Source organism: Anaerohalosphaeraceae bacterium (assembly GCA_037479115.1).
Classification (GTDB): Bacteria; Planctomycetota; Phycisphaerae; order Sedimentisphaerales; family Anaerohalosphaeraceae; genus JAHDQI01.
The window spans coordinates 115,344-173,014 of the sequence record JBBFLK010000002.1 but is presented as its reverse complement, the minus strand read 5'-3'; the positions used below and the strand labels follow the sequence as shown (position 1 = coordinate 173,014).

Genomic DNA, 57,671 nt, shown 5'->3' with positions numbered 1-57,671 from the left:
TCAGCCGGCGTCTGGAATCCGCCCGTCAGCTGGCCGCTGCCCTCCGGTTCGGACAGCCGGCGGAGTTGTCTTCGTTAGGGGAATTGCTCAGGCAGGCGGATTTGGCTGTCTGTACGACGGCTTCGCCGACCCCGCTGATTACGGTCGCTGACTATTCCTATCTGCTTGCCCAGCGGAGCCGGCCGATTGTCATTCTCGATTTGGCGATGCCCCGGGATGTGGACCCGGCGCTGGGAGGGATTGCGCAGGTTCGTTTGTTCAATCTGGATGATTTAAACCGACAAACCGAAGCGAGCCGTTCGATTCAGGTCGAACAGATTCAGCAGGCCGAGCGGATTGTCGCCGAACATGCACAGCGGTTTGCAGCCTGGCTGGATTCGCTTCAGACAGCCGATCTTGTCAGCGAATTATCCTCCCGCTACAGGCAGCTGGCTCAAAAGGAAGCCCGTCGCTATCAGCGGTATTTCAGCAAATCAGAACACGCACAGCTTCAGCGGTTTGCCGAATCGCTGGCCCGCAAGATTCTGCACGGCCCGATTTCGTATCTCAAGCAGTGCGGCAGCCAAGAGCCCTCCGGGGATTTTCTGGGCGTGCTGGATGTGGTGCGGAAGATGCTGCTGGAAGACCCACCGAAAAAGAGACAAAAGGAATGAGCCTGCTCCGTGCAGCCACACGCGGTTCGAAACTGGCCCAGATTCAGACCCAGCGGGTGATTGACGCCCTGCAAAAGGTCTGTCCGGGATTGTCTGTGGAGATGCAAATCCTCCGAACCCAGGGCGACCAGCAGGCGGATGCTCCGCTGTGGAAACTGGAAGGCAGCGGTTTTTTTACGGCCCGGCTCCAGCAGGCGCTGCTGGAGGGGACGGCGGATTTTGCCGTTCACAGTTTCAAGGATTTGCCGACGCAGACGCCGGATGGTCTGTGTATTGCGGCGGTGCTGGAGCGGGATTTTCCGGAGGATGTTTTGCTGGTTCGCCGCTCCATCCGGAGGATTGAAGATTTGCCGCCGGCAGCCTGCGTGGGAACCTCGAGTCTCCGCCGACAGGCCCAGATTCTTCGACGGCGGCCCGATATTCGGGTTGAGCCGCTTCGGGGCAATGTCGAAACACGTCTGCGAAAACTCGAAGAAGGCCGCTACGATGCCGTCATTCTGGCTCGTGCCGGACTGGAGCGGCTGGGGATAACCGGCTGGAACGGGCTGATATTGGACCCGCTGGAATTTCTGCCTGCACCGGCCCAGGGGGTGATTGCGGTAGAGATTCTTCGAACGAACGAGCATTTGTTCGAATTGTTCCAAAGAATTCATCATTTTCCTACAGCGGCAGCGGCCCAGGCGGAACGCCGGATTCTGGCTCGGCTTCATCCCGGATGCCATGCGCCGGTCGGGGCCTATGCGGCCATAGAAAAGGAACAGATTACGCTGACGGCGTTTGCATCGGGCCCGCAGGGACATCCTTTCCTGAAAGAGCGGATTTGCGGGCCGGTTCTGAATGCGGTAGAATGGGCGGATTGTCTGGCCGAGCGTCTGATTGAGCAGGGGGCTCTGGAGATTTTGAAAACGAATGCATAAAACCAAAATCTATTTTGTTGGGGCGGGTCCGGGAGACCCGGCACTGATTACCCTGCGCGGGGCGCAGCTTCTCCGTCAGGCCGACTGTGTGATTTACGATGGTCTGGTCAATGAGGCCCTTCTGGAGGACTGCCGGCCGAACTGTGAATGCCTTTGTGTTCGCAAGCGAACAGGAGAAAAACCTTTTACGCAGGAGCAAATCAATCAGCTGCTGCTGGAGAAGGCCGCTCAATATCTGACCGTCGTACGGCTCAAAGGAGGAGACCCCGGTTTTTTCGGAAGGACGGCGGAGGAAGTCCAGACTTGTCTTCATGCGGGGGTTGATTTTGAGATAGTTCCCGGCGTGACGGCGGCTTCTGCGGCGGCGGCTTATTCCGGAATGTTTCTGACCGACCGGCAGTTCAGCTCGCAGGTTCTTTTTGTGACCGGTCAGGAAGCCCCCGACAAAAATGAATCTTCGATTGACTGGGATTTCCTGGCCGGATTTCGCGGCACAATCGCCTTTTATATGGCGATGAGCCATCTGGAGCAGATTGCTACGGCCCTTCTGGCAAACGGCAAACCGGCGGATACTCCGGCGGCGGTGATTCAGAACGCCAGTCTGCCGCAACAGCGTCTAGTTCATGCTTCTTTGGAGAAGATTGCCGCCGTCTGCCGGCAGGAGGGGATAGAGGCACCGGCCATCGTATTGATTGGACCGACAGCCGTCTATCGGGAGGAAACGGACTGGTTTCGCCGTCGTCCGCTGGCGGGCAGGACTGTCCTGATTGCCCGGGATGAGGAGGGAAATCGTTCGTTGAGCCGTCGCCTGAATGAATTGGGAGCCGACGTGCTGGGGTTGCCCGTGCTTGCTGTGCAAAACTTTGCCGCAACCGGTGCGGCGGATGCCGTCCTGAATCGGCTGGAGGAGTTTGACTGGGTTGTTTTTACCAGCCGGCGCGGTGTGGAGTTTTCTTTGGAAAGATTGCGTCAGTTGGGGAAAGATGCGCGGGCTTTTGGTCGGACCCGGATTGCCTGTATTGGTCCGGAAACAGCACGGGCCTTGGGCGAATACGGTTTGCGGGCCGATTTTGTTCCGACGACGTTTACCGGTCAGGCGCTGGCGGAGGAATTGTCTGCAAAAGAGCCGCCGGCCGGAAAGAAATTTCTGCTGCTGCGTTCCGCCATTGCTCCGGATGACCTTCCGAAGTCTCTGCTGCGGCAGGGAGCCATTGTGGAGGAGGTTTCAAGTTATACAGTAGAACCGGCGGAGCTGTCCGCTCGGCAGATTGAACCAATTCTGGAACGGTTGAGCCGCCGGAAGATTGACTGGATTCTGTTTGCGAGCAGTTCGGCCGTATCCGCTTTTTTAAAGGTTGTGTCGAAAGAAACTGTGCTCCAAAGCGGGGCGAAAATTGCCTCGATCGGTCCGAGCACGACCCGTCGTCTGCTGGAGGAAAATCTTCCGGCAGCCCTTGAAGCTCCTGTGCATACCCTGGAGGGGCTGACAGAGGCCCTGATTCAATATCATGATTAATATCAGTAAATTGTATTGCGGCAAGTCCGGCCGGTCGGATGAGCTGCGTTATCCGCCGCATCGGAATCACAAGCCGATTGTGGTGTTCAACTGTACCTGGCGGTGCAATCTGGCGTGCCGTCACTGCTACAGCCATGTTCGGGGCTTTGGAGGGGAACCGGAACTGACTACAGAACAGGCCCGATGCTTAATTGACCAGATAGCCGACTTCGGCTGTCCGGTGCTGCTGTTCAGCGGCGGAGAGCCGCTGCTTCGTGAGGACCTATTTGAGCTGCTCGAATATGCCGGCGGCAAAGGACTTCGCACCGTTTTATCCACGAACGGCACGCTGATTCAGGAATCGACGGCCGAGCATTTGGCGGCTTTGGGAGTCAGTTATGTCGGGATTTCGCTGGATGGGCCGGCGGCGTTTCACGATGATTTTCGGCAGGTCAAGGGTGCTTTTGCGGCGGCTGTAGAAGGGATTTACGCCTGCCGTCGGACGGGAATTCCTGCGGGCATTCGGTTCACAATGACGGCGGACAATATCAGGCAGATTCCCTTGCTGTTTCAGATTGCGGCGGACCTGGATGTGCGGCGCATCTGCTTTTATCATTTGATTCGGACCGGCCGTGCCGAAGACCTGGCGGAAGCCGTGCCTTCCGCGGCTTTGGTGAGGGAGGCGATGGATTCGATTCTTTCCTGTACGGAGCAAAGGACCTCTGCCGGACAGGCGGATGAAGTGCTCACGGTCGGCAACCATGCGGACGGGCCGTATCTGCTGATGCGGCTGCGGAAGCTCTCTTCGGAGCGGGCGGCCGATGCGGAGGCGCTGCTGAAGCGGGCGGCCGGCAACCGCATCGGACAGAACATTGCCGCGGTGGACTGGGCCGGACGGGTGTATCCTGACCAGTTTTGGCGGAGTTATTCCCTCGGAAATGTCCTCGAAAGGTCCTTTGCTCAAATCTGGGACAACCCGGCCGAACCGGTTCTGATGGTTTTGCGGAACAAAAAGGAGTATCGGGACCCTCGGTGCCGGCGCTGCCGGTGGTTTGATTTGTGCGGCGGAAACTTTCGTTCATTGGACGGAAGCGCCAATATCGAGTTGTGGCGGAATGAGCCGCCGTGCTATTTGACGGAAGAAGAGATTGCACTGGAGCAGGAGTAAGACTATGGGATTTCCTGATGTGCGAATGCGGCGTCTGCGGGCCAGTCCGGCTGTGCGTCGTCTGACTGCCGGAACCCGGCTGAGTGTGAGTGATTTGGTGTATCCGCTTTTTGTCTGCCCGGGCGAAAATGTCAAAAAGCCCATTCCTTCGATGGACGGCTGCTTTCACTTTTCCCCGGATACCCTTGTGCGGGAAGCACAGGAAATCGGCGAGTTGGGTATTCCGGCTGTCCTTTTGTTCGGCCTGCCTTTGCGAAAAGATGCGCACGGGTCGGAGGCATGGGCGGAGGACTCGGCGGTCTGCCGGGCCGTTCGTGCCGTAAAAAAGGCCGTGCCGGATTTGCTCGTTATTACGGATGTTTGTCTGTGTGCCTATACGGAACATGGACACTGCGGTATCATCCGCGATGGAAAAATTGACAACGACCAGACCCTTCAGTGCCTGGCTCGGACAGCCCTGGCTCACGCCCGTGCCGGAGCGGATGTGGTGGCACCGTCGGATATGATGGACGGACGGATTGGGATGATTCGTCAGACCCTTGATGAGGCCGGATTTACGGAGACGGCTGTTTTGAGTTATGCCGCCAAGTATGCATCGGCCTTTTACGGACCGTTTCGGGAGGCCGCCGACAGTGCCCCGGCCTTCGGCAATCGCAAAACATATCAGATGGACCCGGCGGCTTCCGTTCGGCAGGCGATGCGGGAGATAGCCCTCGATATAGAAGAAGGGGCGGATATGGTGATGGTCAAACCGGCGCTGGCGTATCTGGATGTGATTGCGGCCGCTCGGCAGCGGTTTGATGTGCCGCTGGCGGCTTATAACGTCTCCGGGGAGTATATGATGGTCAACCAGGCCGCCAGGGCAGGACTGATGGACCGGCGGGAAGCCATGCTCGAAACCCTGTTGGCTATTAAACGGGCCGGTGCGGATTTTATAATAACATATTTTGCCAAAGAAGCTGCGGCAGTGCTGAATGGATAAACTGTTAAGAAAACCCCGGATTGCGGCCTTTGAGATTACGCGGCGCTGTCCGCTGCACTGCCGGCACTGCCGCGCGGCTGCCGACGGACATCAGGAGGATGCTTTGACTACAGAGCAATGCATCTCCATCCTGCGGTCGCTGGCTGCCTTCGGGCACTGCATTGCCATCTTAACCGGAGGGGAGCCGATGGCCCGGGCGGATTTCTTTGAGATTCTTCAGGCAGGCCGGCAGATGGGCTTGCGGATGGCGGCGGCGACCTGCGGCTGGTATCTGGATGAGGCGGCCGCTGAACGGCTCAAAAAAGCGGAGCTGCTGTCGATTTCTTTTTCGCTGGATGGCGCCGATGCGCAGACGCATGATGCCTTTCGGGACAGCCCGGGGGCTTTCCAGACGACAATGAGGGCCGTTCAGGCCGCCCGCAGAGCGGGGCTGGATTTTCAGATTAACACGACGATTACCAAGCGGAATCTGGAGCAGATTGACCGGATTGCCCGGCTTGCGGAGGAATCAGGGGCCTTCTGCTGGAATCCGTTTATCCTCGTGCCGGTTGGGCGGGGCGAGTCCATTCGAGACCTGCTTCTGGAGCCGCGTGAGTATGAATCTCTTTTAGAATATCTGGGCCGGATGAAAGGCCGGCTGTCGATTGAACTTCGGCTCACCTGCGGGCCGCAGTTTGCCCGTGTGTGCCGACAGCAGAACCTGCCGAAGGCCGACAGAGTGCCCGGATGCCTGGCGGGCGAAGATTTTGTCTTTATCAACTGGCGAGGGGATGTGCAGCCCTGCGGGTTTCTGGAGGTGTCGGCAGGCAGTCTGCTTCAAAGAGATTTTGCGTCGATTTGGGGCGAGTCGGAATTGTTCAGCCGTCTGCGGAATCTGCACGGCTACAAGGGGGCCTGCGGGGGCTGTGCGTATTTGACGGTGTGCCGCGGCTGTCGTGCACGGGCCCTGGCGGTGTACGGCGATTATCTTCAGCAGGACCCGGTCTGTCGGCTGGCTCAAAATATCGAGGAACGAAAGCCATGAACAGCGACTCGCTGACCGCTTTTCAAAGAGACCTGCTGGCCGTTCTCGAAGGGGGAATTGAGGTCGTCCCGGAACCTTATCAGTTGATTGCAGAGCGATTAGGCTGTTCCGTGCAGCAGGTGCTGAAGGAAATCGGCCGGCTCAAAGGGCAGGGGTTCATCCGCCGGCTTCGCGGACAAATCGATTCCCGTTTGCTGGGCAGAACGGCCTGCCTTGTGACGGCTTCCGTGCCGTCTGACCGGATGGAGCAGGTTAACACGCTCGTTCGAGAGCTGCCGGGGGTGTCCCATCAATACCTGCGGGACCATGTGTTTAATCTCTGGTTTACACTGCAGGCAGAGTCTGATGAACGGATTCAGCAGATTCTGGATGACTTGTCCAGCCGCTGCGGTCTTGTTTTTTATGCGCTGCCGGCCATCCGGACATTCAAACTTCAGGTGCGTTTTCTGGCGGACCCGCCGGCCCGAGAAAGAGCGGATAGCGGTTTAAAACCGTCAGAACCGGTGACACTGAACGAGCAGCAAAAGCGGGTTCTGATGTTTCTGCAGAGCGAATTTCCGGTTGTTCCGCACCCGTTCGCTCAGTGCCCCGGGACGGCGGAAATGGATTGTCTGGACGCGGTTCGCGAATTGATGCACAAGGGGGTTTTAAAAAGAATCGCTGCCGTATTAAATCATTACCGGCTCGGTTTTAGTGTTAATGCGATGGTTTGCTGGCGGGTCCCGGAAGACCGAGTCGAAGCCGCCGGTGCCGCACTGGCTTTGTTCCGTCAAGTGAGCCACTGTTATCAGCGGCGGACCTTTCCAGACTGGCCGTATAATCTGTTTGCGATGGTGCACAGCCGCAGTGAGGAGGAGCTGAACGGCTGGGTGGAGCAGGCACAAAGGGCGGCAGGGCTGGACGATTTCGTGCTCTTGAGAACCCTTCGTGAAATAAAAAAAGAACCCGTCCGGCTTGATTTTGCCTGACGGGTTCCTTTTTTTTCAAGGAGGGGATTACCAGTTGTCGGTTCGGAAGGAAGAAGCAGGCAGTCCTTCTTTGTTGAACAGATTCGGCTGGGCGGAATTGGTAAATCCATAGCGAACAGCAACGGGCTTGGGCACATCCGGGCTGGAAACCACCACAGTATCCCCTTCAATGACTGCCGCAGCCGGAACAAATTTTCGGTCTTCACCGGCGATGGCAAAGTGTGTCAGCGGCCCGCCCTTGGCCATGAGTCCTGAGCCGACATGGTCGAAGAAGAGCCGGATTTTATTGCCCTCAATCTTCATTTCCCGATAAAGCGGCCCGGAATAGACCAGATTTTCCCGGCCGTACGTTTTGGCCAGTGCCCACAAAGCCAGCCGTTTGGCGACATCCAGTTTGTTGGTGGGGTGGATGTCTTTCGGATTGCCGATGTCCATCGTCACGGCCATTCCGCTGTTGCTCAGAAGAGATAGAATGTGGAACTGGGCTTCCCGCAAGAGAGCACTGGCTGTATCATCCGGATTGCCGTAATCGTAGGGGGCGATTTGTACATAATAGAAGGGGAAATCGCCCCGGCCCCATTTCTTTCGCCAGTCCTGCACCATAGCCGGCAGAAGCCGCTTGTACTGTTCCCCTCGACCGCAGTTGGATTCACCCTGATACCACAAGGCCCCCCGAACTCCATAAGGAATCAGCGGAGCAATCATCGCATTATACAGGACCGTCGGCAGGTTCTGGTCCAGCGGCCGCAGGTCCATATAGCCGGGCAAATCGTTGTAGGAGATGCTCAGTTTGTATTTCCACTCTCCAGCCAGCGAAACAGCCTTGTCCGGCTCATCCTTCGGGTAAATCCGTACCTGCTCGGGCCGCCCGTACAGGCCGCCGCCGCCCATATGGTCCCAGATGCGGATGGCCAGCAGATTTTGACCTGCTCGCGCTGTGCCCGGCTGGATGACATAACGGCGATGGATGTTGTAAAAATCGGTCTGGCCGATTTTTACGCCGTTCAGCCAGGTTATATCAACATCGTCAATCGGTCCCAGTTCCAGCACCAGTTCCTTTTGAACCCAGTCGGCCGGCAGCGTGAAGGTGTATCGATTCCAGACGATTCCGTCCAGTTTATCCAGACCGTCCTGGTTCCACAGGCCCGGCACAGGCATCGTTTTCCAGCTGCTGTCGTCGTACGATTCTGAATACCATTGTCCGGGCAAACCGGGTTCTTTTTGGATGATTTGTTCGTTCCATTCCTGCTGGAGCTGGCGAATCTGAGCACCGGTCAGGACAGGACGCTTGATTTGGTCCAGTTCTTTGACCTGCGGCTCAAACTCCGGAAAAGCCCCAATGGCATCCCGGCTTGTCCAGGCTTCGGCGGGAGTTCCGCCCCAGTAGGTTCCAATCATTCCGACAGGTACTTTGAGCTCATCACAGAGAATGCGGGAAAACAAATATCCGATGGCGGAAAAGGAAGAAACGGTTTCGGGCGAACAGACTTTCCATTGGCCGCTGCAGTCCGGCTGGGGAGTCGGAGCCGTGGCTTTGTCAACCTGAAAGAGCCGGATTTGGGGATATTTGGCTGCCGCTTGAATCTCCGGAGCGGCATTTTCTATTCTTGAGGTCGGCCATTCCATATTGGATTGCCCTGAACAGAACCACACTTCCCCAATCAGAATATTCTGAAGAGTGATTTTATTTTTGCCCTGAATGGTCAAGGTATAAGGGCCGCCGGCATCCGGCGTTTTGAGCATAATTTTCCAGGTCCCGTCCGGACCGGCCTTTACCGTCTGGCTGACCTGAACATCCGGCTGCCAGGTGTGGGTGATGGTAATTGATTCATCCGGGTCTGCCCAGCCCCAGACGGCGACTTCAGTGTTGCGCTGAAGAACCATGTTGTCAGATAAAATTGCCGGCAGACGTACGTCGGCTGAAGAGAAACTTGCCAAAAAAGCTGCAATCAAAATCCATTCGAAGCTCTTGCGTATTTTCATAAGGGTCTCCTTTGTTAAAACAGGGAAAATTATGTTTGGCGGAAATTTATTCTACTTTGTTCCAAAACGTGCATCAAGAAAATATTTCAAGGACGATTCTGTGAATCCTTCTTGAAGAATCAGGCCGTCTGCTGTAAAGTGTTGCCTGTTTTATTTGAGGGAAAGGGAACCGTTTATGAAATGGCGTCAGACAGCGGTTTATTTGATTCTTGGTCTGTCGGCTGTGCTTTTCACTTCGGGCGTTATTCGTAAAATCAGCCTGCTGCGTCAGAGGGCGTCCATTTCCAAAACGATTGCCGTCATTCCCAAAGGAACGGCCTCGATGTGGTGGGAGGTTGTACGGCAGGGGGCCGCCAAAGCCGCTCAGGAACGCGGCTATATCATTTCCTGGACAGGTCCGGAGCAGGAAAGTGACCGGGAAAAACAAATCCAGGCGGTTGAAGACGCCATTGTGAAAAATGTTGTCGGGATTGTCCTGGGGCCCAACGATGCCAAAGCCCTGGCTCGTCCCGTGCAGAAAGTCAAAGCCGCCGGCATTCCCTGTGTGATTATTGATTCAGCGGTGGAGGCCGACCCGGCGGATTATGTGTCGTTTGTGGCTACCGATAATTATCTGGGCGGTGCCAAGGCCGCCCGTCGCCTGGCGCAGGCCTGCGGCGGCAGAGGCAAAGTCATTTTGACAAAGTTTATTCAAAACTCCGCCTCCACCGACGCCCGTGCTCAGGGGTTTCGGGAGACCCTGGCCCGCGAATTTCCGCAAATGCAGATTGCCGCCGAGCAGTATACACTCGGCACGGTGGAAGATTCCCGCCAGAAGACGGTGGATATGCTGATGCGCAATGCAGATGTTGTGGGGCTTTTTGCCGTCAATCAGCCGACAACGGTGGGGGCCTATAAGGCCCTGCAGAACCAGAATCTGCTCGGCAAGGTGAAAATGGTCGGCTTTGATTCGGACCCGGTGGTGCTGGAAGGGATTGAAAAAGGAGGGGTCGAGGCCCTCGTGGTGCAGAACCCCTTTGCGATTGGATATGAAGGGGTTCGGATTCTGATTGAGGCCGTGGAGGGCAAAACCGTTCCGAAAGAGGTCCCGATTGACAGTATGATTGTCGAGCGGGAGAATCTTGAGGAGATGAAGCAGAAATTTCCGGCGGCCTTGGGATTGTAAGGAGGCGGCGTTTGGCGGGCGAACTGCAAATGCGGAATATCGTCAAGACCTTCGGCCCGGTCAAGGCCCTGCAGGGAGTGACCTTTACCGCTCGGCCGGGCACGGTTCACGCCCTATGCGGGGAAAACGGCGCCGGCAAGTCCACGCTGATGAAGATTCTGGCCGGCGTGTTTGAGCCCGATGCAGGGGAGATTTATCTGGATGGACAAAAGCGAACCTTCCGCGGACCGCGGGATGCCTTAGAGGCCGGAATCTCGATGCTCTATCAGGAACTGGACCTGGCGGAAGACCTCACGGTGACGGAAAATCTTTTTTTAGGGCGTGAAATTCGAGGCCGCATCCCATTCATTCTGAATCGAAAGGCGATGATAGACCAAACGGTTCAGCAATGCCGGCTCTATGGATTTGACCTGAATCCGCTGGCTCCCGTTCGGACCCTGACGACCGGACAGTGCCAGATTGTTGAACTGCTCAAGGCGCTGATGCGGAATGCACGAATTTTTGTGATGGATGAGCCGACTTCCTCGCTGACGGAGGCCGAAGCACAGCGGCTGTTTGAGATTATCCGCCGCCTTCGCGGGCTGGGGATGACGATTATCTATATTTCTCATCGGATGGAGGAGGTGGCTCGGCTGGCGGATGAGATTACCGTTCTGCGGGATGGGGCCGTTGCGGCTTCGGCTCCGGCATCTGAAATGGATATCCCTACAGTGGTCCGTCATATGGTCGGTCGAGAGCTGAAAGACTACTATCCGGCCCGCCGCTCGAATCCGGGGGCGGTGCTGTTTGAAGCGGAAAATCTGAAGACGGCGGAGGGGATTGAGGGAGTTTCTTTTGCGGTGCGAGCCGGCGAGATTGTCGGAATGGCCGGGCTGGTCGGGGCCGGACGCACCGAGACGGCCCGCGCCGTGTTCGGGGTTCAGCCGTTGTTGGAGGGAACTTTCCGCCTGCAAGGCAAGCCGCTTCGGATTTCATCTCCCGCCGAGGCCATTCGGCAGGGCATTGCCTATCTGACGGAAGACCGCAAACGCTCGGGCCTGTGCACCATTCTGCCGGCCGGCTGGAATATGACGCTGCCGAACTATCCCCGCATCGGAATGCGGTATCTCCTGCGTCTGCGAAAGGAGCAGGCGGTTTGTGCGGAGTATGGACGAAAAGTATCCGTCCGGTGGTCGTCGCCCAACGTGCGGGCGGCGGACCTGTCCGGCGGCAACCAGCAGAAACTGCTCATTGCCCGCTGGCTGATGGCCCAATCGCAGTTTTTGATTTTTGATGAACCCACACGCGGAATCGATGTGGGGGCCAAACGAGAAGTGTATCAAATGCTGGCGGACCTGGCCGAGCAGGGGAAGGCCGTCCTGATGATTTCATCTGAGCTGCCGGAACTGTTCGGTCTTTGCGACCGCATTTTGGTGATGCGCCGCGGACGTCTTGTCGCCGATTTGGAAACCCGAAAAACCACCCCGGAAGAAGTGATGCATTATGCCGCCGTGGAGGAGCCCAGACGATGAATCGGTTTGCCAAACAGCTGCTGCCGTTTTGTTCGCTGATTTTTATTATTTCGCTTTGGAGTTTTCTGGAGCCGGATAACTTTCTGTCTTTCCGGAACTTCAGCAATGTTCTTCGCCGCTCCTCCATCAACGGGATTATGGCGGCGGGGATGACCTTTGTGATTATTGCGGCCGGAATCGACCTGTCCGTCGGCTCGATGCTGGCTTTGTGCGGGATGATCGGCTCGGCGGCGATGCTGTTTCTCAGCGGGGCTTCCTGGTCGCAGATTGCAGGGGGCAATTATGTCCCTCTGACGGCTTCGGCAATGTTCTGGGGCACGGTTATCGGGGTGCTGTTCGGCGCTTTGTGCGGCTGGATAAATGGGACGCTGATTACCCGGCTGAAACTGGCGCCTTTTATCGTCACGCTCGGCACGATGAGCATTTTCCGGGGGATTACCTATTTAATGAATGACGGAAAGCCCTTTGCTGTATCGGACTATACCTTTCTGGACATCGGCACAATCGGGCCGTTTCCTGCATCGGTTGTGATTTTGGTGCTGGTGCTTGCGGCGGCGGCCTTTCTTCTCAATTATACCCCCTTTGGGCGATACGTTTACGCGGTGGGTTCCAATCCGGAGACGGCGTTTCATGTCGGCATCAACGTGCCTCGCATCCTGACGGTCATTTACACACTGACAGGCGCCTGTACCGGTCTGGCCGCGATGATTACCACCAGTCGGGCCAGCTCCGCCCAGCCCACGGCGGGCATTTCTCTGGAACTGGATGTGATTGCCGCCGTGATTATCGGCGGCTGCTCTCCGAGCGGCGGACGGGGCACCTTGACCGGTACCATTATTGGAACTCTGCTGATCAGCTTTCTGCGGAACGGACTGACGCTGCTGGATATTTCCACCAATGTTCAGCTGGTTGTGATTGGAGCGATTATCGTTCTGGCTGTGACCGCCGACCAGCTGGCAACCAAACGCCAGTCCTGACAGGTGCGCCTGCAGATTCAAAGCGGCAGTCCGTTTTGGGCAGCCTCGAAAGGCAGATTGATTTATTTGACAGCTCTGTTTTTTTTGAACCGAACGTTTTTTGCTTGCGTTTTTGGGCGGCGGGGGTAGAGTTGGGGGGCAAAAACAGGAGGAAAGGGCGATGAAGGAAGAACGGCCGACAACCCATTCCGAGGGCATCGAAAACTGGCTTCGGCTTCGTTATACCGAAGGGGTCGGGCCGATTCTGTTTGGGCGGCTTCTGAAGCATTTCGGCACGTTTGACCGCATCTTCGGCGCTTCGGTTCATTCGCTCTGTCAGGTTGAAGGCATCGGTCCGCACACGGCCGAGCGAATCGCCCGCACGCGGCACCTCTTCGATGCCCCAAAAGAAATGCAGACCGCCGAGGCACATGGGGTCCGGATTCTTCATTGGGACGACCCGGTTTATCCGCCTGCACTGAAGGCCATCGATGACCCGCCGCCGGTGCTCTATGTCAAGGGGACACTCCAGCGGAGCGACAGTCTGGCCGTGGCGATTGTCGGCAGTCGTCACTGTACCCATTACGGGGTTGAGCAGGCCGAGCGATTTGCTCATCTGCTGGCCTCCGCGGGGCTGACGATTGTCAGCGGATTGGCCCGCGGCATCGACAGCGCAGCGCACCGCGGTGCTTTGAGTGCCTTGGGCCGCACGATTGCCGTGCAGGGGTGCGGACTGGCACACTGCTTTCCCCCTGAGAACAAGAAGCTGTTTGACAAAATTGCTGAAAACGGGGCGGTGCTCAGCGAACTGCCGATGACCTACGAGCCGCTTTCCGAAAACTTTCCCGGACGCAACCGTATCATCGCGGGCTTATCGATGGGAGTAATTGTAGTGGAGGCCGCCCCCCGCAGCGGGGCCCTGATTACCGCCAAAGCCGCTCTTGAATACAATCGGGAGGTGATGGCCGTGCCCGGACGTATCGACAGCCCCACCAGCAAAGGCCCGCACGAACTGATTAAGCAGGGGGCCCGGCTTGTGGACAGCATAGAAGAAGTTATGGATACGTTGGGGATTGTGGGGCAGGGACTGAAGGAGCACGTGCAGCAAAAGGCTGAACAGGCTGCCCAAAAGGTGCAGACAACCCTTTTTGACATTTCTCAACTCAACCTGTCCGATTCTGAGCAGGCCGTTTTTGCCGTTCTTGACAAAACCCCTGTCCATATTGAGGAAATCATTGCTTCTGTTGAAGTGCCTGCCGGGCAGGTCCACGCCGCCCTTATCAGTCTTCAGCTCAAGGGTATCGTCAAGCAGCTGCCCGGCAGTGTGTTTGTCAAAAGAGGGAGTTGATTGCTGCTTTTCTCCTCAAAAATCTTAAAAAAACCACAGAAAGCTTCTGTTTCGGTGCCATATCTGTAAGAAGACATAATGAAAAGAACAAGGAGACAAGAGATGAAACGAAATTGCAAGTGCTCTGAAGATAAGAAGTTATCTTGCCTGTTCATTTGTCTGCTTTCCGCCGCTGGTTTCTGCGGGATTCCCTTTCATTCACCCGACCCTACCCAGCGTCTTTTAAATGATGTTGTGGATATCAGCAGCGATTTTCGCAGTTTTACAAACACGTACTATTGTGCCGACCGCCTGACTGATTTCGACTCTGAAACCGGGAAAGGTACGCTTAAGTATCTGCGGTACGAGTACTTTACGCGTTTTGCTTTTAACAATATGTTAGGGGCCCTCAAGCCGGTGCCCGCCAATGAGTTTCCAACGATTGAGTATGCCGAATCGCCGGAACTGCCGTTTGCGCTGGAGTTTATCAGCCCCCGTACCATCCGGATTCGCGCCTCTTCCCGCTTTCAGGTTCAGCCGGAGCAGCCCTCTTTGATGCTGGTCAACGGCACCGTCCGGCAGGACCGCACCGGCTGGACGTATGAAAAAATCGCGGGCGGCCATCGCTACAAAAGCGCTTACGGCGCCGTGGTGATTACAGAGAATCCCTGGCGGATTACGATTGAAGATGCGCAGGGCAGGGTTCTTACACAGACTTATCATATGGAGGATACGAACGAGACCTATACGCCGCTGCTGCCGTTTTGCTTTGTCCGGCGGGCCTCGGATTATTCCACGAGTTTTGCGGCCGTGTTTCGGCTTTCCCCCAGCGAGGGCATTTTCGGATGCGGCGAATCCTATACGGAGTTTAATAAACGCGGACAGAAAGTTGTTCTTTATACGGATGACGGCAACGGCGTGCAGAATGAAACGATGTACAAGCCGATTCCGTTTTATCTGAGCAGCCGCGGATATGGGGTGTTTCTGCACACATCCTCTCCGATTACCTGTGATTTCGGCAAATACTACAGCGGCGCCAATACGATGATGATTGGAGATGACCAGCTGGATTTGTTTTTCTTTTTGGGCCGGCCCAAAGAGATTCTGAACGAGTACACCAATCTGACCGGCAAGGCGGCGATGCCGCCCCTGTGGTCGTTCGGCTTCTGGATGAGCCGCATTACGTATTTTTCCGAAAAAGACGGGCGGACTGTGGCGGCCAAACTGCGGGAACATCAAATCCCCTCGGATGTGATTCATTTTGATACCGGCTGGTTCGAGACGGACTGGCGGTGTGATTATCAGTTTTCCAGGTCGCGGTTTGAAGACCCGGTCAAGATGATTGCGGATTTGAAGAAAATGGGGTTTCGGGTTTGCCTGTGGCAGCTGCCGTACTTTGTGCCGAAAAACACCCTGTTCCCGGAGATTATCGAAAAAGGGCTTTTTGTTCGCGACCGCAAGGGCAATCTGCCGTATGAAGACGCTGTGCTGGATTTTTCCAATCCCGAAACGGTGCGGTGGTATCAGGACAAGATTGCCGGCCTGCTTCGTCAGGGCGTCAGCGTGATGAAGGTTGATTTCGGCGAGGCGGCGCCGCTGGAAGGGATTTATGCGTCGGGTCGGACGGGTTTTTATGAACACAATCTCTATCCGCTTCGCTACAACAAGGCGGTGGCGGAGATTACCAAAGAAATTACCGGTGATACGATTATCTGGGCCCGCAGCGCCTGGGCGGGCAGCCAGCGGTATCCGCTTCATTGGGGAGGCGACCCGGCCAATACGGATACGGCGATGACTGCCACGCTGCGCGGCGGCCTGTCGCTGGGACTGTGCGGGTTTTCCTTCTGGTCCCACGATATGGGCGGATTTGTCAAGGCCTGTCCGGAGGAGCTGTATCGGCGATGGGCGGCCTTTGGGATGTTTTCCTCCCACAGCCGAAGCCATGGAGTCCCGCCGACGGAGCCGTGGGAATACGGCCAAGAGTTTACGAAGGTGTTTCGTCAGGCCGCCGAGATGCGGTACCGCCTGATGCCGTATATCTATGCCCAGGCCAAAGACTGCACGCAGCGGGGGCTTCCGATGCTGCGGGCGCTGTTTGTAGAGTATCCGGATGACCCCGGCTCCTGGCGGATTGATGATGAGTATCTGTTCGGCTCGGATATGCTGGCAGCGCCGCTGCTGGAGGCCGGGGGTGAACGGAATGTGTATCTGCCGCCGGGGGTGTGGATAGACTATCAAACAGGTCGGGTTTATTCCGGCGGATGGCATCGCATCCAGGCCGGTCCTGTGCCGATTGTTCTTCTGGTACGCGAGGGAGCAGCGATTCCGCATATCGAATTGGCCCAATCAACGGCCTTTCTGGACTGGTCCAACTTGGAACTGGTGGTTTTTGCGAAGGAGAAAACGGAAGCTCAAGGGCTGGTCTGTCTGCCGGATGACCAGAATCTTCAGCGGCTTTTGCTGGCTTCAAAACAGGGGAAGTTTGAGTTAGTCTCTGACCCGCTGGTCGGCAAGGTCCAGTGGACCATTCGGCAGGCAAAGATTGAGGAAAAAGAAAACAATCCGGGAGCCGGACAATGAGACCTCTTATCAGAACAGGCGGATTTGCTGTTTGGGTATGTTCGGTGCTGTGTTTAGGGGCTCAGGAAATTCTTCCGTCCGAACCGTATGACTGGAAGCCGGTACAGATTGTCGGCGGCGGTTTTGTGACGGGTTTTGTTTTTCATCCGACTGTGCCGGGACTCTCTTATGCACGGACGGATATGGGCGGTGCGTACCGCTGGAGTCCGCAGAACAAGAAATGGCAGCCGCTCTTGGATTGGGTGTCGCTGGATGATGTCAACCTGATGGGAGTGGATGGGCTTGCCTTAGACCCTGCGGACCCGAATCGGCTTTATCTGGCCTGCGGGACCTATACGTCGCCGACCAATCCGAATGGTGCCGTTTTGCGCTCAAAAGACAGGGGGCAGACGTTTGAACGAACGGATTTGCCCTTCAAACTGGGGGCCAATGAAGACGGGCGGGGCAGCGGCGAGCGGCTCGCTGTGGACCCTTATAACGGTCGCATTTTGTTTTTGGGAAGCCGGTATGACGGGCTGTGGAAAAGTGAAGATTACGGCGGTACGTGGAGAAAGGTCGAGTCGTTTCCGGCGCTTTCGGAAGAATCCACTCCGGGGACCGGAGAAAGGCGGCCAGGCGCACGTCCGCAGAATCCCGGAATTATTTTTGTCCTGTTTGACCCCGCCGGCGGTTCTGTCGGGAAAGGGTGTTCTGTGATTTATGTCGGTGCGTCGAGAATGGGACAAGAAAACCTGTTTCGTACGGCTGACGGCGGGCAAACCTGGCGGGCGATTGACGGACAGCCGACACAATACCGTCCGACACACGCGGCTTTGGCCTCCGATGGAACGCTTTATATTACCTATGGTTCTTCGCCGGGACCCAGCCGGATGAGCGATGGGGCGGTGTGGAAGTGGAACACGAAGACCGGCGAATGGACCGAGATTACGCCGGATAAACCGACCGAGCAGAGGCGCTTCGGATATGCAGCTGTGACCGTAGACGCCTCCAATCCGCAAAGGGTGCTGGTGAGTTCGTACTGCCGGTTTGAAAGCGGAGAAGAAATCTTCCGCAGCACGGACGGCGGGAAAACCTGGACAATGCTGCTGCGAAATTCAACGTTTGATTATTCGAATGCCCCTTATGTGCAAAGCAGCGTGATTCACTGGATGTTTGATGTGGAAATTGACCCGACAAATCCCAATCATGCTCTGTTTACAACCGGCTACGGCGGCTATGAAACCTTCAATCTGACGGATGCGGATGCCGGCAGGCCCGTTCACTGGTCTGTCATGAGCCGGGGGATTGAACAGACGGTCACGCTGGATTTGCTCAGTCCTCCTGTCGGGGCGCCGCTGATTACGGCCATCGGCGATTATGCCGGGTTTGTTCACTGGGATTTGGACAGACCGGCGCCGGAAGGCAATTTTGCTCATCCGCGATTCGGCAACTGTACCGGACTTGCCTGTGCTCTGCGGCGGCCGGAGATGATTGTCAGGGTCGGCAGCGGAGCCGGCGAACAAAACAGCAGTATCGGGTTTTCTCTCGATGGGGGGCGAACCTGGCAGCCCGCAGAAAAACCGGAACCGGACAGCCGAGGGGGCTCGATTGCCGTTGCCGCAGATGGTTCCGTCTGGATTTGGACGCCGGAACGCAGGGCCGCTTTTCGGAGTGTTGATTTGGGAAAAACCTGGGCGAAGTGTGAAGGATTGCCTGCCGGCCGGCGGGTGATTGCAGATGGAAGCAGTCCTCAAATCTTTTATGCGATGGATTTGTTCGAGGGCAGGCTGTTTGTCAGTACGAATGGAGGGACGTCGTTTACCGAAAAACCGCTGAATCTGCCGGGCGGACTTCCGAGGCGAGGCGGCTGGCGAGGTGATTGGCGGGGCGGTCAGGACCGATTGTATGCGGTACCCGAACGGGAGGGGGATTTATGGCTGGCCGCCTATGACGGACTTTTTCATTCGACGGACAGGGGCGAAACCTTTCAAAAGATAGAAGGGGTTGAACGAATCTGTGCCTTCGGTTTCGGAAAGGCGATGGGCGAGCGGGAGTATCCGGTTCTCTATCTGGTTGGGATTGTAAAGGGGCACTACGGGATATTCCGCTCGGTTGACACGGCCCGATCCTGGGTGAGAATCAATGACGACATGCATCAGTGGGGGTTGATTCTGCAAATCACCGGCGACCCTAAACAATTTGGCCGAGTCTATGTAGGCACACATGGGCGAGGGGTTCTTTACGGGGACCCGAAGAACTGACCTGCCGGCATTGCCTTCATTTTTGCCAGGGAAGTTTTTGGTTGCCTTCCGGGACGGTTTCTGCTATAAATTCCCTCTTCTATTGGAGATAGGGATTATGGCAGCCAAAATTGACCCAGTGCAGGTTCGTCGGGTGGCCCAGCTGGCTCGGCTGGAATTGAGCGAAGAAGAGATCGCCCAATTCAGCGTGCAGCTGTCGGCCATCGTCGAATACATCGAAAAACTCAATGAACTGGATACGGAGCATGTGGAACCGCTGGCACACTGCCTGCCCATCTGCAATGTGTTCCGTGAAGACACGGTGCAGCCGTCGCTGAGCAATGAGCAGGCCCTGGCCAATGCCCCGGATGCCGGCGATGGATATTTCAAAGTCCCCAAAATCCTTGAAGACAATTCCGGTGCATAAGCGGAATGAGGAGAAAAACAGATGCAATTTAGACTCTTTTTTGTTTTGACGGCATTGGCCGTTGGTTTGCTGACAGCAGCGGAGGAACAGGCGATGAACTCACAGAAAAAGCAGGAACGTCAAAAAGCCCGGCATCTGGAACGGAAGGTAACCCTTACGCTGGATTATCTGCTGTATCTGCCGCCGGACTATGAACAGAAGGATTCCTGGCCGCTGCTGGTTTTTCTCCACGGAGCCGGCGAGCGGGGGAGCGATTTGAACCGCGTCAAGGCCCATGGGCCCGCCAAACTCGTTGAACAGGGCAGGGACTTTCCGTTTGTGATTGTCAGCCCCCAGTGTCCGGAAGGGCAGTGGTGGCCGGTTTTAGGGCGGGAAGTTTTGGCTCTGATTGATGAGATGCTGGAGCGTTATAAAATCGACCCGGACCGGGTGTATCTGACCGGGTTGAGCATGGGCGGCTACGGTACCTGGGCGATTGCCTCCGCCTGGCCGGAACGGTTTGCGGCGATTGCACCTATCTGCGGCGGAGGGCGGCCTTTTACGGCGGCCAACCTCAAGAAAGTGCCTGTCTGGGCTTTTCACGGAGCCAAAGACCCTGTCGTGCCGCTCAGCGAATCCCAGCAGATGGTTGACGCAGTCAATCGGGCCGGCGGGAAGGCAAAATTGACCATTTATCCGGATGCCGAACATGATTCCTGGACCCAAACGTACGACAATCCGGAATTGTATCAGTGGCTTTTATCGCATCGAAGGGAACGGGATTAAGGATGGAGTGGACTGTACGTTCCATACGGGACCGGATTGCTTCCGGGAAACTGCAAAGCCGGGAGGCGGTGGAGCGGTTCTTTGCACGGATTGAGAAAATTGAACCGCAGGTCGGGGCCTTTCTGACGCTATTGAAGGAGACAGCCCTTGAACAGGCCCGAAAGGTGGATGAGAAGGCGGCTTCCGGACAGCCGCTGGGGCCTTTGGCGGGGGTTCCTGTAGCCGTCAAAGACAATCTTTGCACCACGTTCGGCCCGACCACCTGCGCTTCCAAAATGCTCGAGCATTTTACCAGCCCGTACAATGGTCACGTGATTGAAAAACTGCTGGCGGCGGATGCGGTGATTGTCGGCAAGACCAACATGGACGAGTTTGCGATGGGCTCGAGCACGGAGAATTCCGGGCTGAAAAAGACCTGCAATCCGTGGGATGTGTCGCGTGTGCCGGGAGGCAGCAGCGGCGGTTCGGCGGCGGCGGTGGCGGCTCGGATGTGTGCGGCGGCTCTCGGGTCAGATACCGGCGGCTCAATCCGGCAGCCGGCGGGCTTCTGCGGCGTGGTCGGACTGAAGCCGACATACGGCCGAGTTTCCCGCTACGGCCTGGTGGCCTACGGTTCCAGTCTGGACCAAATCGGCCCGATTACACAGACGGTAGAGGATGCGGCCGTGCTGATGAATGTGATTGCCGGACACGACCCGCGCGACAGCACCTGTGTTTCGGAACAGACCGCGCCGGTCCCGGATTATACAGCCGGGCTGGAAACGCCGTTGGAGGGACTTCGAATTGCGGTTGTCGAGTCTTTTCTGGAGGGCATTCAGACGGAGGTGCAGCAGGCGATTGAAGAGGCCCTGCGGCTTTATCAGAAACTGGGGGCCCGGCTGGTGCCGATTCAGATGCCCCATTTTGAGTATGCCATCAGCGCCTATTATGTGATTGCGACGGCGGAGGCCTCCAGCAATCTGGCCCGCTATGACGGCGTGCATTACGGCTATCGAAGCCCGCGGGCCGGCGATTACATCGAGGTCTATTCCAAATCCCGCGACGAGGCCCTCGGGCCGGAGGTCAAGCGGAGGATTATGCTGGGCACCTTTGCCCTCTCCAGCGGCTACTATGATGCGTATTATCTGAAGGCCCTGAAGGTGCGGAATCTGATTCGGAATGATTTTACACGGGCGTTTGAGCAGGCGGACTGCCTGATGATGCCGGTCAGTCCCACGACCGCTTTCCGATTCGGAGAGAAGACAGCCGACCCGCTTCAGATGTATCTGGCGGATATTTACACGATTGCCGTCAATCTGGCGGGGGTGCCGGCCGTCAGTATTCCCTGCGGCCTGGACGGACAGGGGCTTCCAATCGGACTTCAGATTGTGACAGCCCCGTTTACAGAGTCGATGCTGCTGCGAATCGCCCGGATGTTTGAGTCGCAGACCGACTGGCATATGCGAATGCCGGCATTGGCCGCGGATTAACACGGATTAAAAATAAAATGAATCCTCAGAGGGAATTATTATATAAGGATATAACGGACAAAATCCTAAAAAGTGCCTTTGAGGTTTATAACGATTTGGGATATGGATTTCTCGAAAAAGTTTATGAAAACGCTTTTTTATTGGCCTTGCATGAAAACGGGGTTCTTGCAGAGCAGCAGAAAGCCGTTCCTGTTTATTTTAAGGAGAAAATAATCGGAGAATATTTTGCTGATATTCTTGTTGAAAATAAAATTGTCATAGAAATCAAAACAGCGGAAGGTTTTTCAAAAGCCCATTTTGCCCAGGTTTTAAATTATTTAAAGGCGACGAAGTTAAGACTGGGTTTTTTGATGAACTTCGGCCCGAATGGATTGGAGTATAAGAGAATTATAAGATAGAATTCGGTGGATATCCGTGGCTGAAAAAGAATATACCATAGTCGTTGGATTGGAAATTCATGTTCATTTGGCAACCCGCACCAAGATGTTCTGCGGCTGTGAACTGGCTTACGGGCAGCCGCCGAATACGCGGGTCTGTCCGGTCTGCATCGGAATGCCCGGGGTGCTGCCGGTGATGAACAGGACGGCTTTTGAGTATGCCGTGCTGACGGCGATGGCCCTGCATTGTCAGATTGCTTCCTTTACCAAGTGGGACCGCAAGAGTTATTACTATCCGGATTTGCCCAAGAATTATCAAATCAGCCAGTACGACCTGCCGATTGGGAAGGATGGATATATCGAGATTCCGGGGGAAGGCGGCGGAATGAAAAAAGTCCGCATCCGACGGGTGCATCTGGAGGAGGATGCCGGCAAGAATATTCACGATTTGGGCGGCTATACGGCGGTGGACCTGAATCGGGCCGGAGCTCCGCTTTTGGAGATTGTTACGGAGCCGGATATGAACAGCCCGGCGGAAGTGCGGGCGATGGCCGAGGAGCTCCGGCGGATTGTCCGTTTTCTGGGCGTTTCGGAAGGGGATATGCAGAAAGGGCATATGCGGTTTGAGCCGAATGTGAATCTGCATATCCGGCGGAACGGGCAGATTTTCAAAACGCCGATTACAGAGGTCAAGAATCTCAACAGTTTCCGGGCGCTGGAAAAGAGCATTGCCTATGAAGCGCAGCGGCAGTATGAGGAGTTTCTGGAAACCGGACAGACGCTTCAGATGGGCAACAAGAAGACCTTCGGCTGGGATGATGTGCAGGAGGTAACGGTTCTGCAGCGGGAAAAAGAGGAGGCCCACGACTATCGGTATTTTCCGGAGCCGGATTTGGTGCCGGTGCGGCTGTCGCCGGTAGAGCTGAAGGAATTGGAGGGCCGTTTGGGCGAACTGCCGCTTCAGATGCAGAAGCGCTTTGAAAATCAATACGGGCTGAGCGCCTATGATGCGGGGGTGCTCACGGCCGAACGCGCAACGGCGGAGTTTTTTGACCGGACCGTGCGGCTCGGAGCCGAACCCAAGCGGGTCTGCAATCTGCTGACGCAGGTAGGACTCAAGATTGCCAATGAATTATCTGTCCGGGTTGACCAGCTTCGCATGACACCGGAATCGCTGGCCAAACTGGCCAAAATGACGGAGGAAGGACTGGTCAGTGCCACTGCTGCCAATCAGATTTTTGAGCAGATTGCCCGGGAAGGCGGCGATCCGGAAGCGATTGCCAAAGAGAGGAATCTGATTCAAAGCAGCGACAGCGGACAGATTGAAGCGTTGGTGGATGCTGTGATTGCCGAGCAGCCGCAGGCTGTGCAGGATGTGGTGCAGGAAAGCAAAAAGGCCAAAAAGGCCCTCGGGTTTCTGATGGGCCAGGTCATCCAGAAATCCGGCGGACAGGCCAATCCCAAAATCGTTTCCCAAATCCTCCAGGCCAAATTGGACGCACTGAAAAAAACCTGACACCTAATTGTTACAATCGAGCATGAGTTTTTTGGGACCGATGTTTTGCGCGAAATGCTCTTTTTTGGGGCGCAAGATTGCCTTGTTCATTTCTAAGATATGCCGGAGTATAATGCGTTTTAGATGTTTTTTCCCGCAGGCAGTCTTTCTTCAAATTTTTTGTGGTGCAGACGGAAAGCGGACAAGGCAGGTTGGCTTTTGACAAATTCATAAAAATCAGCAAGGGTTGATTTCGATGAAGAATTTCTTTCCCGCCGCGGCCGGTTTGCTGCTTCCGATGGTTTTTTTGTCATGGGCAGCCATCGGAGCAGAGAATCAAGCACCTGACTTTTTCCTGAAAATTGATTCGAATGAAACCCTTCAGTACGGTGCCGATTCGCAGGGCAACCGGCTTCCGGATTTTTCTCACTGCGGTTATGAGGGGGGTGATAAACCGATTCCTAATATCCCTGTACGGGTGGTTGTTGAGCCCGTCGAGGGGGATAATACGGCTCGGATTCAGGCGGCCATAGAGTATGTTTCTTCGCTGCCTTTGAATAATGACGGCTTTCGGGGGGCCGTACTCCTGCGTCGGGGACGATATATCCTGCAGGGCGGTTTGGTTCTTCGCTCTTCCGGGGTGGTCTTGCGCGGCGAGGGAATGGACGAGAACGGCACGGTTCTGATTGCCGCCGGCACGGACCGCAGAACCCTTATTCGGATTGCCGGAAAGAATGACCGGTCCGTGGGGCAGGCGGTTCGGGTTCAGGATGAAATTGTTCCGGTTGGCTCGTATTCTCTTCGTCTGGAGAATACGGAGGGGCTTTCCGTCGGGGATACAGTGATGATTACCCGACCGAGCACGCGGGAGTGGATTGAGCATATCGGAATGAATCGATTCGGCGGCGGGCTCAAAGGTCAGTTTGACTGGAAGGCCGGTTCGCGGGATATCCGTTGGGACCGGGTGATTCGTGCCGTCGAGGGGGAGCGGATTGTTCTGGATGCCCCGCTGACGGCGGCCCTCGAGCAGCGGTGGGGCGGAGGCACCGTTCAAAAATACCAGTGGCCCGGACGGATTCATCATATCGGGGTGGAAAATCTCCGCTGTGTGTCGGAATACAATCGGGCCAATCCCAAGGATGAGAATCATTCCTGGATGGTCGTTACGATTGAGAATGCGGAAAACGTCTGGGTTCGCCGCTTGACGGCTGTTCATTTTGCCGGTTCGCTGGCGGCCGTCTGGGAAACAGCCAAATGGGTTACGGTGGAGGATTGCCTGTCTCTGGAGCCCGTATCCGAGGAAGGCGGCTGGCGAAGAAACACCTTTTTTACGATGGGCCAGATGACCCTTTTTCTTCGGTGCTGGTCTGAACGGGGGCGGCACGATTTTTCCGTCGGCTACTGCGCACCGGGGCCGAATGCATTTGTACAATGCTGGGCGAAGGAGCCGCTGGAGGACAGCGGGCCGCTGGAAAGCTGGGCCTGCGGCGTCCTCTACGACAATGTCCGAATTGATGGGAACGCCCTGCGGGTGGGCCATCGCGGCAGCCGGGGCGAGGGCATCGGATGGACCGGCGCCAATTGTGTTCTCTGGCAGTGTGATGCGGCGATTCTCGAATGCGCCAAGCCCCCGACCGCCTGGAACTGGGCCTTCGGATGCTGGGGGGAATTCGAAGGCGACGGCTGGTGGGAGCAGTCCAACAATTTTGTTAAGCCCGACAGTCTCTATAAGGCCCAGCTGGCCCAGCGGCTTGGCAAAGAAGCGGCAAATCGGATTCGTCTTTGGAAAATTGACACGTCCGGTACGACAAATCCCTCTTATGAATTAGCGGCGGAGCTGGCGGCCGCCTCCTCGAAACCGATGCCGACCCTGGCGGAGTTTATCTGGAAAATAACGAAGGAGGAGCCGATTGTCTCCGATACGTCCGCTGCACAGCCGCTGGAGAAGGTTTGGGATGAAACAAAGAGCCGAACCGTTTCCGCCAATCCGCCGGAGAAGAAAATTTCTCTTGTCGATGGACGTCTGGTTTGTCAGGGGCGTCTGCTGGCCGGTACGAGCACAGGGGTTGCCTGGTGGAGGGGGACGACGCGTCCGAATGAGGCCCCGTCTTTCGGCATCGGGATTACCCGGTTTGTCCCGGGCCGTATCGGACGGGGATTTACGGATGATTTGGAGGAATTAACGTCTGAAATGGCGGCATCCGGCAAGGTCGTACTGGATTACAATTACGGCCTTTGGTACGACCGGCGGCGGGATGACCATCAGCGTGTCCGACGGATGAACGGAGATGTCCGTCCGCCGTTTTATGAGCAGCCCTTTGACCGCAGCGGAATCGGCACCGCCTGGGACGGTCTGAGCCGATACGATTTGACCCGCTATAACGCCTGGTATTGGGCCCGTCTGAAGGAGTTTGCGGATTTGTGCGAACGCAAAGGGCTGGTTCTGCTGCATCAGAACTATTTTCAGCATAATGTGCTGGAGGCCGGGGCTCATTGGGCGGATTATCCGTGGCGGCCCGCCAATAACGTCAATGATACCGGTTTTCCGGAACCGCCGCCCTATGCGGGCGACAAACGAATCTTTCTGGACCATTTCTTTTATGATGTCGGCCATCCCGGCCGTCGTGCTCTGCATCAGGCCTATATCCGCCAATGTCTGGATGCGTTTGCGGACAATACAAATGTGATTCAGATGACATCGGCGGAATACACAGGGCCGGCGGAGTTCGTCCGTTTTTGGCTGGATACAATCCGGCTATGGAAAGAGGAAAAGCGGAAAAATCCGCTGATTGCCCTCAGCTGCACAAAAGATGTTCAGGACGTTATCCTGTCCGAGCCGAAATATCGAGAACTCGTTTCCGTGATTGATATTCGGTATTGGTGGTATCAGCAAAACGGGACGCTGTACGCCCCGCAGGGGGGGAAACATTTGGCGCCGCGTCAGCATGCCCGCCTGCTCAATCCCAAACCGACTTCCTTTGAACAGGTGGTTCGGGCGGTGCGGGAATACCGAGAACAGTATCCGGACAAGGCGGTCATTTACTCGGCGGACAGCCGTTTTGGATGGGCCGTGCTGCTGGGGGGCGGCTCTTTGTCTCCGCTGCCGCCGAAGACCGAACCTTCGCTTTTGGAGGCGGTTGTCAAAATGAAGCCGTTCGATTGGCCCGGTGGGCCGGCCCGCTGCTTTGCTCTGGCTGATGTGCCGAACCAATATCTGGTTTATGTTGCGGAAGGAAAGAAACTGCCTTTGCCCGTACAAAAGGATGGTGAAACGTTTGAAATCCGCCGAATCGATTTGGAAACCGGTCAGATCGCTTCGGTCCACACGACCGAGCAGAAGGAATGGACGACGGAAACACCTGCTTTATACTGGATACTCAGGAGATAAAGGTTTCGAAGAACAAGTAATCTGGAGAAAGAGAGCGGTTTTGCCTTATGTTCAAATCATCCGGCCTGTCAATTGAAAATTCGGGGGATTCCTTCCGGCTCCTGACCGGTTTCGTGTTGCTTCTGTCCGGACTGCTCTGGTCGGCAGGGGATGAACAAGAGCCCGTTCGCTTTGTCGGAGCGGTAAAAACCTCCAACAGCGACTACAAAACCGGCTACCACGACGGCCAATTGCCGCCGGCCGTCGGGGTTCATAACTATCAGATTCTGCGGGCCAACCGAAGCCATCCGGAATGGTCGGACGGTCTGGGCTGGACGTACAACCATGCTCCGATGCTGGCCTATGCGAACGGACAGTTTTATTGTCAGTATTTGAACAATCCTTTTGGGGAACATATTCCGCCCGGGGCGACAATGCTTGTCCGTTCCAAAGACGGCCGGCACTGGAGCCGCCCGCAGGTTTTGTTTCCCGTCTATCCTCTGGCGGATGAAAAAGCCCAAATCACCTATCCGTATATGCACCAGAGGATGGGGTTTTACATCGCTCCCAACGGGCGGTTCCTGACGATGGGCTTTTACGGCTCGCCCTACGGCGACGGCATCGGCAGGGTCGTGCGGGAAATCCGTCCGGATGACTCGCTGGGGCCGATTTACTTCATTCGGGTCAATGACAACTGGAAAGGGCCGCTGCTGTATCCGCTTTATACGGAATCGGACGATGTCGGCTTTGTCTTTGCGTGCAATGCCTTTCTGGAGGACAAGGTTCGGCGGCTCCAATGGTGGGAGGAAGACCAGTTTGCCCAGGACCGCGATGACTTTTATCGCGTGTCGTGGCCGCCGCCCCAGGGACGCAGCAAGCCCGGCAAGGCCTTTTGTTTTTATACCCGTCCGGACGGAGTGATTGTGGGCTTTTTCAAAGACCGCTGGGTTACCATCACCCGCGACCAGGGCGAGACATGGTCCTATCCGGTTCGCTGCGAAACGCTCACCTACGGCGGGGCCAAAATCTGGGGCCAGCGCACCGATGACGGACGCTATGCCCTCGTTTATAATCCGACGGGCAGTGAGGCACGCCATCCTTTGTGTGTCGCAACAGGCGAGGATGGGATTCACTTTGACAATCTCCTTGTGGTGCACGGGGAAGTGCCGCCCAAGCGGTATTGGGGTCGGGAAAAACGGCCCGGCCCGCAGTACGTTCGCGGGATTGTCGAAGGAAACGGCAACCCGCCCGGCGACGACCTTTGGGTTGTGTATTCAGTCAGCAAAGAAGACATCTGGATTGCCCGCATTCCCGTTCCTGTCAAAGGGCAGGTGCAGGGGCCGGTTATTGATGATTTCAGCCGAATGGACACCGGCGGATATGTCCCGAACTGGAACATTTATTCGCCCCAGTGGTGCCCGGTGGAAATCGCAGAGTTTCCCAGCCGGACGGAAAAAAGCCTGATGCTCAAGGATACAGACCCTTATGATTATGCCAAGGCGGTCCGGGTCTTTCAGAAAAGTCCCCGGCTATCCATCTCCTTTCGTTTGTATGTCCAGTCTCCGCGAGAGGTGCTGGATATCGAAATCCTTTCCGAAAAAGGGGACCGTCTGATTCCGCTGCGAATCGATACGCAGCTGAACAGTCTTCTGCTGAACCCTCAATCGGGGGAATACCGTTCCCTTGCCGGACTGGTCCGGGAGCAGTGGCATACGTTTCGGTTTCAAATCGACTCGGAAAACCGCTGTTTTGATTTCTTTTTGGATGAAAAACCTGTCCTGCAAAAAGCCCCGTTCGGGGTGCCGGAGGGAACCCCTCATCGAATCGAGTTTCGCACGGGGCGGTATCGGCTGACCGATGATGTCCAGAAGTACAAAAGCGGCAGCGAATTCATTCCCGGCTGGGATGAACCCGGGGCGGATGAGCCGGTTGCGCCGGCCGTTTTTTATCTCCGGGATTTCCGGGCGGAAGGGCTCACCGAGTCCGTCCTGAATCCGGACTCTTTTCGCCATTATGTGGATGCCTTCAATCAGATGGATGAGGAACCGATTGTCAACGCGGTTCCCAATGCGCAGGCATGGCAATGGATGAAGGAAAACACCCCTTTTTTCGAATGTCCCGACAAGGAACTGGAGGAGATTTACTATTTCCGCTGGTGGACCTTTCGCAAGCATATCAAAGAGACGCCGAGCGGCCTTGTCCTCACAGAGTTTCTCGATAAGGTCAGCCACAGCGGCCCGTACAACACCATCAGCTGCGCCGTCGGTCATCATATTTATGAAGGCACCTGGCTGCGGGACCAGCGGCTTATCGATGACTATGCCCGGTTTTGGTACACCGGACACAACGGCTCCCTTCAGCCCCATTTTCACAAATACAGCAACTGGGCGACGTGGGCGCTGTACCGGCGGTATTGGGTGCATCCGGACAGGGATTTCCTGATTGGCCTGCTGGATGCATTTGTTGAGGACCTGAATCGCTGGCGGGCGGAAAAGGGGCTGGAAAACGGTCTTTTTTGGCAGTTTGATGTACGGGATGGGATGGAGGAATCCATCAGCGGTTCGCGAAAAGAGAAAAACATACGGCCGCCGCTGAACTGCTATTTGTATGCGAATATGCTGGCGGTCTCGAAAATTGCCCAAATGGCCGGCCGAGATTCGTTGGCCCGTGAGTATGCCGAGCAGGCCGTCCGTCTCAAAGAACGGATTCAGAAGCATCTGTGGGACCCGCAGGCGAAATTTTTTAAGGTGCTTCATCCGGATATGACGCCGGCGGATGTCCGTGAGGCCATCGGCTTTATTCCCTGGTATTTTAACCTGCCGGATGCAGGGTATGAAGAGGCCTGGCGGCAGCTGACGGACCCGGAGGGCTTTTGGGCTCCGATGGGGCTTACCACGGCGGAGCGTCGGCATCCGGCCTTTCGCAGTCACGGCGTCGGCACCTGCGAATGGGACGGGGCCGTCTGGCCCTTTGCAACCAGCCAGACCTTAACGGCGCTGGCCAACCTGCTCCGCCATTATTCGCAGCCGTATATGGGCCGCAAGGACTTTTTTGAAGCCATGCTTACGTATGCTCGCAGCCACCGTCGGGACGGCAAACCCTATATCGGAGAATACCTCGACGAAAAGACCGGCGCGTGGCTGACGCCGGATTCCAATCGAAGCCGCTTTTACAACCATTCGACCTTCTGCGACCTGGTGATTACCGGTCTGGCGGGGCTGGTCCCTTCGGAAGGAGAAGAGGTCCGGATTGACCCGCTGATTCCGCCGCAGACCTGGGAGTGGTTCTGCCTGGACAGGATTCCTTTCCGCGGACGGTCCCTGACGATTCTGTGGGACCAAACGGGCCTGCGGTATGGACTGGGAAAGGGCTTGTCAGTCTATGCGGACGGCTGTAAAATCGCCGCCTCGGAAAATCTGGAGCCCCTGACAATTCGGCTGAACTGATGAAAGGCGCAAAATGGAAGGTTCCTTGTCCAAAGATGAACAATATATGCGGATGGCCATCGACCAGGCCTATATCGCCGAAGAAAACGGCGATGTGCCGATCGGCTGTGTGATTGTGTATGAAGACCGTGTGATTGCGCGGGCCTATAACCAGCGGGAGCAGCTCAACGACCCGACGGCTCATGCGGAAATCATTGCATTGACTCAGGCGGCCGAATACATCGGCAACTGGCGGCTGAACGGCTGTACCATTTATGTAACGCTCGAGCCGTGTCCGATGTGTGCCGGCGCTTTGGTGCTGGCCCGTCTGGACCGGCTGGTTTACGGAACGGATGACCCCAAGACCGGTGCCGTCCGCAGTCTGTACAATATTGTTCAGGACCCGCGTCTGAATCACCGCCTCGAAGTGACCTCCGGAATTTTGGCCGATGACTGCCGGGCCCAGCTGCAGGCCTTCTTTCATCGCCGGCGAAGCGAAAACATCGAACGATAAACCGCAATTTTTCCGGTTGCATCCCGCCGTTTTTGCCTGTATGATACCTGTCTGTCTGGAGAGGTGTCGGAGTGGCTGATCGAGCAGCCTTGGAAAGGCTGTGTAGGGCTTGTCTCTACCGCGGGTTCGAATCCCGCCCTCTCCGGTTTGCCGGGTGGTTGTCATAGGGGAAAAGGGTCTGTGTTCTCGACAGCGGAATCGACTTGTTTTTTCCCGGGCGGGATGAGAACCCGCAGGACACAGGTGCGTCCTCAAGCGGGTTCGACACCGAAGGAGCCGCGAAGCGAATCCTGCCCTCTCCGGTTCGATTTATAGAAAGGGGTCTGATTATGTCTTTCCGTCATCTTGTTCTTCTCACACCGTGGATGGTTTTTCCCCTCGGGATGGCCGGCTCTCCCTCTGACCTTCCCGAGAAGAAGGCCGGGCCGGTTTATCGGAATTTGGCTTACGTGACCGACGGGCACGAACGTCACAAGCTGGATTTGTATCTGCCGGCGGAGGGGGACAATTTTCCGCTGATTGTCTATATTCACGGCGGGGCCTTTCTGGCGGGCAGCAAGGAACAGGGGGTTCCGCTGGAGTATGTCCGGGACGGCTATGCCGTTGCGTCGATCAATTATCGACTCAGTCAGCACGCCAAGTTTCCGGCTCAGATTGAAGACTGCAAGGCGGCGGTTCGCTGGCTTCGACGCCATGCAGAGCAATACCGGATTGACCCCAATCATGTCGCCGCCTGGGGGCCTTCGGCCGGTGGGTATCTGGCGGCGATGCTGGGTGTAACCGGCGATACGAAAGAGTTCGACAAGGGAGAGCATCTTGAGTTTTCCAGTGCGGTGCAGGCCGTTGTCGATTATTTCGGGCCGACGGATTTTCTGCAGATGGATGACCACCGCCTGCCGGGCGGAATGGTTCACAATTCGCCTGATTCGCCGGCCTCGCTGCTCATCGGAGGACCGATTCAGGAAAATAAGGACAAGGTTCAAAAAGCCAACCCCATCACCTATGTGTCCCCCAAGGCCCCCCCGTTCCTGATTGTCCATGGGGACCAGGACCCGGTTGTGCCTTATCATCAGAGCATTCTGCTGGATGAGGCCCTTCGAAAGGCCGGGGTGCCGGTGATTTTCTATACCGTCAAAGGGGGCGGACATGGGATGTTTCGCGACCCCAACGTCCCGAAACTGACCCGGGAATTCCTCGAAAAGCACCTGAAGGGAAAATCCCCCGAATCGGATAAATCGAAATGACAGCCAAATTCAAAAAATGGAAGTTTTTTTGCATCTGGCTTGCCGGTCTCTTTTTCGGGGGATGTCAATTATTTCCGGGACTTTCTGACCGGACCGTGGTTGCGGTGGATTCTCTGCGATGCGAGTATCTGACGGACCCGTTGGGAATTGACACCCCCAGACCTCGTTTAAGCTGGGTCATTCATTCGTCACGGCAAGGGGTTTCCCAGTCTGCTTATCAGATTTTGGTAGCTTCGTCTGAACAAAAACTGGCGGAGGGTCGAGCAGATATCTGGGACAGCGGAAAGGTTCTCTCGAGTCAGTCTGTGAATGTAGAGTATGCAGGCCCGGCGCTCAAGTCCGCCTCTTCCTATTTTTGGAAGGTGCGGGTCTGGGATCGGCAGGGCCGGCGTTCCGGCTGGAGTCGGCCGGCCTGCTGGACGACGGGTCTTCTGAATGAGGGAGACTGGAAGGCTGAATGGATTCATGCTTCACAGACCGATTCCTCGCTTTATCCGCTGCCGATTTTCCGAAAAACTTTTTCTGTGAAACCCGGTGTTCAAAAGGCCTTTGTCTTTGTCAGCGGGCTGGGGCATTATGAGCTGTACCTGAACGGCGGCAAGGTCGGCGACCATTTTCTGGCTCCGGCCTGGTCGGTCTATGAGAAGACGGTTTATTACGATACCTTTGACATTACGGACGCCCTTCGGGAAGGCCCGAATGCCTTCGGTGTGATGCTGGGCAAGGGGTTTTACAATACAAAAGGAGACCGCCGCATTCATTTTGTCAGGGCCGACCGCCCCCTGAAGCTGATTCTGCAGGCCCGAATTGTTTACAAAGACGGTACGGAACAGCTCATTTGTACGGATGATTCCTGGAAGTGGACAGGCGGGCCTTATCTTCACAATGCGATTCTCGGCGGCAGCAGTTATGACGCCCGGCGGCTTCCAGCCGGCTGGGCGGAGCCGGGGTTTGATGATTCCCAGTGGTTTGCGGCTGAACGGACGGCCGGTCCAGGCGGGCGGTTATCCGCTTCTATGTTTCCTCCGATGAAGACTGTACGGGTCTTCAAACCGGTCAGGATAGAGGAGCCGGAGCCGGGCTTTTTTGTGTATGATTTCGGACAAAATGCCTCTTTTGTGCCGCGGCTTACGGTTGCGGGGCCTGCGGGCTCGACGGTCCGAATGACGCCCGCCGAGCAGCGGCACGGTCAGACAGGCAATACCAATGACGGCCGAGGCCGCGTGAATCAGGCGGGACTCGGCAGGCCGAACTATTGGGAATATATCCTGCGGGGGGATGGGGAGGAAATCTGGGCGGATGCCTTTTGTTATACCGGCTTTCAGTATTTGGAAATCTCCGGTGCCGTTCCGGAGGGATTTCCGAATCCGTCAGGTCTGCCTGTCGTTAAGGACGTGTCGGCCGTGCAGGTGCGGAATGCTTCCGAGCGGGTCGGCACATTCACCTGCTCCAAGCCTCTTTTCAACGAGATTGACCGGCTGATTGACTGGGCTGTGCAGAGCAATATGGCTCATGTCCTGACGGATTGCCCCCAGCGGGAGAAACTCGGCTGGCTTGAACAGGCCTATTTGATGGGGCCTTCAATTTTCTGGAATTATGATGCGGCGGCATACTTTGGAAAAATCGCCCGGGATATGCGGGATTCACAAGATGCAAGCGGTCAGATTTACACAGTAGCCCCGAATTATCCGGTTTTTGAAGGGGCATACCAATACAGCCCCGAATGGGGAGCCGCAGGCGTTTTTGTCCCCTGGCTGCTTTATCAATGGTACGGAGACCGGCGCATTCTTGAAGAGAACTTCGAAATGATGAAGCGGTTTGTTGATTGGATGGAGGCGACTTCCGACAACCTGATTCCCATTCCGGGTTTGGGCGATTGGTATGATTACGGGCACGGCCAATCGCTGGGGCCTTCCCGCTTTACACCGAAAACACTGACAGCGGCGGCAACCTTTGCCGGCTGTGCAAGGGCACTTGCCGATGCCGCCGAGGTGCTCGGAAAACCACAAGACAGCCGCCGGTACAGCGACCTGTTCGAAAAAATAAAAAATCGTTTCAACAGCGAATTTTTCGACGGCAGGGCGGTCTATCAGAACTTCGGCAGTCCCCAGACGGCCAATGCGATGGCCCTGGTGTTCTCGATGCCCCCGCAGGAAGCCCGTTTGTCGGTTCTTGAAACGCTTATCGAGGACCTTCGGCAGCGAAACTGGCAGCAGACCGCCGGTGATATCGGTTTTCATTATCTGGTCCGTGCGCTGATGGACGCCGGACGTGCCGATGTTCTCTATCGGATTGCGAGCCGTACGGACAAAGGCAGCTACGGCTGGATTCTGCAGCAGGGCTGGACTTCTCTGCCGGAGGCCTGGGACGCGACGACAACCTCTTCGATGAACCATCTGATGCTCGGCCATATTCAGCAGTGGTTTGGACAGGGCCTTGTGGGGATTCGGCCGCATCCGGAGGAGCCTGGTTTTCGAACGTTTCTTATTTGGCCCCAGCCGGTTGAAGACCTGCAGTGGTGCAAAGGGACGTACCGTTCTCTGTACGGCCCGATTGAGGTCTCCTGGTCTCGCAGGGGAAAAGAGTTGGTTCTTGACCTGACGGTTCCCTGCAATACAGCAGCGGAGGCGGCACTGCCGGCGGACAGTCCGGAGCACATTCGCCTGAATGGAAAACCGCTCCGTGCGTTTCGGGATGCTGTTTTTCTCCGAATGCAGGACGGCAGAGCGGTCATCCTTGTTCCATCCGGGCGGTACCAATTTCAGTCTATACTGCCCTGAGACAATTTTTTACCGAAGCAGCAGGGGCCGCTTATCCCGCAGCCATTGCGGAAGCTGCTCCCGCCTCACCTCTTTCCAGAGCCCTCGTTTTTGTTCGCGGGCCTCTTCCATCCATGTTTCGTATTGGGCGAACCGGGAATGTTCGAACCGCAGGTCTGCATACCCCCAGCCGTTTCGGATGATTTCCTCATTGACGATTCGTCCATCTTCCAGACGGACATAGGCCAAAAGACGGCCGTATAAATCCCGCTGGTCGCCGACATTATCCAGCAGGAGGGTGACCGGACCGGAGCCGATGAGCTGCCGGACAAAATCGGCCGCCTCCGGTCCAAAGTACATCACCCCGACCGTCGGGTGTTTGGTTTCCGGAGTATCCACACCGAGCAGCCGGACGCGGACAATTTCCCCGTTCTCTGTGCGAATATCCAGAGTATCTCCATCGATGACCTCGGTTACGGGAAAGGTTTGAAGGTGAAATCGCTTTTGGTCGGGGCTGTAAAAGAAATGCTTCTGAACCGTTGACCGCAGCGGTCCTCCGAACTGATGGTCAAGAACCCCCAGCCCGGCCGGTACGAGAAAGAGCCAGAAAAGCAGCAGGCCGTTCTTTCTTCGGCGGCTCATGGCGTATGGAATCTTTTTTCGCCTGCTCATAAAAACTCCTTCTTTTTTTATTGTATCGGAGCGGCGGAGGAAAAAAAGAAAAACCCTGCAAAATCAGATTTTGCAGGGTTTTAGGAAGCGAGGCCGAAGGGGCTCGAACCCTCAACCTTCGGATCGACAGTCCGATGCTCTAACCAATTGAGCTACGGCCCCACATCGAGACTTCATAATAAAAACTCCTCGCTCCTTTTTGTCAATTTTTTTTCGGCAAAATTTCGCGAGAAAATCATATATGACTTAGTATATCCATTATTGTTGTTTTGTTGGGTCTTGCTTAAACGTTTTCCTGTGCTATCATTCCTGATGAACGCAAAACAGGAGTAAAACTATGCCCAAAACAGCGCTGGTACCTATTGCAGACGGAACAGAGGAACTGGAAGCCGTTACCATTATTGATGTGCTTCGCCGGGGAGGCGTGCAGGTGACCGTCGCGTCCGTACAGTCGCTCCAAATCAAGGCCTCCCGAGATGTGAACTTGACGGCGGATTGCCTGATAGGGGACTGCTGGGGCAAAACCTATGATTTAATCGCGCTGCCGGGAGGTATGCCCGGGGCTGAACATCTGCGCGATTGTGCAGTTTTGACGGAACTGCTCAAAAAGCAGAAAAAGGAAGGCCGCTGGATCGCCGCGATTTGTGCATCCCCCGCCGTGGTGCTGGCGCATCACGGACTTTTGGATGATTGTCGGGCAACCTGCTATCCTTCGATGCAGGACAAACTGCCTTCCGCCCAGTCCGCTCCGGTGGTTGTGGATAAAACCTGCATTACCAGCCAGGGGCCGGGAACGGCGATTCCCTTCGCGTTGGAGCTGGTTTCACGGCTGCACGGACGGAACGCAGCGGAAAAAGTGGCCGCCGCCATGCTGGTCAAGTGGGCACCGGTTTTGTAGTCCGTCCTCACGGCTTTTTCCAGATGTACTGTCGCGGGGCTCCGCTGTAGTAAAGGAAGGCATCCGGCTGTGTGGTGATTTCAATGCCGGTTCCGTGGTTTTCCCGTACGAAAACAATCTGAAAGGTTCGGTTTGCGAGCATTCCGTCGAAGCTGCCTTTTCGTTCTCCAATTGTCAGGGTCTTTTCCCGGTCATTCCATCGAAACTCGATGGTGCTGTATGCCCCTTTTTCATAATTATATCCGTCGTTTTCATCCTCATAGAGGACAAAAGAGCCGTCGGCCCCCGGGTAGATTCGAAGCTCAATCGGGTCCGCCGGCTTCTCCGCGGCATACTGGATAAACGGCCCCATTGGGATAATGGAACCGGCGCGGACGTACAGCGGGATTTTGTCAATCGGAGCATCAGCTTCGAGCGTTTGTCCGCCCGCAAAGGTTTTCCCCGTCCAGAAGTCCAGCCACTCCGTTCCTGCAGGCAGGTAAACCGCACGGCTCTGCTTCCGCGGTTCCGTTTGTTTTTCGCGGTGGTGAATATCCGGAGTTTTCCAGTACAGCTGGGCCCGAAAGGCCCCTAAGACGGAATTGGAGGTTTCAAATGCAAAGTCATAAGCCCTGCCCGCTTCCAGTTCAACCGGAACGGTATAAAACTCCACCGACCAGTAATTGCAGGGCACCTCTTTTCCATCCAGAAAAAGCCGCTTGGGGCCGAAACTTTTCATATGAAACCGATGCGGCCCTGTTTGCGAGGGAATCAGCTTGCCTTCCCAACGCATCGAAAACGTCTCGTCCTCAATAAAGTCCGGCCAGCCGGTGTACCAGAACAGGTTGATGTTCAGTTCGATTTGTTCCCGGCAGACCTGCTGGAAGTCGGCATCGCTGTAGTAGGTTGCTTTCAGTCCGCGTTTGCCGTCCGGTGTGCGGAAATGCTCAGGCCCAATCAAAATGCTGTCTTCCGGCGGACGATGCAGCATATACTCCGTAACCGGGCACACCAAAAGGGCCGGACCGAACAGAAACTCATCGTCTATCGAATAGGTTCGCCGGTCTTCGGCAAAATCCATCGGCAGTCCCCGCATCAGGGTATAGCCCTCGCGGGTGATGCGCCAGGCCAGCGAGTAAATATAGGGCAGGAGCCGATACCGAAGCCGGTCAAACTGAATCAGTGTATCAGTAAAGTCCCCAAACTCCCAGATTTCCCGCGGCGTCTCTGAGCCGTGCGCTCGAAAAATCGGACAAAACGCCCCAAACTGAAACATTCGTGTATAGAGTTCCTGGTAGGCCGGGTCTTTGCCCCCGTTGGAGAAGACGCCGCCGTAGCTTCCAATCACAAAACCGCCGATGTCGAAGGTCCAGTACGGCACTCCGGCCATGCAGTGATTTAAGCCGGCCGAAATCTGTTTGCGGTAGGTCTCCCAGCTGGCTCCGATGTCCCCCGACCAGGTTGTTGCAGCGTTTCGCTGTTGGCCCGCGAAGGTTGAACGGGTCAGAATATAGACGCGTTTGTGTTCATTTTCTTTTCGCAGATTTTGATAGAGGGCATCCGTCATCACCAGCGAATAGGTGTTCAGATAACGGGCAAAAGAACCGCGATGATTTCTGCCGATGTATTTCAGCCACGCCTCCGTTCCCTCTTTGGTCAGGGCGTTAATCACATCCGGCTCGGTCGAATCAATCCACCAGCCGTCAATTCCTTTGGAAACGAGCCCCTCCTTCAGATATTTCCAATAGACAGCGTTGGCCTGCTGGTTGTAGGCGTCATAGTATTTAAAGCCGGCCCAGCCGAACGGCGGATACAGAAAGCCGTTTCGGTCCATTTCTTTAAAAACGGCTGTATCCGGCCCTAACCCCGGCCAGATGGAAATCATCAGGTGGTAATTCATCTGATGCAGCCGGTCCACCATTTCTTTGGGATTCGGATAGCGGGTTTCGTCGAAGACCATTCCGCTCCAGTTGTTATTTCCGCCCCAGTAGTTCCAGTCCTGAATGAGATTGTCAATCGGGATTTGACGCCGCCGATACTCTTCCGCAACGCCCAGCAGCTCCTGACGAGTCTTGTAGTGTTCTTTGCTTTGCCAGTAGCCGTAGGCCCATTTGCCGTACAGCGGGGCCTGTCCGGTCAGGTCTCGATATCCGGCGATGACCTCATCCATTGTGCGGCCTGCGATGAAATAATAATCTACCTGTCGGCCGACTTCGGACTGGAATGACATCCCGCCGGTCCCATCAGAGAAAACAGTTTTCGAATAGTTGTCCCAAAGAATGCCCCAGCCGCCGGTGGAAATCAGAAACGGAATAGCGGCTTCCGTGTTGGATTGAACCAGCGTTACGGTTCGGCCCCGATAGTTCATATACCCGTCCTGATGCTGGCCAAGACCATATAACCCTTCCTCCGGATGCAGGGTGAACCGCTGTTCCAGACTAAATACGTCTGTTTCATAGGGAATCTCAACCGGCTGAATGGCAGGGGGGCCTTGCTCCTTTAACAGAGTCTGTCCGGCGGCATCCTGATATTCGATTGTGCCGTCTTCTTTGGACAGGCGGACTGTGAGCTTATCCGAACAAAGGACAAATTGAAAAGCGTCTTCAGCCAGAGACAGCTTTACTCGCTGCGGGTTGGAAGCGATGACGACCAAACTGTTGGGGTCGGGTGTTGCAGGATTTACCCATTTTATCACCCGAACTTTGTTGTCTCCGTAAAAACTGATTCGTGTGAAGGATTGTCCGTTCGTCCATTCAATTCCATTGTGGAGAACTTTTACTGTTCCGGAGGCAGGGGGCAGAACGGTCTGCTGTTGTTGGCAGGAAACCCCCAAAACCACCGTTAAAAGACCCACAATGACGACATGTTTTCTGTTCGAATCGAGCGGCATCCTCGTCTCCTTTTCACTTCAGCTTCGATTGGTTTTTTCCTTTCTGCCTTTGGGTCTGGACAATATAATCGATTCTATACAGCAAGAGAAACAGGCCGAAGAAATTTGCAAAAAAACAGTCCGAACAAGGAGGACAGGCCATGTTCAAATTATCAAGCCCTGCTTTTGCCGACGGGCAGATGATTCCGCCGAAATACACAGCCGACGGGGAGGACGTTTCGCCTCCGCTGGCTTGGGAGGGACTGCCGCAGGAAACGCAAAGTCTTGCGTTGATTTGTGATGATCCCGATGCCCCGGTCGGCACATGGGTTCATTGGCTGATTTGGAATATCCCCGGGGATGCCGGTTCTCTGCCCGAGAATGTGCCTGTGCAAAAGCAGCTGGCGAATGGAGCCCGGCAGGGGGTGAATGACTTCGGCAAAATTGGTTACGGGGGGCCGGCTCCTCCGAGCGGGACACACCGGTATTTTTTTCGATTGTACGCGCTGAATACCGTCCTTGACCTGCCGGCGGGAGCTATGCGGGCTCAGTTGGAAAGAGCTATGAAAGGCCGGATACTCGGACAGGCCCAATTGATGGGAAAATATGCTCGGCGGCGGTAAGACGGGCAAACGCGTTTAGATCTCCCGCAGACGCTGAATCAGGATGCCCGTATAAAGAGCCAGAAGCACCAGATAGTCCAAATCCATCAGACTGTAATGGGAATGCTCGGTGGAGTTCTCGATGTAGAAAATCCCGAAGCAGTCTTTTTGGTACATCACCGGAGCAATCAGCACCGAACGGATCCCACGATTGATAATGGGGCGCGGCAGCTGATGAATCAGCATGTATTTGTGTTTTTCGAGGGCTTCTTCCAGACTGTTGGGGACGGCTAAATCGACGCGCTGGACGGCTTCCGTAGTGATTTTGCGGCCTCCTTCGGCCTCCATCGGTCCGCTCGGTTCGCGCCGCAGGGCAACCCAGACGTGCAGGCCCGAAAACTGTCGAAGCAGAACTTCCTGAAGGATTTTGTGCAGTTTGCCCAAAGACCGTTCGTGGCAGATTTGGTCAATCACCTCCGTAAGCTGCCGAACGCGTTTGGCCGGAAAACGAATCGGCGGGGCATCCGCCGCATCCAGGTTTCGCTCTACGGTATGCAGCTCTTTTCGGATTTGGGTGCCGACCAGCGTATCATCCTTTTCCGCAAAGGAAGTCGGGGAACTGCTTTCTTCATCCAGCTGTACAAGAATCTGAAAATCAGCAATCTGGATGGTGTCTCCGTTTTTGATTTCAGCCTTATGAATGGCGACGCGATTTAGAAAGGTTTTGTTTGCTGAGCCGAGGTCTTCCAGAATCCAGGTTCCGTCTTTGGTTGTATAAAAAACGGCATGCTGACGGGAAACGGCCGGGTCCGGCAGAAAAACCTGACTGCCTTTCTGGCGTCCGACATAGATGGGTCCGCGGTCAAATGTCAGTTCGTTAACGCTGCTTCCGCTCAAACTGACCAGTAGTTTCATAACCGCCTGCTCCTTGTTTTGATGACAAAAATCATTATACCCCAGTCGAAAGCTTTTTGTCAACGAACCGCTTGCCGGAGAAGCATTTTTAACCTTTTTATTGTCAAGGGCTCCAAAACAGATAAAATGGCGGGTTGGAATATGGGAAATGAAACCCCTTGACGAGGTTTGCGATGAGAATCATAGCAGGTTCACGGCGCGGAATGCGGCTTTTTTCCCCCATTGGAACCAACACCCGCCCCATCACCGACCGCGTGAAAGAATCGATCTTCAATATCATGATGAAGTGGGACCTCCCGGCGGATGCCGTGGTGGCCGACCTTTTCTGCGGGACCGGTTCGTTCGGTCTTGAAGCCCTCAGCCGAGGGGCAAAGTGGGTGACATTTATCGAAAAAGACCGCAAAACTGTGGAGATTCTGGATAGAAATATCGCCAAAGCCGGCTTTCTCAAATCTTCCCGCACGATTTGCTACAATGTTTTGAAAATTGGGGCTGCTGTCCAGGAGGAAATGTACGACTTGGTTTTTGTGGACCCGCCTTATGAAATGAGCAGAAACTGCGACATGGCCAGCGATGTGTATAATCTGATGAAGCAAATCAACCTCCAGGTCAAAGACGGGGCCATTGTCATCCTGCGCACGCATCTGCGTTCGGTTGTGCTCGAACTGTACGGACAGCTGGAGATGATTGATAAACGCGAATGGGGCAATATGAAGGTCCTCTTCTTTAAAAAACAGACACGTGAGAAACTTCTTGAAGATATCGACAAAATGATTCTGTGAGCACGAATCCGTTGTTTGGAGAATTCGTTCTGCGGGGCTGACACGATGCGAATCTTGCTGGTCGAAAGTCATGAAACCTTTGCCCGGGTCGTGGTGGGGGCGTTTTTGAAAGAACACGAAGTAGTCATCCGTTCTCTGGTTATCGATGCCCAGCATGAGTTTGACGTAGGCGGTTTTGATGTGGTGATGGTGGATTACGACCTGGCGGACCGAAAGGGCAGCGAATTGATTAAATATATTCGGAAATCCGGCTATGAAATCCCGATTATCGGCATTTCCGCCAAAGATGAAGCCAATGAGCTGCTGCTGGCCGCCGGCGCCAGCGATGTCTGCAACAAAATGAATTTCGACCGCATCGGTCAGGTCCTTGCCCGGCTCGGACTTCCTTTATAAAAAAATCCGGACCGGCGATGGGTCAAACCGGCCCGGACCAGGCGAAACGAGGTAACGAGGCAAAGACATTTCAGGAATCGCTTGTTGGTGTTCTCTACGATAACAGGCCAATCCCCCCGTTTCGGGCTATTTAAAAGATAGAAAATAATGGGTCGAAAAGCAAACCGCTCTTACGCTTCCGTCTGTTCGGTGGACTCGACAGTCTCGGATGGGGGTTCTGGATGTGGCTGGGCCTTTGCGGGTTTTGAAGAAGGTTTGGGTTGGGAACAGCTCCGCAAAAGTCCCTTGATATGTCCGATGGTCAGCTCTTTGTAGCCCCCGATAGGAACACCTTTAATACTCAGGTTGCCTATTTTGATGCGTTTTAAGGATTTGACCTTAAAACCGAGCCGGGCAAAAGACCGGCGGATTTGGCGGTTGAGGCCTTGCTTGATAGTGACTTCGAGGGTGGTTTCAAAGTTGGTTCGCCGAAGCACCTTTACGGCTGCCCCGGCCGTTTTCCCTTCCGCCAGCCAGACCCCTTTCTTTAGTTTCTCGATATGCTGGCTCTCCATTCTCCCGTTCACTTCCACTTCATACGTTTTTGGGACTTTGAAGCTCGGGTGAGTGAGCCGGTTAACCAATTCCGTATCGTTGGTCAGCAGCAAAGCCCCGGTCGTGTCAGCATCCAGCCGGCCGACGCAGACAATCCGCTTGTTGCAGGGGATTAAATCGACCGCCTGGCGTCGTCCGAGCGGGTCATAATTGGTGCAGATGACATTTTTGGGCTTGTTCAGGAGAAAGTAGCATTTTTCCGGCTGCCGGATTCGCTGCCCGTAAACCCGGATATCGTCTTTTTCGGGGTCTGCAAAGGCCGGCATCTGGTTGACCACCTGGCCGTTGACGGTGACGGCGCCTTCCAGAATCAGGGCTTCACATTTCCGGCGGGAATCAATCCCGGCCGCCGCCAGAATGCGCTGCAGACGCTGCTGCCCCGGTTTGGGCGAACCGCCTTCCTGGTTTGTCTGTTGTCTTCTTTTCTTTCCCATAGACTTCTCACTATACCACATTGGCGGCTGGGTTTCAACGGAAAGACCGGGCCGGCGAAAAACTCCGCTTGGGCCCCTTTTTTATTGACAGACGGTTCCGGAGACGTGATATTATCTTTTTTATATTTCTTCCCCCGAGCGGGGCGGTGAGGCGATGAAAGAACCTTTGGATAAGGAGTTTTAGGCATGGCTGTGCGAGCCGGACAAAGCAATGCGATGAAAATCGCCTTGGTAACATTTGTGATTTTGTTCCTGATTGCTGCCACCCTGGCGGTTATCTTTTATCTGCAGGCGGAGGAATATAAAGGGGCCGAATCCGCCGCCCGGACCGAACTGGCCAAATTCGCTACCCCGGCGGAACAGAATGCCGTCAGCCGAATCGTCGGCAAGCCCGAGTCCGGAAAAAGTTATCTGGGCACCCTGAACAGTCTGTTTAATCAGCTGGTTCGGACCATTCTCGGGGTGGAACCGGATGAAAACACTCCGGCTACTGTAAAACTGAATCTGATTGCAATGAAAATCACCGAACTGCAGGACCATCTGGGAGCCGATTTGAGCCCCGCTTACGGTCCGGACGGAATCGCTCTGCTTCAGACCATCGCCAATCTGAAAAAGACGCTGGACCTGACCCGTCAGGAGATGGAAACCCTCCGACAGCAGTATCAGAAGCTTCAGAACGATTTTACGATGGCTTCTCAGCAGGCCCTGATCCGGGAGGAAAAGCTCCGTCAGGAGGCCCTGATTTATCAGAAGAATGCCAACGACATTCAGTCCCGCTATGATGAACTGAAAAAGATGATTGAAATGACGGCGGACCAGCAGCTCCAGGCCCTTCGGAATCGTCTGGAGGAGGAGCAAGCCAAACTCCGGCAGAAACAGCTGGACCTGGTGGAACTGCAGGAGAAACTTAAAGAGACGGAAACCGCTTTGCGGACCGCGATGGAGAAGATTGAAGGCATCAAGCCCCGTCCGAATATTGCGGCGGCAGCCTTCAAACCCGATGCACGCATCCTTCAGATTGATTTCCAGAACGGCGTGATTTACCTGAATGTCGGGATGGAAGACCATGTTTATCGGGGTCTGACTTTTGCCGTTTATGACCGAAATGCCCCGCTGCCGGAAGACGGCAAGGGCAAAGCGGAAATTGAGGTCTTTCAGGTCAGCCCCAATGTCTCCGCCGCCCGTATCCTCCGTTCCTCCGTCAAAAATCCGATTGTTCTGGATGATATTGTCGCCAACCTGATTTGGGACCCCAAAACCAGCAACCGCTTTTATGTGGCCGGGGAATTTGATTTGAATGGGGATGGAACACCGGATGCAGACGGAGCGGATAGAATTCGCGAGATGATTCTCCGCTGGGGCGGTACGCTGGAGGACGAAATCACGGTCAATACCGATTTTATCATTATGGGAGAGCCCCCGCGCCGCCTTCCGCGCCCGTCTCAGGTTGAACTGGATATGAATCCGGCGGCTCAGCAGCGGTACGAAGAGTCCCAAACGCGTGCGGCCCAATATGATGCGCTGCTGAAAAAAGCCGAACTGCTCTCCATCCCTGTCTTTAATCTGAAGCAGTTTTATTATCTGCTCGGCTACGAAACCCTCGCTTCCAAGAATTAGCGGAGGAAGACAAGCAGGGCCGATCAACGGGGGTTCGACGGCTGTTTCCAGAAGGCCGGGGTGATGCCGATGGAGGCGGTATAAACCTCACCGGTTGCCCGTCTGCTTTCCGGACATTGGACAAAGCCGCGTTTGAGAGCTGCAAACGTCACGGTTGCCGCCGCTTCTATGCAGACCGGCAGGGGAATTCCTTCGTCACAATCCAGACCCGATGGGATATCGACAGCCAGAATGGGTTTGCCGGCGGCATTGATACAAGTGATTAGTTCAGCGGTCTCTTCGCCCAGCGTTCCCTCCAGGCCGGTTCCCAAAAGGGCATCAACAATCCAGTCTGCCTTTTCCGTAAAAGCCTTCACCTGCTTGTGAATTCCGGCATTTCGCTGGAGAGAGCGGATTTCCAGCCCCATTGCCTCGATAATCTCCAGATGCAGTTTCGCATCCGCCCCTATCCGTTCCGGCCGTCCGCAGAGAATTACGGAGGTTGTTACGCCGGAATTAGCCAGATGACGGGCGATTACGAAACCGTCTCCTCCATTATTGCCTGAACCGCAGAAAATGACGACATGATTGAACGGTTTTTTCTCCAGTTTTCCCAGCAGGCACTCTGCGGCGCCTCGACCGGCATTTTCCATCAGCACAGTCCCGGGAATATGCATCTGTTCAATGGCCCAGCGGTCGAATGCCCGCACTTCCTGACGGGTCATCACGCCCAATTCATCCGTGTTGGTTCCGTTCCAAAGGCATAACATACCCGTCATTATATCGGACCTTCAAAAAGTTGAAAGTTCCTCTCGAAAAATCGCCCTCAGTTAAAAAACGGTTGATAATTCCGTTTAATTTGTTATAATGCCGATTCGAGACAAACGAGAAAATGGATGTAAGGTAAGCGAGAGAAAAGACTTAAGGAGCTATTGGGGCTCCGGGTCGCAGTAGAAAGGCAAAGACGAAGATGTTAACAAAAGAAATGAAGGGAAAAATCATCTCTGAGTACAAAACGAATGAGAAAGACACCGGTTCGCCGGAAGTCCAGATTGCCATTTTGACAGGACGCATCAACGAACTGACGGAACATCTGAAAACTCACCCAAAAGATCACTCGTCCCGGCGAGGGCTTTTGAAAATGGTTGGGACACGGTCTTCCTTGCTCAAGTATATCCGGAACAAGGATATCAACCGTTACCGCAACATCATTTCACGTCTGGGGCTCCGAAAATAGGGCCCTTTTCTGTTTTTCGGGACTCTCCAAAAGACAATTTCGTCTTGCGGAGAAAGTGGAGTTTGTAGATAGACAAGAAAAAGTAGGGTATTTGTTAGGATAAATCGAATGTTCTCAATTCATAGAGTTGAAAAGTTAATCGGCGGCAAGATGCTCTCGCTGGAAACCGGCCAGATTGCCCGCCAGGCCCACGGAGCGGTTGTCGCCCAAATCGGCCAAACGATGGTCTTATCCACAGTCGTTTCAGCGGAACAGCGGTCAGAGGATATTGACTATTTTCCCCTGAATGTGGAATACCGGGAAAAATACAGTGCGGCAGGCCGATTCCCCGGCGGTTTTATTAAACGGGAAGGCCGCCCGACGACCAAGGAAATTTTGACGGCTCGAATGATTGACCGCCCGATTCGGCCTTTGTTTCCGGACGGGTATTTCAATGAGGTTCAGATTATTGCTACAGTTCTCAGCGCCGACCCTCTCTATGACCCCGATGTGCTGGCGATGATTGCTTCCAGTGCCGCGCTGGCAATCAGCAAAGTACCCTTCCTGGGGCCGGTCGGGGCTTGCCGACTGAGCCGTGTAGACGGCAAATACATCTTTTTCCCCACCTATGACGAGCGGGAAAAAAGTGATTTTAATCTCGTGCTGGCCGGACGTCGGGAAGCGGTGAATATGATTGAGGTGGATGCCAAACAGATTCCCGAAAACGAGGCCGCCGAGGCCATTGCACAGGCCCATCAGGTGGTGCGTCAGGTTTGTGATTTGATTGATGAGCTGGCAGCTCGCTGCGGACAGGAAAAGGAGATGACGGTCTCGGAGCTGGACCCGCAGCTGGTTGCGGAAATTACGGAAAAAACCGCGTCGGCCTATCGTCAGGCCTATCAGATTCGCCAAAAAGCAGAGCGAAAACAGGCCCTTGAGGCGATTGCAGAGCAGATTGTCGCCGAATATGTTATGCCGGAAAATGCGGAACCCCGGGCAACCCTTCGGGATGTCAAACGCATTCTCGAAAAGGTTCAGCGGGCCGAAGTCCGCAAACTCCTGCTGGAGGGCAAGCGCCCCGATGGACGCAGTTTTACGGAGCTTCGTCCGATTTCCTGTCAGGTTGGTCTGCTGCCTCGCTCCCACGGCTCAGCGCTCTTTACCCGCGGAGAAACCCAGGCGCTGGTTACCTGCACGCTCGGAACCGGTCGGGATGAGCAGACGATTGACGGCCTGACGGAGGAATATGCACAAAGTTTCATGCTTCATTACAATTTCCCGCCGTTTTGTGTGGGCGAAGTGCGTCCGGTACGCGGCCCCAGCCGTCGGGAAATCGGACACGGCGCCCTGGCGGAGAAGGCTCTCGAGCAGGTCAAGCCCAAAGAGGAAGATTTTCCCTATACCATCAAAATCGTCTCGGATATTACCGAATCGAACGGCTCCAGCTCGATGGCTTCTGTCTGCGGCGGCACGCTGGCCCTGATGGATGCGGGAGTGCCGATTCTCAAGCCGGTGGCCGGTATTTCCATTGGACTGGTTACGGAAGGGACTCGCTATGAGCTTCTGACCGATATTATCGGGGACGAAGACCATTACGGCGATATGGATTTCAAGATTGCCGGAACGGATACGGGAATTACCGCCATCCAGCTGGATATCAAGGCCGAAGGACTTCCGCATGAGATTATGGTGGCGGCAATGGAGCGGGCCCGTCAGGCACGGCTGCAGATTCTGGAGATTATGAAGCAGACAATTGAAAAACCGCGCCCGGCCTTAAGTCCTTACGCTCCGAAGATTATTACCATCAAGATTGATCCGGAATACATCGGCAAGGTCATCGGGCCGTCCGGCAAGATGGTCAAGAGCATTCAGGAGCAGACCGGTTCGCTGATTGAAATTGAAGAGGACGGCACGATTTCCATCAGCTGTGTCGGCGGCGACGGACATCTGGTCGCACGGGATATTATCGAGGCGATGACGACCCCGCCGCAGGTCGGACGCATTTACCGCAATGCCAAAGTTGTGGCGGCCAAGGATTTCGGCGTCTTTGTCGAGATTACCCCCGGCGTTGAAGGACTCTGTCATATCAGCGAATTGTCGGATGGGTATGTCAAGAATGTCCAGGACGTCTGCAAGGTCGGAGATACCATTGATGTCAAACTGATTTCGATTGATGAGCAGGGGCGCTTTAAGTTGAGTCGGAAAGCCGTCCTGCAGGAAAAAGGAATCAGCGAGAAAAAGTAAATTCGGTGAAGGTCTGCCGTCTCGAAAAGAGCAGCGGTGTTGCTTTTTGGGGGGCGGCGGCAGAGAAACTCGGGCTCAACAACCAAAGACCTCTTTGTGTGCGCAGAAGGAGGGACAAGAATGACAGGGACGGTGAAGTGGTTTGATCCTGTCAAGGGTTTCGGTTTTATTTACGGACCGGACGGGAACGATGTATTTGTCCATTATACCGCGATTCTGCAGGAAGGATATCGGCGTCTGGTTCATGACCAGCTCGTTGAATATGAATTGGTGCAGACCCCCAAAGGTTTTCAGGGGCGAAACGTACGCGTGATCGGCAAACCGGTCCGCAAAGACAAGCCGGCTTCCGAAAAGGCCGTTCCGAAGTCATTGCAGGAAAAGGAAGAGAAGTAGTTTTCCGAATGCACAATGGGAAAAAAGCCGGTTATTTTGGTTGCAGATGAAGAGCGCCGGCAGGCAGAGCAGCTTGAGGAACTGTTTCCGGATATGCTGCGGGTTCTCTGGGCCCAGACGACCCGGCAGGCCCTCGATGCCCTTCAAAACGAGGGGAGCATCTGTCTGGTGCTGTGCGACCTCAATCTGAACGGAGGAACGGACGGTTTTGTCCTGCTGGAAGCCGTCAAAGCCCGCCGCGCCGGGATACCGGTTGTCATTACGACCTCTTCGGCTTCTATAGATGCCTGCAAGCAGGCCATACGAAGAGGCGCCTGGGACTTTCTGGTAAAACCCATTGCCCCGGAGCAGCTGCGTACTCTGGTGGAGCAGGCCGTTCCGGATGCGCTGCAGGCTCGCTGGGTTGATGACTTTGTCTTTCCCGGCGTGCACAGCCGAAGCCCTCTGATGCAGAGTGTCTATCGCATTCTTCGTCGTGTGGCTCCTACGGATTTGAGCGTTCTGATTGAAGGGGAATCCGGCACCGGCAAGGAGCTGACGGCACGAGCGCTGCACGAAAATTCCCGGCGGAAGGACGGTCCTTTTTGTCCGATTAACTGTGCCGGTCTGGCGGAAACGCTTTTGGAAAGCGAGCTGTTCGGCCATGTCAAGGGGGCTTTTACGGGGGCGACCAGCGACCGCAAAGGGCTTTTTCAGATAGCCGACGGCGGCACCCTTTTTCTGGATGAAATCGGCGATATGCCCTTGCCGATGCAGGCTAAACTGCTCCGCGTTCTCGAAGACGGAGTCATTCGTCCGGTAGGGTCCAGCCATTCGATTGTCGTGGATGTTCGGGTGATCAGTGCCACCAATCACGACCTGGCGGCCCTGGTCGAGCAGAAAAAATTTCGCCAGGATTTGTATTTCCGCATCAAAGAAGCGGCGGTCACGCTGCCTCCGCTGCGCAAACGCCCGCAGGATATCCCGGAATTGTTCGGCTACTTTCTCAAAGAAGCCTGCGAGGATACGGGGCGGGATATTCATCTGATTACCGAACCGGCGATGCGGGCGCTGATGGCCTATTCCTGGCCGGGAAATATTCGCCAGCTGCGGAATGTGGTGCGAACCATGGTGGTTCTGTGTGAGAAGGACATTCTCGATTTGCAGGATTTGCCGCCGGAAATCTCCCGCTTGAAACAGCTGGAGGCGCCGGCTCCAGCCGTCCGGGAATCGCCCACGGAGACGCCGCTGCCGGCCGGAGAAAATCCGCCGGAAGAACCGATGATTCTTAATGCCTTTGCCTCGAATGCTTCCGCAGGAGATTCCTTTTTTGAGGAAATGTCCGGCAAATCGCTGGAGGAAGTCGAACGGGAACACATCCGGCGGACGCTCGAGAAGACCGGACACAACCGTGCAGAGGCGGCGCGGATTTTGAAAATCGGGGAGCGCACCCTCTACCGGAAAATCAAAGAATACAACTTATAAATCCCGGTCAACGGCCTGAGCAACTTTTCGAAGCTGCATTATCAGGCGATTCAGCGTCTCCGGAGTGATGGACTGGGCTCCGTCGGATACGGCGTGTTCCGGGTCAGGATGGCACTCAATCAGCAGCCCGTCGGCTCCGGCGGCCACAGCAGCCAGACTCATCGAAGGCACCATATAGGCGTGGCCGGTTCCGTGAGACGGGTCGACGACAACCGGCAGGTGGGTCCGTTCCCGCAGGGCAGGAATAATGGCCAGCGGCAGCGTGTTGCGGACATAGGTTTCAAATGTTCGAATACCCCGCTCGCAGAGAATTACGTTTGGGTTGCCGGCGTTGATAATGTACTCGGCGGCCAGAAGAAACTCATCCAGCGTGGCGCTCATCCCTCGTTTCAGCAGAACCGGCTTTTTCGTTTGGCCGACGGCTTCCAGCAGCGGATAATGCTGCATATTGCGGGCGCCGATTTGCAGAACATCGGCCACCGGAAGCACTTCTTCGATTTGTTCCAGCCCCACTACTTCGGTTACGATGGCCAATCCGGTTTCCTGTCTGGCTTCCGCCAGCAGTTCCAGGCCCTTTTTGCCCAGGCCCTGATGGCTGTACGGGCTTGTTCGCGGCTTGAAGGCCCCGCCGCGAAAGCCGATGCATCCGGCCGCGGCCGCCTGGCGGGCGGTCTGAAGGACCTGCTCGCGGCTTTCGACGGCGCAGGGACCGGCGATGACGCCGATTTTGGTGCCGCCGATGGGAAACTGCCGAGGACCGATGGGGATAATCGTGCGTTCTTTTTTGACTTCCAGCGAAGCCATTTTGTAGGGAGCCAGAATCGGCACAATCTTTTCCACCATCGGGGCATTTTCGATGGCTCCTTTGTCCACAGCCCGTTTGTCGCCTAAACAGGCAATTACGGTGCGGTCTGTGCCGTAAATAATATGTTCTTTCAGCCCGTACTCTCGGACCAATTTGACGACGTGCTGAATCTGGGCTTCCGTCGCCCCCGGTTTCATTACGACAATCATATTCGTATCTTTCCGGAATTAATGGTTTTCGTGAAAAGAAAAAATCCTATCATCGGATGACTTTTTTTTCAAGGAAACAAAAAACGGAAAGATTTTGACCCTGCTGACGGGACGGGATAGAATTTCAAAGGCGAAAAACGGGGTTACTGTGAGACTTTTACTGTTGGCAGATTTGCATAACAGAGTCGAAGGCCTGGATGCTGTCGCGGGAGGCCATGACGCAGTGCTTTTGGCCGGAGACATTGCGAATTTCGGCGGATTGGAGAAAGTCCGCGAAATATTATCTGTTCTGGAGGAGCATTGTCCGGTTGTTTTGGGTGTTTCGGGAAATTGCGACCCTTCCGGCGTTGCAGAGCTTCTGAAGGACAGGGGAGCGTTGCTGGATGGAATCGTGGTGGAACATCAGAATTTTTGTTTCGCAGGGATAAGCGGAACAGAACCGTCGGTATTTAACCAAGACAGAGAATATCCAAATTCTCCTTTTCTAAAGACTCTCCAAAAGATAAAATCTGCTTTGAAGCCGAGCTTGCCTTTTGTATTTGTTTCCCATCAGCCTGCATTCAATACATCTGTGGACAAATTTGCGCAAGGTCAGCATACAGGTAGCCGTGCCATACGAACTTTTATTATGGAGACAGAGCCGATTCTTGCCGTTTCGGGTCATATTCATGAAGCCGTATCCAAAGACAAAATCGGCAGAACAATTCTTGTAAATCCCGGCCCTTTTAAAAATGGGCTTTACGCAACCGCTGAGATAAACGGGACTTGCGTTGATATTCAGTTTCAGTCTCTTTAGAGAATGTGCTCTTTTTGCATTTTTTAACAAAAATTTAACTTGCATAAGAACAAAAACTAAATAAGAACATATACTAATTAGTTAAAAAAATAAAATCGATGTCCAAAGAGACTGTAAAAACAATTGAGGAAAGGCTGAAAGACTTCGAAACCCTCTGCCGGTCCAAAGGGTTAAAGATTACCCCGCAGCGTTTGGGGGTCTTTAAGGTTTTGCTCGAGTCCAGAGACCACCCGACGGCCGAAGAGGTTTATCGGCAGGTTCGACAAGAGATGCCGAGCATTTCTCTGGATACGGTCAACCGAACACTCAATACTCTGCTCCAAATCGGGGCGGCTTTTCTGGTGGAAGGGACCGGCCAGCCGAAACGTTATGACGGCGGGCTGGAAGACCACCAGCATTTCCGGTGCCTGCGGTGCGGCACCATCATCGATTTTCAATATGAACCATTCGAGAAAATTGAAGTTCCGTCCTGTTTGGCGGACCAATGTACGGTTTTGCGAAAAAGCGTTTATTTTGAGGGTATCTGTAAACGTTGTTTGGAACAAAAAGAACAGTTAGAAGAAGGGAGAAGTGCAGTATGTCAGTGAAAGGAACCAAGACGGAAAAGAACTTGCTGACGGCTTTTGCCGGAGAATCTCAGGCCCGCAATCGGTACACGTATTTTGCCAGTCAGGCCAAAAAGGAAGGCTATGAACAGATAGCCGCCATCTTTATGGAAACGGCCGAACAGGAAAAAGAACATGCCAAACGTCTGTTCAAGTTCCTGGAAGGCGGTGAGGTAGAAATTTGTGCTGCTTTTCCGGCCGGTGTGATTGGGACTACCGAACAGAATCTGGCCCATGCGGCCCATGGGGAAAACTACGAAACAACCGTGATGTATCCGGAATTTGCCAAAACGGCGGAAGAGGAAGGATTTAAGGAAATTGCCGGTGTATTCCGCAAGATAGCGGTGGCGGAAGCCAGACATCGTGATCGTTATCTGGCTTTGCAGGCCAATGTGAAGGAAGGAAAGGTTTTCAAGCGTTCCAAGCCGCAGCGCTGGGTCTGCAGAAACTGCGGATATGTCCACGAAGGGCTCGAGGCCCCGGGAACCTGTCCGGCCTGTGCTCATCCGCAGGCGTTCTTTGAGCTGGAAGCGGTGAATTACTAATGACATAACCAAGCCGGAGGGGACGGTTTGCCTTTCAGGAACGTTCCGGCCGACTGACCGACCCCCAGTCGGTCGGGCTTCCTGGAGGGATGGGAAAAAAGATGAAAAAAACGATTTCAGCGCTAATTTTGCTTGTTCTGCTTAAATCCGGCTGCAGAACGGAAAGGGATGAGATTATGCAGGAACGAAAAGGGCTGATTACATTTAAAGGGGCACCTTTGACGCTGGTAGGCAGGGAATTGAACGTAAATGACCCGCTTCCCGATGTGGTGCTGACGGCACCGGATTTGTCGGATGTCAAACTGTCTGATTTTCGCGGCCAGACCCTGATTCTTTCTACCGTACCTTCTCTGGATACCGGCATCTGCGATCTGCAGACGAGGCGGTTCAACGAGGAAGCCAAAAAACTCGCCGGCAAAGCGGCTGTTTTGACGGTGAGCATGGACCTGCCGTTTGCCCAGAAACGCTGGTGCGGTGCCGCTGGTGCAGAGCATGTGCGGGTGGCCTCCGATTACAAAGAAGCGGCTTTTGCCAAGGCAACTGGTTTGCTGATCAAAGAACTGCATCTGCTGGCTCGTTCTGTTATCATCGCCGACAAAAACGGCAAAGTTGTCTATATCCAGCTGGTGCCTGAAGTGGCGACTGAGCCGGATTATGATGCTGTGCTGAATGTTTTGTCTATGATGCGATAAGATGTTTCGCTTTTCAGGAGAAATCCGATGAACACCCTGGCTGAACGTGTGTATGCTGTGGGAGTCCAGCATTGGGACCGACGGCTTTTTGATGAATTGATTCCGCTTCCGGATGGAACCAGCTATAATGCCTACCTGATAAAGGGCAGCCAGAAAACTGCTTTGCTGGATACAGTTGACCCGGCCAAGACCTCCGAACTGATTGACCATCTGGTTCAGGCAGGCATTGAGAAACTGGATTACGTCATCAGTCATCATGCCGAGCAGGACCATTCCGGCAGTATTCCTGATGTGCTTTTGATGTATCCGGAAGCCAAGGTGGTGACCAATCCAAAATGCAAAACGATGCTGATGGACCACCTGCGGCTGGAAGAAGAGCAGTTCATAACCGTCGAAGACGGTCAGGAGCTGTCTTTGGGGGATAAGACTCTTCGGTTTATTTACACGCCGTGGGTGCATTGGCCGGAAACGATGTGCACCTGGCTGCCGGAGGACCGGATTTTGTTCAGCTGCGACTTTTTCGGTTCGCATCAGGCGACCAGCCGGCTTTTTGTGGAGGACGAACCGACGGTTTACGAGGCGGCCAAACGCTATTATGCAGAGATTATGATGCCGTTCCGTTCGGCCATTCGGGGCAATATGAAGAAGATTGAAACCCTCGATATTCGTCTGATTGCCCCCAGTCACGGACCGGTTTATCCCAAGCCGTCCTTTATTATGGATGCTTATCGCGACTGGATCAGCGATGATGTCAAGAATGAAGTGGTGCTTGCCTTTGTCTCGATGCACGACAGCACCCGTCGGATGGTCGAGTATTTCACGGAGGCCCTGGCATCCCGGAATATCCGCGTGCAGGTGTTCAATATTACCGGCGGAGATGTCGGGAAGCTGGCGATTTCTCTGGTGGATGCGGCCACGGTGGTTCTGGCTACACCGACGGTTCTGACGGGGCCTCATCCCAATGCGGCCTATGCGGCGATGCTGGTCAATGCCCTGCGGCCGAAAACCCGTTTTATCGGGTTAATCGGCTCGTACGGCTGGGCCGGCAAAATGCCGGAGCAGATGACCTCGCTGCTGAGCGGGCTGAAAGCGGAAATGCTGCCGCCGGTTATCGCCAAAGGGTATCCGACCGAAGCCGTCTTTACGGCCTTGGATGAATTGGCGGAAACCATTTTGAACCGCCACCGCCAGGCGGGACTCTGCCAATAAACCAAAAAGAAAAACAACAGATTGCAAAAAAAACAGACGGCTGTACAATATCAGCACAGAAAAGCGGTCTGTGGAAACGGAACACAAGCAAAAGGGGAGATAGTTATGATTTCCAAGGCAATCGAAAAGGCCTTTAATGAACAGCTGGCCGCAGAAACTTATTCAGCCTACCTGTACTGGTCGATGTCAGCCGCCCTCGAGGAGATGCAGCTGCCCGGTTTTGCTCACTGGATGCGGGCCCAGGCCCAGGAAGAAATGACCCATGCGATGAAGTTTTACCATCATATTGTGGAGCGCGGCGGGCGGGTCAAACTGGGGGCCATTGCCGCTCCCCCGACCGACTGGGAATCTCTGCTAAAGATGTTTGAAGAGGTGCTCAAGCATGAACGGCATGTGACCGCTTTGATTCATAAACTGGTCGAAACGGCTGCCCAGGAGAAAGATTATGCCGCCGGCGTGTTTCTCCAGTGGTTTGTCAGCGAACAGGTGGAAGAGGAAGCCGCTGCGGAACTGATTTTGGCGAAAATCAGAATGGTTCAGGACAGCAAAGGCGGCCTTTATATGCTCGATAAGGAAATGGGACAGCGTGGTGCGGGAGACTAAACTTATGGCCATCACTTTTAATGCGGACGAGATTTTTGAAATTGCAGAGCGAATTGAGAGCAATGCGGCTCGGTTTTATCGGGAAGCAGCCGGCAAGGCCGCCAAACCGGATTTGAAAAAGATGCTGCTGGACCTGGCGGTCATGGAAGAGGGGCATGAGAAGACCTTCGCGCTGATGCGGAAGGACTTGTCGCCTTCAGAAAAAGATACGGCTGTCTATGATCCGGACGGCGAAGCGGCTCAATACCTCAAGACGATGGCGGATTTCCACGGCACAGAAGGCAAGGCCGGCCCGATGGAAAAACTGACCGGAAAAGAGTCAATGGCGGAGCTGCTGAAGATTGCAATCAATGCCGAAAAAGATTCCATTGCATTCTATGTCGGCATCAAGGGGCTCGTGCCGACAAAATCCGGCAAAGACAAAATTGAAAAAATTATTGTTGAGGAGATGTCCCACGTAACGGCACTGGGGGCCAAACTCCAGTCTTTGTAGCAGAACGGATTGAAATCCGCAGCGGCAGGGAGGCAAGAGACATCCGATGACCCCGCAGGCCCGACAGTCTTGGCTCCGCAGGCAGCCGGCGATGCGAAAAGTGCTGCTGGCGCTGGTGCCCTGTCTGCTGGGCGGCTGGTATTATTTCGGTTTTCGAATTGTCGCGATGGCGGCCTTCTGCTGCGTATGGGGTTTTTCCCTCGAATGGCTTTTCTGCCGCCGCCGAAACGAGCCCGTCAGCGAAGCGGTCTTTGTTACCGCAGTTCTTTTTACTCTGATTATGCCGCCGACTGTGGGCTGGCATGTGCTGGCGGTCGGGATGGCCTTTGCGGTCATTTTTAGCAAGGAGGTTTTCGGCGGATTCGGCAGGAATTTTTTTAATCCCGCCATGGCCGGACGCTGTTTTGTCTATGTCTGTTTTCCTGTGGCAATGACCGGCATCTGGGCGCCGCCGGCACAGGGGCCGCTTGGGGCCTTGCTGCAATGGACAACCGCCGTCGGGCCGGACGGCGTATCGGCCGTCACGAGTGCCACTCCGATGGCTCATAAAAAAGCCGGCAGGATTCAGCTGGGGACCTGGACCGAGCCGGCTGGAGATATTCCTTTTCTCATCGACGAAAAACAAACCGTGACCGTCTCCAAATGGACGATATTCAAAGGGCTTTTCTTCGGGCGAATCGGCGGTTCGGCGGGGGTAACCAGTGCCCTGCTGATTTTGATAGGGGGGCTGTATCTCTTTGTCACCAAAACAGCCAGCCGGACCGTCATCCTCTCAACGGTCGGCTCCTACGCAGTTCTAAATGAAATTCTGTATCAACTGGGTGTTCAGCCGGTGCCTGGAGCGATGATGGCCGTTCTCGGAGGGGGCTTTTTGTTCGGTGCCTTTTTTATGGCGACAGACCCTGTCACCTCGCCGCGTACGGAACCGGCCAAAATTATCTATGGGATTCTCATTGGGACCTGTACCCTGGTGATTCGAAACTTTTCCATTTTTAACGGCGGTCTGATGTTTTCGATTCTGCTGGGCAATATGTTTGCTCCGATTCTGGATGTGGCGGTCAATGCCTGGCAGCAGCGAAGAAAACCGGTTCAGGAGGCGGCTGTATGAATTCCCGCTCTTTCTATGCCGTCGGTTATATGTTTCTGATTACAGCGTTTTTCAGCACGCTGATTATCGGGTTTGCCCGGGGAACGCAGACGCGCGTTCTGGCCAATGAACGTTTGGCTTTTGAAAAGGCGGTTTTGACGGCTTTCGGAAACTTCTCCTATAAAACGGATGCCGAGGTCAACCGGCTGTTTCAGGAGCATTTCGCTCAGAACCCGGAATATGGGAAGGCCTGGGTTTATAAAAAAGACGGTGTCCTTGCCGGTTTTGCTCTGCCTTTTGAAGGGAAAGGATTCTGGGCTCCCATCAAGGGAGTTGCCGCCGTTTCTCCGGACGGTCAAAAGCTGTTGGGGCTGGCTTTTTATGAGGTCAATGAAACCCCGGGCTTGGGGGCCCGGATTGTGGAGCCGTTTTTCCGCCGTCAGTTTGAGGGGCTGCGGCTTCGCTCGCAGGGGCTGCTGCTGGAGCTGAAGCCGGAGGGGACGGTTTTGTCGGAAGGGCAGGTGCACGCCATCAGCGGAGCCACACAGACCTGTGTGCGTCTGGAGGCGATTTTGAATGAACAGCTGAAAGACTGGCTGGATGCGATGCGCAGGGAGGGGCGATTGTGAAAACGGCTTCGGTCAAACCCATGCAGGAAATCATTCGCGATGGGCTCTGGAAGGATAACCCTATCTTTCGCCAGATTCTGGGGATTTGCAGTACGCTGGCCGTGACCAATCTGGTGCTGAACACCTTTGTGATGTGTACGGCTCTGACGCTCGTAAC

48 protein-coding genes, 2 tRNA genes and 1 pseudogene (2 of these 51 cut by a window edge) are annotated in these 57,671 nt (G+C 55.0%); 43 read left to right on the top strand and 8 right to left on the bottom strand.

Translation table 11 applies throughout. The features are described 5' to 3' along the window. The 7 genes in view from hemA to WHS88_01645 are tightly spaced (at most 4 nt apart) and all read left to right on the top strand, a layout consistent with a single transcriptional unit that may run on beyond the window. A protein-coding gene (gene hemA / locus WHS88_01675) for a glutamyl-tRNA reductase (protein MEJ5258877.1) crosses the window boundary here: on the top strand, window positions 1-653 show its 3' portion. Its footprint begins 631 nt before the window's first position; only the last 653 of its 1,284 coding nucleotides appear in the window; the start codon falls outside the window, past its left edge; the stop codon is at window positions 651-653. Beyond that, complete coding sequence (gene hemC, locus WHS88_01670; protein ID MEJ5258876.1) at window positions 650-1,570, top strand: hydroxymethylbilane synthase; 921 nt, start codon at window positions 650-652, stop codon at window positions 1,568-1,570. The genes hemA and hemC overlap by 4 nt, the downstream gene beginning before the upstream one ends. Further along, entirely contained in the window at window positions 1,563-3,086 is a 1,524-nt protein-coding gene (gene cobA, locus WHS88_01665) for a uroporphyrinogen-III C-methyltransferase (protein ID MEJ5258875.1), read from the top strand. Before hemC ends, cobA begins: the two co-directional genes overlap by 8 nt. Continuing rightward, the gene (locus tag WHS88_01660) at window positions 3,079-4,233 is read left to right on the top strand and encodes a radical SAM protein (protein MEJ5258874.1); all 1,155 of its coding nucleotides are present in this window, start codon (window positions 3,079-3,081) and stop codon (window positions 4,231-4,233) included. Before cobA ends, WHS88_01660 begins: the two co-directional genes overlap by 8 nt. Window positions 4,234-4,237: 4 nt before the next feature. Next, window positions 4,238-5,215 (top strand): porphobilinogen synthase, encoded by a 978-nt coding sequence (gene hemB, locus WHS88_01655; protein MEJ5258873.1) that lies wholly within the window; start codon window positions 4,238-4,240, stop codon window positions 5,213-5,215. Next, window positions 5,208-6,239 carry a radical SAM protein gene (locus tag WHS88_01650; protein ID MEJ5258872.1) on the top strand — a complete coding sequence of 344 codons (1,032 nt, stop codon included), beginning with the start codon at window positions 5,208-5,210 and terminating at the stop codon, window positions 6,237-6,239. The genes hemB and WHS88_01650 overlap by 8 nt, the downstream gene beginning before the upstream one ends. Next, the gene (locus tag WHS88_01645) at window positions 6,236-7,207 is read left to right on the top strand and encodes a hypothetical protein (GenBank protein ID MEJ5258871.1); all 972 of its coding nucleotides are present in this window, start codon (window positions 6,236-6,238) and stop codon (window positions 7,205-7,207) included. The genes WHS88_01650 and WHS88_01645 overlap by 4 nt, the downstream gene beginning before the upstream one ends. 27 nt (window positions 7,208-7,234) lie before the next feature. Here the strand turns inward: WHS88_01645 and WHS88_01640 are convergent, their stop codons facing one another. Then, window positions 7,235-9,190, bottom strand: coding sequence for a sialate O-acetylesterase (locus WHS88_01640; GenBank protein MEJ5258870.1), 1,956 nt, complete (start codon window positions 9,188-9,190; stop codon window positions 7,235-7,237). Between the two features lie 175 nt (window positions 9,191-9,365). On the opposite strand from WHS88_01640, the gene WHS88_01635 reads away from it, so the two are divergent. The 17 genes from WHS88_01635 (at window position 9,366) to WHS88_01555 (ending at window position 34,811) form a co-directional block, all read left to right on the top strand. Continuing rightward, window positions 9,366-10,355: a substrate-binding domain-containing protein gene (locus WHS88_01635; GenBank protein ID MEJ5258869.1), complete on the top strand. Its 990-nt coding sequence runs from the start codon at window positions 9,366-9,368 to the stop codon at window positions 10,353-10,355. 11 nt (window positions 10,356-10,366) lie between these two features. Further along, complete coding sequence (locus WHS88_01630; GenBank protein ID MEJ5258868.1) at window positions 10,367-11,866, top strand: sugar ABC transporter ATP-binding protein; 1,500 nt, start codon at window positions 10,367-10,369, stop codon at window positions 11,864-11,866. Next, on the top strand, window positions 11,863-12,843 hold the full coding sequence (locus WHS88_01625; GenBank protein ID MEJ5258867.1) for an ABC transporter permease: 981 nt from the start codon (window positions 11,863-11,865) through the stop codon (window positions 12,841-12,843). The genes WHS88_01630 and WHS88_01625 overlap by 4 nt, the downstream gene beginning before the upstream one ends. A 160-nt stretch (window positions 12,844-13,003) precedes the next feature. After that, entirely contained in the window at window positions 13,004-14,170 is a 1,167-nt protein-coding gene (gene dprA, locus WHS88_01620; protein MEJ5258866.1) for a DNA-processing protein DprA, read from the top strand. Window positions 14,171-14,272: 102 nt separating this feature from the next. After that, on the top strand, window positions 14,273-16,729 hold the full coding sequence (locus WHS88_01615) for a TIM-barrel domain-containing protein (protein MEJ5258865.1): 2,457 nt from the start codon (window positions 14,273-14,275) through the stop codon (window positions 16,727-16,729). Beyond that, the gene (locus WHS88_01610) at window positions 16,726-18,969 is read left to right on the top strand and encodes a xyloglucanase (GenBank protein MEJ5258864.1); all 2,244 of its coding nucleotides are present in this window, start codon (window positions 16,726-16,728) and stop codon (window positions 18,967-18,969) included. Before WHS88_01615 ends, WHS88_01610 begins: the two co-directional genes overlap by 4 nt. Before the next feature lie 97 nt (window positions 18,970-19,066). Beyond that, on the top strand, window positions 19,067-19,375 hold the full coding sequence (gene gatC / locus WHS88_01605; protein ID MEJ5258863.1) for an Asp-tRNA(Asn)/Glu-tRNA(Gln) amidotransferase subunit GatC: 309 nt from the start codon (window positions 19,067-19,069) through the stop codon (window positions 19,373-19,375). 21 nt (window positions 19,376-19,396) lie between these two features. Then, window positions 19,397-20,140, top strand: coding sequence for a prolyl oligopeptidase family serine peptidase (locus WHS88_01600; protein ID MEJ5258862.1), 744 nt, complete (start codon window positions 19,397-19,399; stop codon window positions 20,138-20,140). Between the two features lie 2 nt (window positions 20,141-20,142). Continuing rightward, entirely contained in the window at window positions 20,143-21,609 is a 1,467-nt protein-coding gene (gene gatA, locus WHS88_01595; protein ID MEJ5258861.1) for an Asp-tRNA(Asn)/Glu-tRNA(Gln) amidotransferase subunit GatA, read from the top strand. A gap of 17 nt (window positions 21,610-21,626) precedes the next feature. Continuing rightward, window positions 21,627-22,007, top strand: a complete 381-nt coding sequence (locus tag WHS88_01590) for a GxxExxY protein (GenBank protein MEJ5258860.1) — start codon at window positions 21,627-21,629, stop codon at window positions 22,005-22,007. 16 nt (window positions 22,008-22,023) lie between these two features. After that, window positions 22,024-23,502 (top strand): Asp-tRNA(Asn)/Glu-tRNA(Gln) amidotransferase subunit GatB, encoded by a 1,479-nt coding sequence (gene gatB, locus WHS88_01585; protein ID MEJ5258859.1) that lies wholly within the window; start codon window positions 22,024-22,026, stop codon window positions 23,500-23,502. Between the two features lie 235 nt (window positions 23,503-23,737). After that, window positions 23,738-26,869 carry a DUF6298 domain-containing protein gene (locus tag WHS88_01580; protein MEJ5258858.1) on the top strand — a complete coding sequence of 1,044 codons (3,132 nt, stop codon included), beginning with the start codon at window positions 23,738-23,740 and terminating at the stop codon, window positions 26,867-26,869. Window positions 26,870-26,916: 47 nt separating this feature from the next. Next, a complete protein-coding gene (locus WHS88_01575; GenBank protein ID MEJ5258857.1) occupies window positions 26,917-30,294 on the top strand; it encodes a glycosyl hydrolase family 65 protein in 3,378 nt (1,125 codons plus the stop codon). A gap of 13 nt (window positions 30,295-30,307) precedes the next feature. After that, window positions 30,308-30,787 (top strand): tRNA adenosine(34) deaminase TadA, encoded by a 480-nt coding sequence (gene tadA, locus WHS88_01570; GenBank protein ID MEJ5258856.1) that lies wholly within the window; start codon window positions 30,308-30,310, stop codon window positions 30,785-30,787. Between the two features lie 57 nt (window positions 30,788-30,844). After that, window positions 30,845-30,932, top strand: a tRNA-Ser gene (locus WHS88_01565). A gap of 184 nt (window positions 30,933-31,116) precedes the next feature. Then, complete coding sequence (locus WHS88_01560; GenBank protein MEJ5258855.1) at window positions 31,117-32,031, top strand: alpha/beta hydrolase; 915 nt, start codon at window positions 31,117-31,119, stop codon at window positions 32,029-32,031. Between the two features lie 104 nt (window positions 32,032-32,135). Beyond that, window positions 32,136-34,811: a family 78 glycoside hydrolase catalytic domain gene (locus WHS88_01555; protein MEJ5258854.1), complete on the top strand. Its 2,676-nt coding sequence runs from the start codon at window positions 32,136-32,138 to the stop codon at window positions 34,809-34,811. Window positions 34,812-34,820: 9 nt separating this feature from the next. Here WHS88_01555 and WHS88_01550 read toward each other — a convergent pair whose 3' ends face one another. Together WHS88_01550 and WHS88_01545 are read right to left on the bottom strand one after the other, a co-directional pair. Next, window positions 34,821-35,462: a thermonuclease family protein gene (locus WHS88_01550; GenBank protein MEJ5258853.1), complete on the bottom strand. Its 642-nt coding sequence runs from the start codon at window positions 35,460-35,462 to the stop codon at window positions 34,821-34,823. Window positions 35,463-35,550: 88 nt separating this feature from the next. Further along, a tRNA-Asp gene (locus WHS88_01545) sits at window positions 35,551-35,624 on the bottom strand. A gap of 175 nt (window positions 35,625-35,799) precedes the next feature. Between WHS88_01545 and WHS88_01540 the strand changes: the two genes are divergently transcribed. After that, a complete protein-coding gene (locus WHS88_01540) occupies window positions 35,800-36,360 on the top strand; it encodes a DJ-1 family glyoxalase III (GenBank protein MEJ5258852.1) in 561 nt (186 codons plus the stop codon). A 7-nt stretch (window positions 36,361-36,367) separates the two neighbouring features. On the opposite strand, the gene WHS88_01535 is transcribed toward WHS88_01540, so the two are convergent. Further along, complete coding sequence (locus WHS88_01535) at window positions 36,368-39,229, bottom strand: TIM-barrel domain-containing protein (GenBank protein ID MEJ5258851.1); 2,862 nt, start codon at window positions 39,227-39,229, stop codon at window positions 36,368-36,370. Between the two features lie 140 nt (window positions 39,230-39,369). On the opposite strand from WHS88_01535, the gene WHS88_01530 reads away from it, so the two are divergent. Further along, the gene (locus WHS88_01530) at window positions 39,370-39,831 is read left to right on the top strand and encodes a YbhB/YbcL family Raf kinase inhibitor-like protein (GenBank protein MEJ5258850.1); all 462 of its coding nucleotides are present in this window, start codon (window positions 39,370-39,372) and stop codon (window positions 39,829-39,831) included. Between the two features lie 15 nt (window positions 39,832-39,846). Here the strand turns inward: WHS88_01530 and WHS88_01525 are convergent, their stop codons facing one another. Then, the gene (locus WHS88_01525; protein MEJ5258849.1) at window positions 39,847-40,725 is read right to left on the bottom strand and encodes an FHA domain-containing protein; all 879 of its coding nucleotides are present in this window, start codon (window positions 40,723-40,725) and stop codon (window positions 39,847-39,849) included. Window positions 40,726-40,898: 173 nt separating this feature from the next. Between WHS88_01525 and rsmD the strand changes: the two genes are divergently transcribed. Beyond that, the gene (gene rsmD, locus WHS88_01520; GenBank protein MEJ5258848.1) at window positions 40,899-41,507 is read left to right on the top strand and encodes a 16S rRNA (guanine(966)-N(2))-methyltransferase RsmD; all 609 of its coding nucleotides are present in this window, start codon (window positions 40,899-40,901) and stop codon (window positions 41,505-41,507) included. A gap of 45 nt (window positions 41,508-41,552) precedes the next feature. Then, window positions 41,553-41,900 carry a response regulator gene (locus tag WHS88_01515; protein ID MEJ5258847.1) on the top strand — a complete coding sequence of 116 codons (348 nt, stop codon included), beginning with the start codon at window positions 41,553-41,555 and terminating at the stop codon, window positions 41,898-41,900. Window positions 41,901-42,070: 170 nt separating this feature from the next. On the opposite strand, the gene WHS88_01510 is transcribed toward WHS88_01515, so the two are convergent. Continuing rightward, window positions 42,071-42,928, bottom strand: a complete 858-nt coding sequence (locus WHS88_01510; GenBank protein MEJ5258846.1) for a pseudouridine synthase — start codon at window positions 42,926-42,928, stop codon at window positions 42,071-42,073. A gap of 186 nt (window positions 42,929-43,114) precedes the next feature. On the opposite strand from WHS88_01510, the gene WHS88_01505 reads away from it, so the two are divergent. Then, complete coding sequence (locus WHS88_01505) at window positions 43,115-44,545, top strand: hypothetical protein (GenBank protein ID MEJ5258845.1); 1,431 nt, start codon at window positions 43,115-43,117, stop codon at window positions 44,543-44,545. Between the two features lie 23 nt (window positions 44,546-44,568). On the opposite strand, the gene WHS88_01500 is transcribed toward WHS88_01505, so the two are convergent. Then, on the bottom strand, window positions 44,569-45,303 hold the full coding sequence (locus WHS88_01500) for an NAD(P)H-hydrate epimerase (protein ID MEJ5258844.1): 735 nt from the start codon (window positions 45,301-45,303) through the stop codon (window positions 44,569-44,571). A gap of 191 nt (window positions 45,304-45,494) precedes the next feature. Between WHS88_01500 and rpsO the strand changes: the two genes are divergently transcribed. The 4 genes and pseudogenes from rpsO to WHS88_01480 all read left to right on the top strand — a co-directional run bounded on the left by rpsO (window position 45,495) and on the right by WHS88_01480 (window position 49,841). Beyond that, window positions 45,495-45,761, top strand: coding sequence for a 30S ribosomal protein S15 (gene rpsO, locus WHS88_01495; protein MEJ5258843.1), 267 nt, complete (start codon window positions 45,495-45,497; stop codon window positions 45,759-45,761). Window positions 45,762-45,869: 108 nt separating this feature from the next. Beyond that, window positions 45,870-47,984, top strand: a complete 2,115-nt coding sequence (gene pnp, locus WHS88_01490; GenBank protein ID MEJ5258842.1) for a polyribonucleotide nucleotidyltransferase — start codon at window positions 45,870-45,872, stop codon at window positions 47,982-47,984. A 120-nt stretch (window positions 47,985-48,104) separates the two neighbouring features. Then, a pseudogene (locus WHS88_01485) lies at window positions 48,105-48,293 on the top strand (cold-shock protein). A 99-nt stretch (window positions 48,294-48,392) separates the two neighbouring features. Beyond that, a complete protein-coding gene (locus tag WHS88_01480) occupies window positions 48,393-49,841 on the top strand; it encodes a sigma-54 dependent transcriptional regulator (GenBank protein ID MEJ5258841.1) in 1,449 nt (482 codons plus the stop codon). Here the strand turns inward: WHS88_01480 and aroF are convergent. Further along, window positions 49,836-50,855 carry a 3-deoxy-7-phosphoheptulonate synthase gene (aroF, locus tag WHS88_01475; GenBank protein MEJ5258840.1) on the bottom strand — a complete coding sequence of 340 codons (1,020 nt, stop codon included), beginning with the start codon at window positions 50,853-50,855 and terminating at the stop codon, window positions 49,836-49,838. The genes WHS88_01480 and aroF overlap by 6 nt on opposite strands. Window positions 50,856-50,949: 94 nt before the next feature. On the opposite strand from aroF, the gene WHS88_01470 reads away from it, so the two are divergent. The 10 genes from WHS88_01470 to WHS88_01425 all read left to right on the top strand — a co-directional run. Further along, window positions 50,950-51,651 (top strand): metallophosphoesterase family protein, encoded by a 702-nt coding sequence (locus WHS88_01470; protein ID MEJ5258839.1) that lies wholly within the window; start codon window positions 50,950-50,952, stop codon window positions 51,649-51,651. 98 nt (window positions 51,652-51,749) lie between these two features. Further along, entirely contained in the window at window positions 51,750-52,238 is a 489-nt protein-coding gene (locus tag WHS88_01465; GenBank protein ID MEJ5258838.1) for a Fur family transcriptional regulator, read from the top strand. After that, window positions 52,229-52,801 (top strand): rubrerythrin family protein, encoded by a 573-nt coding sequence (locus WHS88_01460; GenBank protein MEJ5258837.1) that lies wholly within the window; start codon window positions 52,229-52,231, stop codon window positions 52,799-52,801. The genes WHS88_01465 and WHS88_01460 overlap by 10 nt, the downstream gene beginning before the upstream one ends. A 176-nt stretch (window positions 52,802-52,977) precedes the next feature. After that, a complete protein-coding gene (gene tpx, locus WHS88_01455; protein ID MEJ5258836.1) occupies window positions 52,978-53,493 on the top strand; it encodes a thiol peroxidase in 516 nt (171 codons plus the stop codon). A 27-nt stretch (window positions 53,494-53,520) separates the two neighbouring features. Next, a complete protein-coding gene (locus tag WHS88_01450) occupies window positions 53,521-54,702 on the top strand; it encodes an FprA family A-type flavoprotein (protein MEJ5258835.1) in 1,182 nt (393 codons plus the stop codon). A 105-nt stretch (window positions 54,703-54,807) separates the two neighbouring features. Continuing rightward, window positions 54,808-55,305 carry a ferritin gene (locus tag WHS88_01445; GenBank protein MEJ5258834.1) on the top strand — a complete coding sequence of 166 codons (498 nt, stop codon included), beginning with the start codon at window positions 54,808-54,810 and terminating at the stop codon, window positions 55,303-55,305. Between the two features lie 4 nt (window positions 55,306-55,309). Next, window positions 55,310-55,798, top strand: a complete 489-nt coding sequence (locus WHS88_01440) for a ferritin family protein (GenBank protein ID MEJ5258833.1) — start codon at window positions 55,310-55,312, stop codon at window positions 55,796-55,798. A gap of 46 nt (window positions 55,799-55,844) precedes the next feature. After that, complete coding sequence (locus WHS88_01435) at window positions 55,845-56,906, top strand: RnfABCDGE type electron transport complex subunit D (protein MEJ5258832.1); 1,062 nt, start codon at window positions 55,845-55,847, stop codon at window positions 56,904-56,906. Further along, the gene (locus WHS88_01430; GenBank protein MEJ5258831.1) at window positions 56,903-57,514 is read left to right on the top strand and encodes an FMN-binding protein; all 612 of its coding nucleotides are present in this window, start codon (window positions 56,903-56,905) and stop codon (window positions 57,512-57,514) included. The genes WHS88_01435 and WHS88_01430 overlap by 4 nt, the downstream gene beginning before the upstream one ends. After that, a protein-coding gene (locus WHS88_01425) for an Rnf-Nqr domain containing protein (GenBank protein ID MEJ5258830.1) crosses the window boundary here: on the top strand, window positions 57,511-57,671 show its 5' portion. The gene runs 463 nt beyond the window's last position; only the first 161 of its 624 coding nucleotides appear in the window; it begins with the start codon at window positions 57,511-57,513; its stop codon lies beyond the right edge, outside the window. The genes WHS88_01430 and WHS88_01425 overlap by 4 nt, the downstream gene beginning before the upstream one ends.

Excerpts from the sequence above, each read along its gene's own strand:
- WHS88_01610 (MEJ5258864.1), top strand. The coding sequence starts at position 16,726 with ATGAGACCTCTTATCAGAACAGGCGGATTTGCTGTTTGGGTATGTTCG.
- WHS88_01515 (MEJ5258847.1), top strand. The coding sequence starts at position 41,553 with ATGCGAATCTTGCTGGTCGAAAGTCATGAAACCTTTGCCCGGGTCGTG.
- WHS88_01525 (MEJ5258849.1), bottom strand. The coding sequence starts at position 40,725 with ATGAAACTACTGGTCAGTTTGAGCGGAAGCAGCGTTAACGAACTGACA.
- WHS88_01550 (MEJ5258853.1), bottom strand. The coding sequence starts at position 35,462 with ATGAGCAGGCGAAAAAAGATTCCATACGCCATGAGCCGCCGAAGAAAG.
- WHS88_01575 (MEJ5258857.1), top strand. The coding sequence starts at position 26,917 with ATGTTCAAATCATCCGGCCTGTCAATTGAAAATTCGGGGGATTCCTTC.
- tadA (MEJ5258856.1), top strand. The coding sequence starts at position 30,308 with ATGGAAGGTTCCTTGTCCAAAGATGAACAATATATGCGGATGGCCATC.
- rpsO (MEJ5258843.1), top strand. The coding sequence starts at position 45,495 with ATGTTAACAAAAGAAATGAAGGGAAAAATCATCTCTGAGTACAAAACG.
- gatC (MEJ5258863.1), top strand. The coding sequence starts at position 19,067 with ATGGCAGCCAAAATTGACCCAGTGCAGGTTCGTCGGGTGGCCCAGCTG.
- WHS88_01535 (MEJ5258851.1), bottom strand. The coding sequence starts at position 39,229 with ATGCCGCTCGATTCGAACAGAAAACATGTCGTCATTGTGGGTCTTTTA.
- hemB (MEJ5258873.1), top strand. The coding sequence starts at position 4,238 with ATGGGATTTCCTGATGTGCGAATGCGGCGTCTGCGGGCCAGTCCGGCT.
- WHS88_01505 (MEJ5258845.1), top strand. The coding sequence starts at position 43,115 with ATGGCTGTGCGAGCCGGACAAAGCAATGCGATGAAAATCGCCTTGGTA.
- WHS88_01500 (MEJ5258844.1), bottom strand. The coding sequence starts at position 45,303 with ATGACGGGTATGTTATGCCTTTGGAACGGAACCAACACGGATGAATTG.
- aroF (MEJ5258840.1), bottom strand. The coding sequence starts at position 50,855 with ATGATTGTCGTAATGAAACCGGGGGCGACGGAAGCCCAGATTCAGCAC.
- WHS88_01510 (MEJ5258846.1), bottom strand. The coding sequence starts at position 42,928 with ATGGGAAAGAAAAGAAGACAACAGACAAACCAGGAAGGCGGTTCGCCC.
- WHS88_01645 (MEJ5258871.1), top strand. The coding sequence starts at position 6,236 with ATGAACAGCGACTCGCTGACCGCTTTTCAAAGAGACCTGCTGGCCGTT.
- WHS88_01635 (MEJ5258869.1), top strand. The coding sequence starts at position 9,366 with ATGAAATGGCGTCAGACAGCGGTTTATTTGATTCTTGGTCTGTCGGCT.
- rsmD (MEJ5258848.1), top strand. The coding sequence starts at position 40,899 with ATGAGAATCATAGCAGGTTCACGGCGCGGAATGCGGCTTTTTTCCCCC.
- WHS88_01445 (MEJ5258834.1), top strand. The coding sequence starts at position 54,808 with ATGATTTCCAAGGCAATCGAAAAGGCCTTTAATGAACAGCTGGCCGCA.
- WHS88_01460 (MEJ5258837.1), top strand. The coding sequence starts at position 52,229 with ATGTCAGTGAAAGGAACCAAGACGGAAAAGAACTTGCTGACGGCTTTT.
- WHS88_01540 (MEJ5258852.1), top strand. The coding sequence starts at position 35,800 with ATGCCCAAAACAGCGCTGGTACCTATTGCAGACGGAACAGAGGAACTG.
- WHS88_01530 (MEJ5258850.1), top strand. The coding sequence starts at position 39,370 with ATGTTCAAATTATCAAGCCCTGCTTTTGCCGACGGGCAGATGATTCCG.
- cobA (MEJ5258875.1), top strand. The coding sequence starts at position 1,563 with ATGCATAAAACCAAAATCTATTTTGTTGGGGCGGGTCCGGGAGACCCG.
- WHS88_01660 (MEJ5258874.1), top strand. The coding sequence starts at position 3,079 with ATGATTAATATCAGTAAATTGTATTGCGGCAAGTCCGGCCGGTCGGAT.
- WHS88_01600 (MEJ5258862.1), top strand. The coding sequence starts at position 19,397 with ATGCAATTTAGACTCTTTTTTGTTTTGACGGCATTGGCCGTTGGTTTG.
- WHS88_01465 (MEJ5258838.1), top strand. The coding sequence starts at position 51,750 with ATGTCCAAAGAGACTGTAAAAACAATTGAGGAAAGGCTGAAAGACTTC.
- WHS88_01650 (MEJ5258872.1), top strand. The coding sequence starts at position 5,208 with ATGGATAAACTGTTAAGAAAACCCCGGATTGCGGCCTTTGAGATTACG.
- pnp (MEJ5258842.1), top strand. The coding sequence starts at position 45,870 with ATGTTCTCAATTCATAGAGTTGAAAAGTTAATCGGCGGCAAGATGCTC.
- WHS88_01615 (MEJ5258865.1), top strand. The coding sequence starts at position 14,273 with ATGAAACGAAATTGCAAGTGCTCTGAAGATAAGAAGTTATCTTGCCTG.
- gatA (MEJ5258861.1), top strand. The coding sequence starts at position 20,143 with ATGGAGTGGACTGTACGTTCCATACGGGACCGGATTGCTTCCGGGAAA.
- WHS88_01480 (MEJ5258841.1), top strand. The coding sequence starts at position 48,393 with ATGGGAAAAAAGCCGGTTATTTTGGTTGCAGATGAAGAGCGCCGGCAG.
- WHS88_01590 (MEJ5258860.1), top strand. The coding sequence starts at position 21,627 with ATGAATCCTCAGAGGGAATTATTATATAAGGATATAACGGACAAAATC.
- WHS88_01560 (MEJ5258855.1), top strand. The coding sequence starts at position 31,117 with ATGTCTTTCCGTCATCTTGTTCTTCTCACACCGTGGATGGTTTTTCCC.
- dprA (MEJ5258866.1), top strand. The coding sequence starts at position 13,004 with ATGAAGGAAGAACGGCCGACAACCCATTCCGAGGGCATCGAAAACTGG.
- tpx (MEJ5258836.1), top strand. The coding sequence starts at position 52,978 with ATGCAGGAACGAAAAGGGCTGATTACATTTAAAGGGGCACCTTTGACG.
- hemC (MEJ5258876.1), top strand. The coding sequence starts at position 650 with ATGAGCCTGCTCCGTGCAGCCACACGCGGTTCGAAACTGGCCCAGATT.
- WHS88_01625 (MEJ5258867.1), top strand. The coding sequence starts at position 11,863 with ATGAATCGGTTTGCCAAACAGCTGCTGCCGTTTTGTTCGCTGATTTTT.
- WHS88_01640 (MEJ5258870.1), bottom strand. The coding sequence starts at position 9,190 with ATGAAAATACGCAAGAGCTTCGAATGGATTTTGATTGCAGCTTTTTTG.
- WHS88_01430 (MEJ5258831.1), top strand. The coding sequence starts at position 56,903 with ATGAATTCCCGCTCTTTCTATGCCGTCGGTTATATGTTTCTGATTACA.
- WHS88_01435 (MEJ5258832.1), top strand. The coding sequence starts at position 55,845 with ATGACCCCGCAGGCCCGACAGTCTTGGCTCCGCAGGCAGCCGGCGATG.
- WHS88_01580 (MEJ5258858.1), top strand. The coding sequence starts at position 23,738 with ATGAAGAATTTCTTTCCCGCCGCGGCCGGTTTGCTGCTTCCGATGGTT.
- WHS88_01450 (MEJ5258835.1), top strand. The coding sequence starts at position 53,521 with ATGAACACCCTGGCTGAACGTGTGTATGCTGTGGGAGTCCAGCATTGG.
- WHS88_01440 (MEJ5258833.1), top strand. The coding sequence starts at position 55,310 with ATGGCCATCACTTTTAATGCGGACGAGATTTTTGAAATTGCAGAGCGA.